This is a genomic window from Tardiphaga sp. P4_G1 (assembly GCF_056401215.1).
This window is the reverse complement of sequence record NZ_JBFUJU010000001.1, coordinates 287899-343356: the sequence shown is the minus strand read 5'-3', so window position 1 is coordinate 343356 and position 55458 is coordinate 287899. Positions and strand designations below refer to the sequence as shown.

59 protein-coding genes (2 of these 59 cut by a window edge) are annotated in these 55458 nt (G+C 58.8%); 26 read left to right on the top strand and 33 right to left on the bottom strand.

The window, feature by feature from the left end; genetic code table 11:
* The 3 genes in view from pflA to AC1DUY_RS01650 are tightly spaced (at most 36 nt apart) and all read left to right on the top strand, a layout consistent with a single transcriptional unit that may run on beyond the window.
* A protein-coding gene (pflA, locus tag AC1DUY_RS01660; protein WP_093758490.1) for a pyruvate formate-lyase-activating protein crosses the window boundary here: on the top strand, positions 1-77 show its end. It extends 751 nt beyond the left edge of the window; 77 of the gene's 828 nt are visible here — the last part of the coding sequence; its start codon lies beyond the left edge, outside the window; the stop codon is at positions 75-77.
* Between the two features lie 36 nt (positions 78-113).
* Positions 114-1718: an aspartate:alanine exchanger family transporter gene (locus AC1DUY_RS01655; protein ID WP_439058441.1), complete on the top strand. Its 1605-nt coding sequence runs from the start codon at positions 114-116 to the stop codon at positions 1716-1718.
* A 31-nt stretch (positions 1719-1749) separates the two neighbouring features.
* On the top strand, positions 1750-2619 hold the full coding sequence (locus AC1DUY_RS01650; protein WP_439058442.1) for a formate/nitrite transporter family protein: 870 nt from the start codon (positions 1750-1752) through the stop codon (positions 2617-2619).
* Between the two features lie 514 nt (positions 2620-3133).
* Here the strand turns inward: AC1DUY_RS01650 and AC1DUY_RS01645 are convergent.
* Positions 3134-3535 (bottom strand): hypothetical protein, encoded by a 402-nt coding sequence (locus AC1DUY_RS01645; RefSeq protein ID WP_439058443.1) that lies wholly within the window; start codon positions 3533-3535, stop codon positions 3134-3136.
* On the opposite strand from AC1DUY_RS01645, the gene AC1DUY_RS01640 reads away from it, so the two are divergent.
* The 3 genes from AC1DUY_RS01640 (at position 3525) to AC1DUY_RS01630 (ending at position 5645) form a co-directional block, all read left to right on the top strand.
* Entirely contained in the window at positions 3525-3725 is a 201-nt protein-coding gene (locus AC1DUY_RS01640; protein WP_439058444.1) for a hypothetical protein, read from the top strand. The two genes, AC1DUY_RS01645 and AC1DUY_RS01640, sit on opposite strands and share 11 nt — an antisense overlap.
* A 374-nt stretch (positions 3726-4099) precedes the next feature.
* Positions 4100-4363, top strand: coding sequence for a hypothetical protein (locus AC1DUY_RS01635; protein ID WP_120289550.1), 264 nt, complete (start codon positions 4100-4102; stop codon positions 4361-4363).
* Between the two features lie 352 nt (positions 4364-4715).
* Positions 4716-5645: a DUF4344 domain-containing metallopeptidase gene (locus tag AC1DUY_RS01630; RefSeq protein ID WP_439068454.1), complete on the top strand. Its 930-nt coding sequence runs from the start codon at positions 4716-4718 to the stop codon at positions 5643-5645.
* A gap of 485 nt (positions 5646-6130) precedes the next feature.
* Here AC1DUY_RS01630 and AC1DUY_RS01625 read toward each other — a convergent pair whose 3' ends face one another.
* The 8 genes from AC1DUY_RS01625 to AC1DUY_RS01590 all read right to left on the bottom strand — a co-directional run bounded on the left by AC1DUY_RS01625 (position 6131) and on the right by AC1DUY_RS01590 (position 14508).
* Positions 6131-6601 (bottom strand): hypothetical protein, encoded by a 471-nt coding sequence (locus tag AC1DUY_RS01625; RefSeq protein WP_120289546.1) that lies wholly within the window; start codon positions 6599-6601, stop codon positions 6131-6133.
* On the bottom strand, positions 6585-7508 hold the full coding sequence (locus AC1DUY_RS01620) for a DUF2950 domain-containing protein (protein WP_120289544.1): 924 nt from the start codon (positions 7506-7508) through the stop codon (positions 6585-6587). The genes AC1DUY_RS01625 and AC1DUY_RS01620 overlap by 17 nt, the downstream gene beginning before the upstream one ends.
* Positions 7505-9109 (bottom strand): DUF3300 domain-containing protein, encoded by a 1605-nt coding sequence (locus tag AC1DUY_RS01615; protein WP_439058446.1) that lies wholly within the window; start codon positions 9107-9109, stop codon positions 7505-7507. Before AC1DUY_RS01615 ends, AC1DUY_RS01620 begins: the two co-directional genes overlap by 4 nt.
* Positions 9110-9225: 116 nt before the next feature.
* Positions 9226-11049, bottom strand: coding sequence for a sensor histidine kinase (locus tag AC1DUY_RS01610; RefSeq protein WP_439058447.1), 1824 nt, complete (start codon positions 11047-11049; stop codon positions 9226-9228).
* Between the two features lie 466 nt (positions 11050-11515).
* Positions 11516-12319 (bottom strand): DUF2092 domain-containing protein, encoded by an 804-nt coding sequence (locus AC1DUY_RS01605; protein ID WP_439058448.1) that lies wholly within the window; start codon positions 12317-12319, stop codon positions 11516-11518.
* 89 nt (positions 12320-12408) lie between these two features.
* Positions 12409-12828 (bottom strand): hypothetical protein, encoded by a 420-nt coding sequence (locus tag AC1DUY_RS01600; protein ID WP_439058449.1) that lies wholly within the window; start codon positions 12826-12828, stop codon positions 12409-12411.
* Between the two features lie 11 nt (positions 12829-12839).
* Positions 12840-14072, bottom strand: a complete 1233-nt coding sequence (locus AC1DUY_RS01595) for an HlyD family secretion protein (protein ID WP_439058450.1) — start codon at positions 14070-14072, stop codon at positions 12840-12842.
* Positions 14065-14508, bottom strand: coding sequence for a hypothetical protein (locus tag AC1DUY_RS01590; RefSeq protein WP_439061629.1), 444 nt, complete (start codon positions 14506-14508; stop codon positions 14065-14067). The genes AC1DUY_RS01595 and AC1DUY_RS01590 overlap by 8 nt, the downstream gene beginning before the upstream one ends.
* A 158-nt stretch (positions 14509-14666) precedes the next feature.
* Between AC1DUY_RS01590 and AC1DUY_RS01585 the strand changes: the two genes are divergently transcribed.
* Both AC1DUY_RS01585 and ppk2 read left to right on the top strand, forming a co-directional pair.
* Positions 14667-15122: a hypothetical protein gene (locus tag AC1DUY_RS01585; protein ID WP_089264212.1), complete on the top strand. Its 456-nt coding sequence runs from the start codon at positions 14667-14669 to the stop codon at positions 15120-15122.
* A 36-nt stretch (positions 15123-15158) separates the two neighbouring features.
* A complete protein-coding gene (gene ppk2, locus AC1DUY_RS01580) occupies positions 15159-15959 on the top strand; it encodes a polyphosphate kinase 2 (protein WP_439058452.1) in 801 nt (266 codons plus the stop codon).
* 43 nt (positions 15960-16002) lie between these two features.
* On the opposite strand, the gene AC1DUY_RS01575 is transcribed toward ppk2, so the two are convergent.
* The 3 genes from AC1DUY_RS01575 to AC1DUY_RS01565 all read right to left on the bottom strand — a co-directional run bounded on the left by AC1DUY_RS01575 (position 16003) and on the right by AC1DUY_RS01565 (position 19251).
* Complete coding sequence (locus tag AC1DUY_RS01575; protein WP_439058453.1) at positions 16003-16437, bottom strand: hypothetical protein; 435 nt, start codon at positions 16435-16437, stop codon at positions 16003-16005.
* A gap of 334 nt (positions 16438-16771) precedes the next feature.
* The gene (locus AC1DUY_RS01570; protein WP_439058454.1) at positions 16772-18364 is read right to left on the bottom strand and encodes a SulP family inorganic anion transporter; all 1593 of its coding nucleotides are present in this window, start codon (positions 18362-18364) and stop codon (positions 16772-16774) included.
* A gap of 68 nt (positions 18365-18432) precedes the next feature.
* On the bottom strand, positions 18433-19251 hold the full coding sequence (locus tag AC1DUY_RS01565; RefSeq protein ID WP_439063927.1) for a YoaK family protein: 819 nt from the start codon (positions 19249-19251) through the stop codon (positions 18433-18435).
* Positions 19252-19256: 5 nt separating this feature from the next.
* On the opposite strand from AC1DUY_RS01565, the gene AC1DUY_RS01560 reads away from it, so the two are divergent.
* Together AC1DUY_RS01560 and AC1DUY_RS01555 are read left to right on the top strand one after the other, a co-directional pair.
* Positions 19257-20141 carry an alpha/beta hydrolase family protein gene (locus AC1DUY_RS01560; protein ID WP_120289524.1) on the top strand — a complete coding sequence of 295 codons (885 nt, stop codon included), beginning with the start codon at positions 19257-19259 and terminating at the stop codon, positions 20139-20141.
* Between the two features lie 21 nt (positions 20142-20162).
* Positions 20163-20780 (top strand): invasion associated locus B family protein, encoded by a 618-nt coding sequence (locus tag AC1DUY_RS01555; RefSeq protein WP_439058455.1) that lies wholly within the window; start codon positions 20163-20165, stop codon positions 20778-20780.
* Positions 20781-20802: 22 nt separating this feature from the next.
* On the opposite strand, the gene AC1DUY_RS01550 is transcribed toward AC1DUY_RS01555, so the two are convergent.
* On the bottom strand, positions 20803-21420 hold the full coding sequence (locus tag AC1DUY_RS01550) for a response regulator transcription factor (RefSeq protein WP_439058456.1): 618 nt from the start codon (positions 21418-21420) through the stop codon (positions 20803-20805).
* A gap of 306 nt (positions 21421-21726) precedes the next feature.
* Here AC1DUY_RS01550 and AC1DUY_RS01545 point away from each other — a divergent pair, with 306 nt between their 5' ends.
* A complete protein-coding gene (locus AC1DUY_RS01545) occupies positions 21727-22410 on the top strand; it encodes a helix-turn-helix domain-containing protein (RefSeq protein ID WP_439058457.1) in 684 nt (227 codons plus the stop codon).
* On the opposite strand, the gene AC1DUY_RS01540 is transcribed toward AC1DUY_RS01545, so the two are convergent.
* From AC1DUY_RS01540 to AC1DUY_RS01530, 3 genes are read right to left on the bottom strand one after another with little or no spacing between them, the layout of a single operon-like run.
* Positions 22388-22846 (bottom strand): potassium channel family protein, encoded by a 459-nt coding sequence (locus AC1DUY_RS01540; RefSeq protein WP_089264203.1) that lies wholly within the window; start codon positions 22844-22846, stop codon positions 22388-22390. The genes AC1DUY_RS01545 and AC1DUY_RS01540 overlap by 23 nt on opposite strands.
* Positions 22847-22864: 18 nt before the next feature.
* Complete coding sequence (locus AC1DUY_RS01535) at positions 22865-23728, bottom strand: alpha/beta fold hydrolase (protein WP_439058458.1); 864 nt, start codon at positions 23726-23728, stop codon at positions 22865-22867.
* A gap of 8 nt (positions 23729-23736) precedes the next feature.
* Positions 23737-26244: an alpha/beta hydrolase gene (locus AC1DUY_RS01530; protein ID WP_439063929.1), complete on the bottom strand. Its 2508-nt coding sequence runs from the start codon at positions 26242-26244 to the stop codon at positions 23737-23739.
* 131 nt (positions 26245-26375) lie between these two features.
* On the opposite strand from AC1DUY_RS01530, the gene AC1DUY_RS01525 reads away from it, so the two are divergent.
* The 5 genes from AC1DUY_RS01525 to AC1DUY_RS01505 all read left to right on the top strand — a co-directional run bounded on the left by AC1DUY_RS01525 (position 26376) and on the right by AC1DUY_RS01505 (position 29780).
* Entirely contained in the window at positions 26376-27302 is a 927-nt protein-coding gene (locus AC1DUY_RS01525; RefSeq protein WP_439058460.1) for an alpha/beta fold hydrolase, read from the top strand.
* A complete protein-coding gene (locus AC1DUY_RS01520; protein ID WP_439058461.1) occupies positions 27299-27913 on the top strand; it encodes a hypothetical protein in 615 nt (204 codons plus the stop codon). The genes AC1DUY_RS01525 and AC1DUY_RS01520 overlap by 4 nt, the downstream gene beginning before the upstream one ends.
* 84 nt (positions 27914-27997) lie before the next feature.
* Entirely contained in the window at positions 27998-28645 is a 648-nt protein-coding gene (locus tag AC1DUY_RS01515) for a CoA transferase subunit A (RefSeq protein ID WP_120289508.1), read from the top strand.
* A gap of 3 nt (positions 28646-28648) precedes the next feature.
* The gene (locus AC1DUY_RS01510) at positions 28649-29299 is read left to right on the top strand and encodes a 3-oxoacid CoA-transferase subunit B (protein WP_120289506.1); all 651 of its coding nucleotides are present in this window, start codon (positions 28649-28651) and stop codon (positions 29297-29299) included.
* 22 nt (positions 29300-29321) lie between these two features.
* Entirely contained in the window at positions 29322-29780 is a 459-nt protein-coding gene (locus AC1DUY_RS01505) for a MaoC family dehydratase (RefSeq protein WP_120289504.1), read from the top strand.
* Between the two features lie 17 nt (positions 29781-29797).
* On the opposite strand, the gene fabI is transcribed toward AC1DUY_RS01505, so the two are convergent.
* The 5 genes from fabI to AC1DUY_RS01480 form a co-directional block, all read right to left on the bottom strand.
* Complete coding sequence (gene fabI, locus AC1DUY_RS01500; protein ID WP_439058462.1) at positions 29798-30589, bottom strand: enoyl-ACP reductase FabI; 792 nt, start codon at positions 30587-30589, stop codon at positions 29798-29800.
* The gene (locus AC1DUY_RS01495) at positions 30586-31800 is read right to left on the bottom strand and encodes an acetate/propionate family kinase (protein WP_439058463.1); all 1215 of its coding nucleotides are present in this window, start codon (positions 31798-31800) and stop codon (positions 30586-30588) included. The genes fabI and AC1DUY_RS01495 overlap by 4 nt, the downstream gene beginning before the upstream one ends.
* Positions 31801-31805: 5 nt before the next feature.
* Positions 31806-32768, bottom strand: coding sequence for a phosphate acetyltransferase (locus AC1DUY_RS01490; RefSeq protein WP_120289498.1), 963 nt, complete (start codon positions 32766-32768; stop codon positions 31806-31808).
* A 27-nt stretch (positions 32769-32795) separates the two neighbouring features.
* On the bottom strand, positions 32796-35018 hold the full coding sequence (locus AC1DUY_RS01485) for a DUF3141 domain-containing protein (protein WP_439058464.1): 2223 nt from the start codon (positions 35016-35018) through the stop codon (positions 32796-32798).
* 77 nt (positions 35019-35095) lie between these two features.
* Positions 35096-36199, bottom strand: coding sequence for an AI-2E family transporter (locus tag AC1DUY_RS01480; protein WP_439060490.1), 1104 nt, complete (start codon positions 36197-36199; stop codon positions 35096-35098).
* A gap of 118 nt (positions 36200-36317) precedes the next feature.
* Here AC1DUY_RS01480 and AC1DUY_RS01475 point away from each other — a divergent pair, with 118 nt between their 5' ends.
* The 3 genes from AC1DUY_RS01475 (at position 36318) to AC1DUY_RS01465 (ending at position 39279) form a co-directional block, all read left to right on the top strand.
* Positions 36318-36839 (top strand): GNAT family N-acetyltransferase, encoded by a 522-nt coding sequence (locus AC1DUY_RS01475; protein WP_439058465.1) that lies wholly within the window; start codon positions 36318-36320, stop codon positions 36837-36839.
* 250 nt (positions 36840-37089) lie between these two features.
* Entirely contained in the window at positions 37090-38190 is a 1101-nt protein-coding gene (gene cax / locus AC1DUY_RS01470) for a calcium/proton exchanger (protein ID WP_439058466.1), read from the top strand.
* Between the two features lie 234 nt (positions 38191-38424).
* Complete coding sequence (locus tag AC1DUY_RS01465) at positions 38425-39279, top strand: metal-dependent phosphohydrolase (RefSeq protein WP_439058467.1); 855 nt, start codon at positions 38425-38427, stop codon at positions 39277-39279.
* 81 nt (positions 39280-39360) lie between these two features.
* Here AC1DUY_RS01465 and AC1DUY_RS01460 read toward each other — a convergent pair whose 3' ends face one another.
* The 4 genes from AC1DUY_RS01460 to AC1DUY_RS01445 all read right to left on the bottom strand — a co-directional run bounded on the left by AC1DUY_RS01460 (position 39361) and on the right by AC1DUY_RS01445 (position 43016).
* On the bottom strand, positions 39361-39807 hold the full coding sequence (locus tag AC1DUY_RS01460; protein WP_439058468.1) for a hypothetical protein: 447 nt from the start codon (positions 39805-39807) through the stop codon (positions 39361-39363).
* A gap of 412 nt (positions 39808-40219) precedes the next feature.
* A complete protein-coding gene (locus AC1DUY_RS01455) occupies positions 40220-40735 on the bottom strand; it encodes a hypothetical protein (protein WP_439063932.1) in 516 nt (171 codons plus the stop codon).
* Positions 40735-41376 (bottom strand): DUF5343 domain-containing protein, encoded by a 642-nt coding sequence (locus AC1DUY_RS01450; protein ID WP_439063933.1) that lies wholly within the window; start codon positions 41374-41376, stop codon positions 40735-40737. Before AC1DUY_RS01450 ends, AC1DUY_RS01455 begins: the two co-directional genes overlap by 1 nt.
* A 206-nt stretch (positions 41377-41582) precedes the next feature.
* Positions 41583-43016, bottom strand: a complete 1434-nt coding sequence (locus AC1DUY_RS01445; RefSeq protein ID WP_439063934.1) for a molecular chaperone — start codon at positions 43014-43016, stop codon at positions 41583-41585.
* A gap of 212 nt (positions 43017-43228) precedes the next feature.
* Here AC1DUY_RS01445 and AC1DUY_RS01440 point away from each other — a divergent pair, with 212 nt between their 5' ends.
* Positions 43229-43780 carry a hypothetical protein gene (locus AC1DUY_RS01440; RefSeq protein ID WP_309946149.1) on the top strand — a complete coding sequence of 184 codons (552 nt, stop codon included), beginning with the start codon at positions 43229-43231 and terminating at the stop codon, positions 43778-43780.
* 135 nt (positions 43781-43915) lie between these two features.
* The gene (locus AC1DUY_RS01435; RefSeq protein ID WP_068736536.1) at positions 43916-44152 is read left to right on the top strand and encodes a hypothetical protein; all 237 of its coding nucleotides are present in this window, start codon (positions 43916-43918) and stop codon (positions 44150-44152) included.
* A 21-nt stretch (positions 44153-44173) separates the two neighbouring features.
* Here AC1DUY_RS01435 and AC1DUY_RS01430 read toward each other — a convergent pair whose 3' ends face one another.
* The gene (locus AC1DUY_RS01430) at positions 44174-44767 is read right to left on the bottom strand and encodes a DedA family protein (RefSeq protein WP_478111807.1); all 594 of its coding nucleotides are present in this window, start codon (positions 44765-44767) and stop codon (positions 44174-44176) included.
* Positions 44768-44950: 183 nt separating this feature from the next.
* On the opposite strand from AC1DUY_RS01430, the gene AC1DUY_RS01425 reads away from it, so the two are divergent.
* The gene (locus tag AC1DUY_RS01425; protein ID WP_175368942.1) at positions 44951-45241 is read left to right on the top strand and encodes a hypothetical protein; all 291 of its coding nucleotides are present in this window, start codon (positions 44951-44953) and stop codon (positions 45239-45241) included.
* Between the two features lie 3 nt (positions 45242-45244).
* Here AC1DUY_RS01425 and AC1DUY_RS01420 read toward each other — a convergent pair whose 3' ends face one another.
* On the bottom strand, positions 45245-45505 hold the full coding sequence (locus AC1DUY_RS01420) for a hypothetical protein (RefSeq protein ID WP_068736902.1): 261 nt from the start codon (positions 45503-45505) through the stop codon (positions 45245-45247).
* Positions 45506-45661: 156 nt separating this feature from the next.
* On the opposite strand from AC1DUY_RS01420, the gene AC1DUY_RS01415 reads away from it, so the two are divergent.
* The gene (locus tag AC1DUY_RS01415; RefSeq protein WP_093758456.1) at positions 45662-46687 is read left to right on the top strand and encodes a PrsW family glutamic-type intramembrane protease; all 1026 of its coding nucleotides are present in this window, start codon (positions 45662-45664) and stop codon (positions 46685-46687) included.
* Positions 46688-46810: 123 nt separating this feature from the next.
* On the top strand, positions 46811-47386 hold the full coding sequence (locus AC1DUY_RS01410; protein ID WP_089264182.1) for an HdeD family acid-resistance protein: 576 nt from the start codon (positions 46811-46813) through the stop codon (positions 47384-47386).
* Between the two features lie 23 nt (positions 47387-47409).
* On the opposite strand, the gene AC1DUY_RS01405 is transcribed toward AC1DUY_RS01410, so the two are convergent.
* Genes AC1DUY_RS01405 through epmA form a run of 3 tightly spaced genes read right to left on the bottom strand, consistent with a single transcriptional unit; the run spans position 47410 to position 49878 of the window.
* A complete protein-coding gene (locus tag AC1DUY_RS01405; protein WP_081422013.1) occupies positions 47410-47688 on the bottom strand; it encodes a hypothetical protein in 279 nt (92 codons plus the stop codon).
* 40 nt (positions 47689-47728) lie between these two features.
* Positions 47729-48829: a lysine-2,3-aminomutase-like protein gene (locus tag AC1DUY_RS01400; protein ID WP_478111803.1), complete on the bottom strand. Its 1101-nt coding sequence runs from the start codon at positions 48827-48829 to the stop codon at positions 47729-47731.
* Positions 48826-49878 carry an EF-P lysine aminoacylase EpmA gene (epmA, locus tag AC1DUY_RS01395; RefSeq protein WP_478111801.1) on the bottom strand — a complete coding sequence of 351 codons (1053 nt, stop codon included), beginning with the start codon at positions 49876-49878 and terminating at the stop codon, positions 48826-48828. Before epmA ends, AC1DUY_RS01400 begins: the two co-directional genes overlap by 4 nt.
* Positions 49879-50016: 138 nt before the next feature.
* Between epmA and efp the strand changes: the two genes are divergently transcribed.
* Both efp and AC1DUY_RS01385 read left to right on the top strand, forming a co-directional pair.
* Positions 50017-50583 (top strand): elongation factor P, encoded by a 567-nt coding sequence (gene efp / locus AC1DUY_RS01390; protein WP_068736546.1) that lies wholly within the window; start codon positions 50017-50019, stop codon positions 50581-50583.
* 168 nt (positions 50584-50751) lie between these two features.
* On the top strand, positions 50752-51981 hold the full coding sequence (locus AC1DUY_RS01385; RefSeq protein ID WP_478111799.1) for a lytic murein transglycosylase: 1230 nt from the start codon (positions 50752-50754) through the stop codon (positions 51979-51981).
* Between the two features lie 9 nt (positions 51982-51990).
* On the opposite strand, the gene AC1DUY_RS01380 is transcribed toward AC1DUY_RS01385, so the two are convergent.
* The 3 genes in view from AC1DUY_RS01380 to AC1DUY_RS01370 are tightly spaced (at most 24 nt apart) and all read right to left on the bottom strand, a layout consistent with a single transcriptional unit that may run on beyond the window.
* The gene (locus AC1DUY_RS01380) at positions 51991-53379 is read right to left on the bottom strand and encodes a class II fumarate hydratase (RefSeq protein WP_478111797.1); all 1389 of its coding nucleotides are present in this window, start codon (positions 53377-53379) and stop codon (positions 51991-51993) included.
* A 9-nt stretch (positions 53380-53388) separates the two neighbouring features.
* On the bottom strand, positions 53389-54375 hold the full coding sequence (locus tag AC1DUY_RS01375; RefSeq protein ID WP_439084230.1) for a tripartite tricarboxylate transporter substrate-binding protein: 987 nt from the start codon (positions 54373-54375) through the stop codon (positions 53389-53391).
* Positions 54376-54399: 24 nt separating this feature from the next.
* A protein-coding gene (locus AC1DUY_RS01370; protein WP_478111795.1) for a class-II fumarase/aspartase family protein crosses the window boundary here: on the bottom strand, positions 54400-55458 show its 3' portion. It continues 291 nt past the right edge of the window; 1059 of the gene's 1350 nt are visible here — the last part of the coding sequence; its start codon lies beyond the right edge, outside the window; it ends in the stop codon at positions 54400-54402.

Genomic DNA, 55458 nt, shown 5'->3' with positions numbered 1-55458 from the left:
ACACGCTACCGCCCAGTCCGGATCTGGTGAACCGGGTGCTCGGACAGTTCCGTGCTGCGGGATGTCAAGCACGCTGATCAAACAATTGTTCAGCAGATTTGGGAGTAAGACACATGATGGATTTTGCGCGCGACATCATCGGCAGCCAGCCAATCTTGACGGCTTTTCTGGCTATTGGATTAGGCTACCTCGTCGGCCAGATCAGCATCGCCGGATTTTCCATGGGCGTCGGAGCCGTTCTTTTTGTCGGCCTCGGGATCGGGGCCTTTGCGCCAAAAGCCCAGATCATTGGTCCGATCGGACTGACCGGTCTAATCATGTTCCTCTACGGGATCGGCATCCTCTACGGCCGTCAATTTTTCGAAGGCATGAGCGGAGTTGGGCAGAAATACAATCTGCTCGCCCTCGTTGCGTGCCTCACCGGCTTGGCCGTAGCGCTCGGGCTGGGGCAAATATTCAACATCAAAATTGGTCATACCCTTGGGCTTTATGCGGGATCGATGACAAGCACGGCATCACTACAGGCCGCGCTCGACGTCATGAAGAACAAGGACCCGTCGATCGGATATTCAATCGCATATCCGTTTGGCGTCATCGGTCCAATTCTCTGCATCTATTTCATGACCAGGCTCGTTAAGCCCAAGTTCCCGCCCAAGGCCCAGCATTTTCATATGGGCGAAATCACTATCGGCGAGAACTTTTCCGGTGTCACGCTTGGAGACCTCGCCACTGACTCTCTCGCCGAGCTGCAGATCACGATGGTCCGCCAGAACGGCCGCAACGTCGTTCCGACCGACGGCACCATTCTGAATGCGGGAGACGCCCTGCTCGTCGTCGCCGATCGCAAAGAGGAAATCGCACTGGCGGCTGAACGTCTTGGCCGACTCGAACCGGGCCGGCTCGCGAGCGACCGCGCCGACCTCGATTACATCCGGGTCTTCGTTGGCAAGGCCAGCACGGTCGGCGTACCGCTTTCGAAGCTGCCGATGCCGCCCGGCGTGCCAGCGCACATCTTGCACGTGCGGCGCTACGATGCTGACCTCGTTCCATCTCCCGACCTCATGCTGGAGTTTGGCGACCGCGTCGGAGTGCTGACGCCGCCGGACAAGAAAGAAGACATCCGCAAACATTTTGGTGACTCCATCAAGGCGACTGCTGACTTCAGCTATGTTTCGCTCGGTCTCGGCATGGTGATGGGCGTCCTTCTCGGTCTGATCCCTATTCCGATTCCGGGCGTGGGTACTGTGACGCTCGGCATCGGCGGCGGCCCGCTAATCGTTGCGCTCGTTCTCGGCAAGCTCCGCCGCACCGGACCGATGCTTTGGACCATGCCTCTGCCAGCGAACATCGTTCTTCGGAACTTCGGTCTCGCGATTTTTCTCGCAACTGTTGGGGTGAATTCCGGACAGCCCTTCGTCCGCACCGTAGCGGAATCGGGATTCACAATGCTGTTCATCGGCGTTGCCATACTTCTGACGACAGTGTTCATCGTCCTCGTTGTCGGCCACTACATTCTGAAGATCCCATACGATGACCTGGTCGGCGTGGCATCCGGCGCAACTGGAAACCCTGCCATCCTGGTCTATTCAACGAAAATGGCGCCGACCGAACGCCCAGACATCGGCTACGCCATGATCTTCCCATCGATGACACTTTTGAAAGTGATCGCGGCGCAGATCGTCGGGCTTTTGACGATAGGCAGTACAGGCGGGCAATAGCGCCAGTGACGACGATCGAGGAGAAGCAGGAATGCCCGATCGGACCCCCGCGCCGCAACCGGCTATCTTCAATCTGCAGGCTTACAGCCCGGCAGAAATCAAGGAAGCTGTAGAAAAGGTCGGTATAAAGAAGGCAGCGCTACCGTTCCTGGCCTCCTTCATGCTGGCGGTCATCGCGGGCGGTAGCGTCGGCTTCGGCGCCCTTTACTACACGATCATTGCCAGCGACGCAGATCTCAGCTTCGCCACTGTGCGCGTCGTCGGCGGGTTAGTGTTCTCCCTCGGACTTGCGCTTGTTCTAGTTGGAGGCGCCGAGTTGTTCACGGGCAACAACCTGATCGTGATGGCGTGGGCGAGCGGAAAGGTATCTACGGCGGCGATGCTCCGCAACTGGGCCATCGTCTATCTCGGAAATTTCCTCGGATCACTTGGACTGGTTGTACTGGTCTTTCTCTCTCATCACCCGGACATGAATGATGGCCGCATCGGCCTTTCGATACTGAATACGGCCGCCGGAAAAATTCGCCCCGATATGATGACACTGTTCTTCAAAGGCATCCTTTGCAACGTGCTCGTTTGCGCGGCGGTGTGGCTTGCTTATGCTGGCCGGTCAGTTACCGACAAGATCGTTGCAGTCATCCTGCCGGTGTCTGCTTTCATAGCAGCCGGGTTCGAACACTGCGTTGCCAATATGTATTTCCTCCCCCTGGCGTGGCTGCTAGTCCAGACCGGTCACGCGCCAGCGAATTTCGACACTTCATCCATCACAATGTCCGCGATATTCCACAATCTGTTGCCGGTAACGCTCGGCAACATCATAGGCGGCGCCGGCTTTGTCGGTGTCGCCTACTGGGCAATCTATCGTGCGGCGTTCGGCGCATCGGACCGAGATCAGAAATAACAGGCGCAATCTCCACGCTCGAATCGGCTTACCAACATGTCGCCACAGCCCAACCATCGGCAATCCTATCGGACGACCGCTTCGGACGCGATACGGAGCGGCCTGTTGAGCCGAACGCTTGCCCCAGCGACCGCAATTGTGACCGCAATGCTCCTCGCGGCCTTGGCCGCCGTCGGCAGCGTAGATGCAGCGACGCGAGCCAAGCCCAACCAGATCCGATACAAGTATGTTGCGCCAACGGACCCGTCGCACCAGGCGATCTACGATCAGATCGAGCAAGGCCGATCCCTCGAGCTCCTGCAGCAATTGCTGAGCCCTCTCCGCCTGCCCCACCCGCTCACACTCAAAGTCGCGAGTTGCGACGGCGTTCCCAACGCCTGGTACGAAGATGAGGTCGTCACATTATGCTACAAACTGCTGGCAGAGATTTTGAAGAATGCGACGACGCGCGATCTCTCTGCTGCTGGGGTCTCCAAAGCCGACACAATTCTTGTCACGGCGTCGGCACGGCAGTTCAATACCTCCTTAGCATGCCGTGTTCCACGCTTATGTCGCCGTAATCGGCGCACGCCACTTTAGGCGTTCTCCTCAAGGCCGCGAGCACTCGATTGGTCGTTTTTCCAGCCGCCTCTGATACTTCAGGACGGAATTTACTTCGGTCGTAATCCTTGGCATCGTGGGCCTTTATAGCAGCGTCATAAGCTTCGATCATTGCCATCGCCGCATCAGCGCTCCCGAGAAGCTTGGCCCCTTGTTGGACGCCGCCGACGCCATTGGCCTCGTAGCCGGTGCACCGTTGTTCGAGCACCGCGGCTGCGGTAGCAAGTTGGTCTAGGAACGTCGATTCGGCGTCCGTCAGCGTCTGCATCTGCATCTGCACCGTCACGATTATCGGGAGCAGTGCGATGGTCGCCAAAGTGATTTTCATCGTCTCGGTCCTCCCTACGGCGGTCGAAAGATTCAGCTACTGCTCGACGCCAGCATCCGCAAACCCATTAGCACCGAAGTATGAATTATCCATCGACGTCAATAGCGCCAAGCAACTCGGTCTGAGCGTGCCGTCGGCGCTTCGCGCAGAAGCACCGAAGTCATGGAAAAATCAGTGACCGCTTTCCATGTCTGCTGTACATGTCATTTTGCTTGGCTGCTGGATCAGTCGCCATGGCAGCGTATTATCCTTGCATTAAAACCACGGCCTTTCTCAAGCCACATATCGTCAACAGTTGCGGTCGCACAGTCCCAACTCAGTCCCCTCCACAGAACCTGCGGACCCATGACGATGAATCGCGTTCCCGACTCTCAGCAGTAGCGCCACAGCGCGTCATCTTTGGCAACGGTGCCGCCGGTCGGGTCGGAGACAAAACCTTTGATCTAGGTCAACGTCTGCGAGCTTCAAGCATTCACGCTATAGTAACGCGCCCCACAGGCGTCTCCACCAGTCACCCTTCGGTGACGCAAGCGTGAAAGAGGGAGTGCGGCCATGCACCCGAGGAAAAGTCCATCAATCAAGTCGGCGACTATTGCCGGTATTATTGCGAGCGCCCTGTTGGGGTCTGCAGGCCTCACTCTCAATCCGGCGCCAGCCAACGCGGTCGTTTATTGCCAATACGTCAGCTATCCTTCAGGTTGTGTTGCCCGCGCGGGCGTCGCGCTTAGGGCACGTCCGGTGGCGCGCGCTGCGGTTCGTCATAACGCCGGTGGCAACATGAATGGTGGCGTCAATCGCGTCGGGGTGAGACGGTAGACGTCGGTATGCCGCGGCTGCCCGGCTCGTTGTCGCCATTCTCATAATTGCGGTCGCGGAGCTTCCAGGCCACCGCGATCTGCATGCCAGCACGCCCTGGCACCCGGCGCGGGCCGGCAAGTAAAGCGCTTGCGGCTGCCGCTTGCTCGCGGGCGCACTTCTAACAACTGAGATGATAGCTCAAATTCAACGCGCCATTCTTGAAAATCAAATCTCTGTTGCCCAAACCCTGCGGATAGTCCTGTACTCGCAAGCCGTAAGTCGATGCAAGGCTGGCGAACGTCTCCGCCCGCATCAAGCGAACGAGAGAGCTGCTCGAAGAGCGAAGAGACCCCTTAAAAGCAGGTCGAACATGTCGCCACAGGTCGACCATCTGCAATCCCATCGGACGACCGTTTCGGATGTAGTACGGAGCGGCTTGTTGAGCCGATCGCTTGCCGCAGTGACCGCAATACTCCTCGGCGCCATGGCCGCCATCGGCAGCGTAGATGCTGCGCCGCGAGCCAAGCCTGACCAGATCCGATACAAGTATATTCGGCCAACAGATCCGTCGCACCAAGCGATCTACGATCAGATCAAGCAAGGCCGAGCCCTTGAACTCCTGCAGCAATTGCTGAGCCCTCTCCGCCTTCCCCATCCGCTCACACTCAAAGTCGCGAGTTGCGACGGCGTTCCCGATGCCTGGTACGGAGATGAGGTCGTCACGTTGTGCTACGAACTGCTGGCAGAGATTCTGAAGAATGCGACGACGCGCGATCTCCCTGCTGGGGTCTCCAAAGCCGACACAATTCTCGGTCCAGCGCTCGACGTTTTCCTGCACGAGACCGGACATGCTGTTTTCGACATGCTGCAAATCCCTGTCATCGGCCGGGAGGAGGATGCGGCCGATCAGTTCTCCGCTTACGTCATGCTCCGGCTCAGCAAAGCCGAGGCCCGCAGAATGATCCTCGGCGCAGCCTATCTTCGCGCAAAGGAGCTTCCGGAAGCGGAGCCCCTGTCCTCTCGCGATAAGTTCTCGGACGAGCATTCGATGCCGGCCCAGCGAGCTTTCAATGTTTTGTGTATCGCTTACGGCGCGGACAAGAAGCTGTTTGCCGATATCGTCGCGAACGACATCTTGCCTAAGCAGCGAGCCGAAACCTGCGAGATCGACTACGACGATCTCACATTCGCTATGACGGCCTTGATCGGTCCGCATATCGACAAGACTTCAGCCAGGAAATTTCATGAGGTTTGGACGAGAACCGTCAGCGCCCGCCGTACGCGTCTGAATCGCCAGTAGGATAGATTTTATCCTCGTCCCGCTGTAGTCGGTCATCCCGGCGAATCGGCGTTCACCGTCTCCCAAGAAGCGATCGTCGAAAACCACTACCCCGAGCTTCTTTCTCGCAACCGAAACTTCCCGTCATGCCTCGCCCGTATTTTCTCTGCCGCTTGAGGTAATAGACCTCGTCGCGATAATCGAGCCAAACAACAGTATCTTCATGGCAATGCTCCCGCGCCTGCGTCTCATAGCGAAACGAAGTAAGCGGGAGAGCAGTGACAGCAGACGGCGCGAACAGCAGAAATGCGAACACCCAGGGGCACTGTCGGCAGATCAAGGCCTTACCGCGAATAGTGGATAGTTTACGTGACAGCACTAATCCCCAGCCAATTTCTGCGGACCGCACCAAGAATAGATAAGGCCTTTCAGGCGCTTTCGATAAATTCATACTGAGTGCGCACCTCTTACGAAATCAAACCGATTACGTCGTGACTATCCGCTCGTCACTCCTTCAGGGAAATTGTGATCTGGCCGATATTTCCAGCAAGCTCCACTCCCGCGCGGGGTCCGCGCAAGGCAATCCTTACACCCTGCCCATTCGTTAGTTGAACGCCGCCCATCCCGCCAACGAAGGCGCCTCCACCCCCAACAGAGCTATAGGTGCCGGCAAAGTCCCTGATCTGCCTTATGCCCGAGGCCCATCCTGTCAGTCGAATGACGGACACTCCCGCTGCAAACCCGAGACTCAGGCCGGATACCCTGAATGGATAGTCCCGGCCGCGATATGTCACGATGCCGCTGCCGCCGCCCGCTCCCAAGACCAGCCCCGCCTTCAACAGCTTTACCCGAACATAGCCGGATGCCTGAGCCCGGGACGGCGTCACCGGAACAGTCGATGTGAGCAGTACAACCGCCGTCAGATGCATCACGAGCAGACGCAAAGCAGATATCCCGCGCTCAGGGCTTTTCTGCATCGACTTTCTTCCAGGTCTGGTCCGGATCGAACAAGGACATGCGCCTCACGATCCGGTCGGTCTGCGGTCCGAGATCCTTTTCGTAGACCGTCCCGGCATGATTGACCACGAACGTCTTGACGCCGGAATTTCCGTATTCGGCAGGCCAGGCGATTAGTCCATAGCCGCCGATCATCTTGCCTTTCACCAAATAGATCAGCGCGCCGCCGGGAGCATTGGCCCCCTGTCCTTTCAGTATGCGAAAGTAGTAGCCGTGATACGGCTGCGGCTTTTCACCGACCTGGTAGCCTTCAGTTGAAGCTTCTGCGACCAACGCACCCAACGGGCTCGGATCGCCATCATCACGCCAAAACAGCCCGTCCTTCTTGCCCGGCGTCGATACAATCCGCTGTGCATAAACGCCAGCGCCCTCGCCGCGATCCTTCTCGGCATATTCGTTCTGGGCGTCGACATAGGCGAGACTGGTCTGGATCGCATCAAGTTCGTTACGGCCGATCCGGCGATACAGGACCTCGATGCGGCCCTCTTCAGTATCGAACTCCCAACCTGTCTTGGTGTTGATGAGTGGAATCGGGAACGGAAAGTCGTCCGTACCGAGCATCAAGGTAGCTCTCTTGTTGCCCTCCGTCTTGATCGCATGCTTGGCGTCATACATGGACGTGAAGCGCAGACGCGTGTCAGCGTCGGCCACCTCGTCACCGGACGACACGATGTCATCGGCTGCCTTGCCGAGGACCTTTAGAATATCGCTAGCGTCACCCTTGACCGCGATGGCAAGCGCCGCTGCAGCAGCCTCCGGCGTTGGAAAGGATTGTTGCGCTTCCGACACCGAGCCCATGAGAGCCAGCGCCACGACAGCCGCCGCAGTTGTCGATGCAGCGCGATGGATTGACGTCCAAACGATCATGGCGACATCTCCGAAGGGATTTTTGCGCCATTTGCAAGCCAATCCCGATAGGTGCGGAACGTCAGACCGAGCGCCTCATACTTCACCCGCAGGTAGCCGTCGCTGCCCCGCCTCACGGCATCTGGCACCACGTTTTCGACTTCCTGCGCGATCACGCCGACATAGGCCTTCTGGCCGCCGAGATAGCTGAAGCGATAGTAGCCGAGACCGTTGGCGAGATGGCCGAGCAGGACAACGTCATGCTTCAGAGCGATGTCAGACCGCCGCCCACCGCCGCCGCCGCCACGGAAACCACCGCCGCCACCGCCATGAAAGCCGCCGCCTCCGCGCGCACCAGCGAAGCTTGCGCCGCCGCCGCGCGGCATGCTCGCCATGCTGGCCCGCCCGCGTGCAGACGCCGCCGCCGCCGCGCGGCCGGACGACACATTCATTGCACCGCCACGATTTCCACCGCCACGCCCGGCCGCGCCGGCCCCGCTGCGGTTGGCAGTCTTCGCACGATCACCGCCGCCTTTGGCGCGATTGCCAGCCTTCGCGCGATCGGCGCCGCCTTTGGCCCGGTCCGCAACGCCGGCGCGATCTCCACCTCCCGGCCGATCTCGTGTGCCGGCGCCAACGCCGCCTCGATCTCCCGCGCGATCGCCAGCGCCCTGGTTCGGACGCAGCACCTGCTGCCCGTCGCGACCACGGAAATCCATCCGGTTCGAGGCGCCCGCCTTCAGATTGTTGTTGCTGAAGCGCTGCTGAACGTTAGCGTTGTTGTAGCGCACGCCCTGGCGGTGCGCCGGGTTGTGCTGCCAACCGTTTCCAACATTGGTCGTGCGATGGTTGACATAGACGTTGCGGTTACCCCAGTTGAAGCCACCGCCCCAGTAGTTGCCCCAACGCCCGATTGCCCATGCGGTGCCGAAGGCGACACCCGCCGCGACAACACCCGCGCCGATATAGGACGGGTACCCGAAGTAATACGGTGGATATTCCGCATAGGGCCAGGTCCCGTACACCGTTGCCGGATCGTAATACGGTACATAAACCGCCGCAGGATCCGCCTGTTCGATCACGACCACCTGCTTGCTTTCCTGGGCCTTAACGCTGACCTTTTGCTGCTTGGTGGTCACGAGCTTTTTGTTGTCATAGGCTTTCGCCCGCAGCCGCTGGATCGCATCCATGACATCCGGCTGTTGAGCGAGCACCGCATCGCCGAGGCTCTTTGTCCAATCGACCTTGTCGCTCATCATCGCCAGGACGTCCGGAGTGCTGACCAGAGCCTTGACGCTGTCGTCCCACGCCTGCTTGTCGACCGCTTCCTTCAGCGCGTCACCCTTGAGCGACTTGCGTTCCTTGGCCCAACGATCCGCCTGCACTACCTCCAGCGGGTAGGTCGATGCTGCCAGGATATTCGCGAGCAGTTCGTCGGGATAAAGCGCAATGGGTGCGACCAGCGCCTCAAGTTGCTCTGGCTTTAGCAGCTCGACGCTCGGCGTTGGTCGGCTCGCCGGAACGTCTGGAGCGGCTGCCTTGTCAACCGTCTGGGCCGAGACAGCGACAGGGATCGCCATCACCAGTGCAAGCGCGAACAGAATCTTGCGGCAGCAGAACATCACACCCTCCTTCGGGGTTCCCTGCAGCAAACATCGACGGAAGGGAAGAAGGTCCTTTGATCAAGATCAAGGAAAGCCGAATTTCCAGTGACCGCGACGTTGGAGGATCTCTGACTTCATGCCGTGGACGACTGCGCGAGAGCGAGTGGGATTTTGATCACAAACAGCGCGCCGCCTGATACTTGATTTGCGGCAGAGATCTCCCCTCGGTGCGCCTCTACGATAGTACGGGCGATGGCGAGTCCCATACCCAAGCCTTGCGCCTTGGTCGTGAAGAATGGGTTGAAGATGCTCCGGATATCCGCGACCACGATTCCTGGACCGGTGTCGCTAATCTTGATTTCGGCGTACGCGTTCAGCCGGGCCGTCGATATGTTGACTTCGCGCTCTTTATCGTCGGCATCGGAGATTGCGTCCATTGCATTAATGATCAGGTTGAGAATGACCTGTTGCAGCTGAACCGGATCGCCCTTGACGTACAAATCGCCCGAAGCGGCACCAAACCTTAGCGCAATGCCGCGTCGATCAGTCACTGCTTCCACAAGCCCGATCGCCTCCCGCACCGTATCGTTCAAATCGATATCGCGGACCTCGAACGGCGTTTTCTTCAGTACGCTGCGGAGCCGGCGGATCACTTCGCTGGCCCGTTGATCATCACGCCTGATGTCGGCAAGGATTTCCCTGACTTCGGCAAGATCCGGAGAGGCCCCCTTCAGCAAAAGCTCCGCTGTCTCTGTATTTGTAAGAATGGAGCCAAGCGGCTGGTTCAGCTCATGCGCAATAGAGGTCGTCAACTCTCCGGCGGCCGAATAGCGGTTGACGTGCGCAAGTTCCGCCAGCCGCTGTCGTGACTCGATCTCGGCAAGGCGTCGCCGGCGACGTTCGTGCAATAAGCCGCTGATCAACCCCGTTTGGATCAGAATCACGGCTGCAATCAGCTGAATCTGCCAGCGATACTGCGCCCAAATATCGGGCTCGCGAAACAGGATCTCGCTACCCGGCGGCAGATTGCTCTGGTTGATGCCCCAGCGTTGCATTTGCCGCCAGTCGAATTTCGGCGCAGCGAATTCAATCGGCTCGACTTTGATGTTCCCCGGCTTCTCGCCACCAAGGATTCGAATCGCGGCGTTGACAGTCTGCCTGCTGGTTTCGGCGATTGAATGCATCGGGCCGCCAACGGTTTCTGGATCGAAAAAGGCTTCCTGGTAGGAGAAAATCGGCGCATTGGCGACTGCATGAAGGCTACGCAAGGCAAGGTCGCCTTCATGGCTGACACCGGCAGCGTCGATAGACATCAAGCCCCAGAACAGGACGGTGTGCGGCGGAAGCGCAGACGCTCTCTTGAGAATTTCCGTGAACGGAAGATCGGCATAATAGACAAAGGCGACCCGCTTCTCTAACGGCTTCAGTTCCCTTTTTAGCTCCTCAAGCCAGAACTTCTCCAATGCTGAGGCACCGATCACGACGGCAATCGTCTGAGTTTCCGGCATGACCTGAAGAATATTCTTGAACGCGGCCAGAAAATCATTGCGGACCGAGATGACGGTATCGTTGTCTGTGACGTTCACGCGGTTGACCAGCCGCTGCTCCACCACCGTCAAAACCATTGGTGCCTCGGGAAAAAGTTGCTCGCGATACTTCTGAACGAATCTTGCCGCCGGCGCTCCGATGCTCAACACGATATCAGGTGGACGGCCATGGTAGAGCGAGTTCAAATAGTCGACGAACGGTGCTTCCGGACCCGGGTTATTGAGCCTCGCCGTGAGCAGCGCATGTTCCTGGATGTCCAGCGGCCACGGCGATAGCCGCTCGAGCGTTGCCTTGATGCTCCTTGCATGTTCGCTCCAGGGACGAAATTCCCGGCCGAACGAATGCAGCAGCAGCACGCGCTTTACTTCGCTGCGCTCAGTAGCGTCGACAGGTTGCAGCTGAACCGACATCCAGACCAGAACGCAGACACAGAGACGCACGATTAAGCGACGCACGATTAAACTTTGTAGATATAAGACAACAATAGGGAATCGTCGTCTCATCCTCTTCCCCAACCGTCAGAGACCCGCAAACTGTCACCGTTATACAGTGTCAGCGCATGCGAGTTTCTGCAACAGCCGGCCAGGCAGCCCAGATCTCAACAGACCGTCGTGACCCGCCCATAAGCATCCACGACTTGCCTGCATGATGAGCCATAGTAGGCGCCGGCTGCAACGCCTGCAGCGCCTACGGCGACGGCCCGGCGCGTGGTTCGGCGCGCTACACCCGCATAGCTCATCGGCGTCAGCGGTCGCCCAACTCTGGCCTCAGCAGTGGAGAACACTCCACGCGTTATGACGTCTTCGCCACTCCACGACCACCCCACTGCAAACGACGTGAGGGCGGCGGTCACCATAATCACCTTTGGCACTGATCTCATTTCTTTGCTCCTGATGGTGTGCCGGGGGGGACTTCATCGAACTCAGCCATAGCGCTGGAATCCAGATCGACCTTCGTCACGCCGGCAGGTGGCTTGAATACAAACGTGTCGGCATCCGCGACAGCATCGTTTTTCCAGTCTCTGATCCGTAATGTGTATTGCGGCGCCCCGGCCACAGCCTTGCTGGTGATCACATATTTCCGAGGGACAGGCCGCGCCCCACTCTCGATCCAGATCTGCCAGTCAGTATCAACACCGCGGAACGCAAGATGCTCGCATTCGACACCATCGATCATACCTTGCCCGATGTGCTGGGACAGGATGACATTGGACATCAATACGTCGTAGGTATTTGTAAGGAGCAAGTCCGTTCCCGGCATTGCAGCGCCCGATCTCGCCTGGATCAGGTCGACCAGTTGATCGATCGACCCGACAATGTCGGCCTGCACATATGCCTTCGCATTGTTGCCATAGATCGACGCAGTCTTTCCGTCGTAAATTAAGTCGACGTCAGTGTAACCGCCCGTTCGGCTGATCCGAAGCTTGTCCGGTCGCGATAGCTGCAGCTTTCCAGAGCTCGTGAACTGGATCTTCTCCAGCTCTGGTGTCACGACCTCGATATCACTCTCGAACGTCGCAGAGATCGACTTCTGCGCGGCCGTGTAGTCGGCCATTGCCTTAAGCAATTTTGCGGGATCGTCCGCTCTCGCCGGCTGGGCCGCGAATGCGATGAAGGTAGCGACCACAGTCACATTTGCAAAGAAATTAACCTTACCACGAAACTGCGTTCTCTTGTTCATAGCATTTCTCCGTTGATCAACCTCACCCAGCCACAAGCCACGTCGCCTTCTGTTGATCCAGGTCAAGCTTATCGTCGAACGTTAATCCGCTAAATCTGACAACGATGGTATGTCACTTTCATATCCACCATTCCCGGAAACTCGCGAGATATCGTGTTTTCATCGACCACGTTCAGGATGAATTGGACGTGCGAAAGCATAATGCTCGAGGCGCAAGCAGCGATCAGATTGATCGTTCGATCGCTTTCCTTCTTGGACGCTATTTTGCAAATCTCGTGTTTTCCCCTTAAGCGATCCGCCTCAGCGATAAATCCGCCGCCATACACTCCAGAGAAACTCGTGAAGGCGATCTGTTTCGCACGTCCCTTGCGGGTAAATACCTTGTTACATTGATCCGCGCTTGTCGCCCAGGCACCAGCAAGTTCGATCGCCTTTGCACTCTGCGGTGCCAGCAATGCAGCAGAAGTCGCAATCGATGCAAGGACGACAAGTTTTTGAAGCGTGATCATTGTATCTCTTCTCAGTGGCCGCTCAACACCAGTGTCTTGATGGGCAACAGCAACGCTTGGATTCGCAGTAGCAATGCATGTACAAGCCCGGTCGCATCTACGGCGTGCAGTAGAAATGCCTTCACTGCGCCGGTTTTCGGATCGGCAATGACATCATGATTACTGGTGTAGGCGTTGACAATGCACGCGCTACCCGGCGTAACCCCCTCGAGGCCACCTTTGTAGAGCGGCTCCAGAAAGGCGAGAATTGAACCGGGCCTTTGCAGGTTCTGCGGATCGATCAAAAGCTCGCCGGACCGGAACTGGCCGGCGGCGATGAAATCCTGCACGCTTGTGACGACCAGCGGAATGATGACCCACGGCTTCGAGATGCAAGTGGCTTCCGCGACCATACCAGGCTTCATCACCTGGGCTTCGATCTGGCCAAATCCTGCCTGTAGACTATTGCGGCCTGCGCCGTCAGGTATCAGGATTCCGGCCGGCCGCATCAACTGATTGACGACGTCGCCGGTGCGAACGAGGAATTGTTCAACGCGACCATCGACGCCCGCTCGCACATAGGTCTTATCGACATCCACCTGCGCTTGTGCCTGCGCAGCTTCGGCGCTTGCTCTCTCAGCCGGCAGGAGAATGGAAACGCGCAACAGCGAAGATTCCCTAGCCGCTGTCGCTGCATCGATACCGGCCTGCCGTTGATCCACCAGTACCTGGAGCTTCTCGATATCGCGCTGTGGTACGATGCCTGGATTTCGACGTTGCAGCTCGGTCTTGACTTCCAGTTCATCTTTGGCCTGCTGGTGCGACGCTCTTGCTTCAGCGATCTGGGCATCCGCCTTGGCAATGTCGGTTTGTGCCGAAATAAGCGACGCCTCCACCTCAGCGATTTTTCGCTTGGCGGTCTCCAGTGCTGCGTTCTGCGTCGAACTATCCAGTCGGAACAGAACATCGCCCTTCTTAACATTAGCAGTGAATCCGACATTCACCTCAGCGACACGACCGGAGCCCTCAGGGAGAATTGGTACCGTCCGGAAGTAGATCGCCGCCGACGTTGTGGATGGATGAAAATAGAAGATCATCGTGATCAGCCCGATCGTCAACATCAGGCAGCCAGTGATTCCCCACCTCAGTTCATACCAGACAGAGAAGAAAGTGATTTCTTTGCCGAACCGCTTTCCCTGCCGGTAGCGGCGATAGAGATAATCTGGAAGGATGGTAACCAGTGAACAGATCATGAGTTCAAGCATGGTCGTGTAACCCTTCCTTCATCAAGGCCTGAACACCGAGCTTGCCGCCGGTTACAGGGTCAACCTCGGCTTCAGCGGGAAGTGCACCCGGCGTAGCATTTGCAATGCGCTCGACAGAATCGGCAATGCTGCGCATCGGCGTACCGAAATCCGGCAGGTCGATCATGGCGAGCAACAATCCCGCAACCCAGAAAATATGCATGTGAGTGAACAGCGAGATCAGTCCAAGGACCGCTACGATCTCCATCTGCAGTTTTTGTGTTTTGTGGGCCATGCGCTCGGGTAGACTGTGCAGCTTCCAGTACAACGTACCGGCCCATAGCACTGTCGCTACGAGAAAAAATCCCATCACTACCATCAGGGTATCCGCTCCGTCGGCACCGGGAACGAAGAATGGCAGATGATGAGGAGCTGCGGGGTGCAACTGTTCGTTCAAGGCTTCTCTCCCTTCCGGACGCCCGGACGCTCCGCAGCCATGCGCTCCATCGTGCCTCCCCACGAAGCGGATTGCTTGATTTGGATCAATAAAACACACCCACCCGTACATAACCTTGTGGCAGCGCCGAAGCCGACAATCACCAGGAGCAATCAATCATGTCTCGTAGCATCGACGATCTCATCCCCAACGCCACGCAGATCCGTAAAGAGGCCGCCCTCAAGGAAGCCGAAGCGGTGGAAAAGTACGCCCGCCTCGCCGCGGCGGCTGAGGCCGAGAAGCGCGCGCTGATCGAGCGACTCAGCCAACCGTCCGGCAAGAGCGAAGCCGAAAAGGTTCAGCTTGCGTCAACCATAATCCAGCGGGCGGTACGAAACGGTTTGACGGAAGTTCAGGTCTATCGCTTTCCCAACTCGCTGTGCACCGACAAGGGTCGCGCAATCAATCAGCAAGAAAAGGGGTGGGAGAAAACACTTACGGGAATTCCAAGTGAGATCTTCCAGCTTTGGAGCGACTATCTGCAGCCACGCGGCTATCGTATCGGCTACCAGACCATCGATTATCCGGGAGGCATACCCGGCGACATTGCCATCACAATTTCTTGGGGAGATTGAGCGTGGTTCGCATCGGATTCATGTTGGAGCTGTGACATGTCAGCTGACGTGCCAAGGGAGCGATTAAAGCGCAAGGACTACGAGAAGGAGTTAGGAAAGCTCCAGGTCGAACTCTGCCATTTGCAGGACTGGGTTAAAGCGAATAATCTAAAAGTCATCGTTCTGTTCGAAGGACGCGATGCCGCTGGCAAGGGCGGCGCCATCAAAGCCCTCACCGAGAAGGTGAGTCCGCGGGTCTTCCGCGTCTGCGCCCTGCCAGCACCGTCTGACCGCCAAAAGTCTCAACTATTCCTTCAACGTTACATCGAGCAGTTCCCGGCAAGCGGCGAGATCGTGATCTTCGACCGAAGCTGGTACAACCGCGCTGGCGTCGAGTATGTGATGGGCTTCTGCAGCCCGGCTGAACACAAACGCTTCCTGGAATTGTGCCCGCTGGTCGAGAAATTCGCTGTGGATGCTGGGATCATCCTGATCAAGCTGTGGCTCGAAGTCGGCATGAAGGAGCAGGAGCTGCGCTTCAAGGCACGCATCGAGGATCCTCTCCGTCAATGGAAGCTAAGCCCGATGGACACCGAGTCATTTGGGCGCTGGTACGACTATTCCCGAGCGCGCGACATGATGTTCAAGGCGACCGATACAAGGCATGCGCCATGGCGATTGGTCCGCTCCGACGACAAGCGGCGGGCTCGGCTCAACATCATATCGCATATCCTCAAGACGATCCCATACAAGAAGATTGCGCGAAAGAAGATTAGGCTGTCGAAGCGTTCCAACAAGGGCCGCTACAACGATCAGGCCAGCCTCCGTCGAATGAAGTTCGTCGAAAATCGTTACTAAAAGAAACGAGGCCGCGCAGTGCGCAGCCCCGTTCGACGCCGGCTTACTTCAACCGTATCGTGACGCCGCCAACAGCGGCGGATAGCTCAGCGCCAACTTTGGGGCCGCTGAGCTGCAGGATCACGCCATTGCCATTCTGCAATTGCACGCCTCCAGCGCCACCCACCACCGCCCCACCCGCTCCGACCACTCCGTAGGTGCCTTCAATTGATGTGGGCCCCTTCAAATTGATCGCGCGACCGATAAGCTTGGTGGTAGATGCACCAATCGTGAAACCCACGCTCATGCCCGAGACGGTAAAGGGATAGGTTTTTCCGCGGTACCTCAACACGCCCTCGCCGCCGCCGACCCCGACAATAAAGCCACCCTTGGTAAATATCACAGCAACCTGGCCCATATCCGCGCTTGATGGCGTGGCGAAGCCGACGACTCCAGCAAGCACCGCGACTACAACGGCAAAGACGCTAAATTTTCGCATGGTTCATTCCCTTCTGGTTGTGAAACTGACTTCTTGGGCCAAGATCATCGCGAACTATCCGAACACGGTGAAAAGTCGGCCGGACATGGCATGGCCGACCGGGAAGCCATCCTCGGTACCGAACTCTGGATCTCGCGCCGAGGAAGCCGATAATCGTTCCCGCGGCCAATGTCAGCAGATCGGTTGTTGCGGCGTTGCCGTCTTTGGACATGTAACAAATCCAGGATGCTGATGGCGTGTAGCCAATGCTGAAGCCGTTCCCAGTGGCGCCTGTTGATCCAAGTCAATGCAACGTGATGTTGTGAACGACGCTCCGCTTGGCACGGCAACACGGTCAACCTTTCCTCAGATCGTCGAGTACACTATCCATCCTTCGGGTCCAGTTGGCGCTGTCGGTCTTCTCCGCGAGGCCATCAGCCTGCAAAACATCTCGGACTTGCCCGCGGGCGCCGACGATCTGAAAAGCGATGCCGCGCGAGACAAGTTCGCCATGGAGGTCGTGAAGCATTTTCACGCCCGCAAGATCGATAAAGGGTGAGGAAGAGAGCCCGCAGACCACAACCTTGGTGTCCGGTGATGCGCGAACCTTTGCCATCACATTCTCCATCGCCGTTTCCGTATTGATGTAAAGTAACGAGGCCTCTGGGCGGAAAGCGAGAACACCGGCAAGGGACTCTACGTCAGGGTATCGCGCACTATCGGCATATCGGCCTGTTCCTGGTAAGCGCCCGAGAATCGCGACGTTTGGCTGCGAGGCACGCGCCAGTAACAGAAATATGGACGCTAGCGTAGCCAGCAGGATGCCCTGAAGGATGCCCAGCATCAGAACGGAGACTAGGGCGATCGCCGCAGCATAGAAGTCGATCCGACTGATACGCCACATCCGCATGAGCGCGGCGATGTCAACTAGTTTGTAGACAGCCGTGCAAACGATCGCAGCAAGTACTGCCTTAGGCAGATTGGTCAATATCCCCGTGAGGAAAAGTAGACAGATCGCCAAGGTGGCTGAACAAATGATCAGAGCGAGCGGCGTTTTCGCGCCGGCCTGATCATTAACGGCGGATTGTGACAAGCCTCCCGCAACAGGGTAACCATGGCCGAGCGCTACCGCCAGATTGGCGGCGCCCAACCCCAGAAACTCCTGCCGCACGTCGATGGGATAGTCGTGCCTCGCCGCAAAACTTCGCGCACCTGCGACGCCTTCGACATAGGCGAGCAACATGATGCCGGCAGCGAGAGGAAATAGTTCATCGAACTCAAGAAGCCCGAAGGTCGGCATGGCAATGCTCGGCAAGCCCTTCGGAATTTCGCCGGTGACGGGAATGCCAAGCGCCGGCAAGCCGAGCGCTGTCGCGATAACGATCGATAGGATGACGACTGCAAGTCCTACCGGCCTGCCGGGCAATAGACGCTCGCCCTGGAGCAGCATGATCGCAACAAGTCCGATCGCAAGCACGATCCAGTGAACACCACCGAGCTGCCCAACAAGCACGACAAGGCGATCGAAGAAATTTCGCCCGCCACCAGCAACGCCAAATAGGCTCGGCAGCTGCGTCATGATAATGGTGAGACCCGCGCCAGCCTTGAAGCCAACCAGAATGGTGTCGCTGATCAAGCGTACCAGCATGCTTAGTCGAAAGATCCAGGCAATCAGGCAGAGAGCCGCAACGCCAAGGGCTGCTACGCTCGCAATCTGCGCATAGCGAAGCGCATCGCCTGCCGCTAGACCCCCGACCGAAGCGGCGATCATCAGCGAAATCGCCGAAGTCGGGCCGACAGCAAGTTGCCGCGAAGAGCCCAACAAGGCATAGCCAATGCCGCCCAGCATGTAGCCATAGATCCCGATCTGGGGCGGCATGCCGGCGAGCGCAGCATAGGCCAACGACACCGGGATCGCATAGGCGGCCAGCGTGACGCCAGCGATCATGTCACAGCGAAGCCAGTCAGCGCGATATTCGGCAAGCCAGCGCGTCGGCGGAAAGATCCCGTGCGACCTCATGCCTGCTCCCTTCGATCAACGCGATCCCGCATCACGCCGCGGAATCCGCCGCAGCATAGAAGAACCAGCAGCAACGCACCGACAGGAACGGTTAGAGTGAGTGCTGGCGCCCGCTCTGTAATGAAAGCACCGACAGCGGCGCCTGTGCCAAATGCGGCGCAAACCCCCATGAATATACAGGACTTACGCAACAGACCGACCTGGATATCTCCAGCAACCAGTGCGACCGCTCCCTCAATCGCCTGGCGAAAGTTTCCTGTGATCATCACAGAGCTGTAGTTTGAACCCTCAACCTTGGTGAAATTCGAAGTCTGCATTGCGGCCGCCATCGAGACGCCCAGCGTGCCCGCAACGTCAGGCACGCGATTGTGCAGCACACCGACAAGGATCAGAACGCCAGCTTCTACGAGAATGCTGATCGGGCCGACTCGATCACCGACTGCACGCCGCAGCCATGAGGCGAGCACCACGCCGACGACGAAAGCGAAGAGCGATGGCACGAAGTGAAATGCCTCCGTCCACTTCCCGGCCGTCGCTTTTACCCATAAGAATACCAAGTTGGCGGTCTGCGCATTCGCCAGAACGCCATGCGTAATCCACGTATAGGCATCGAGATAGCCGCCTGCGAAGCCCAGCAGCAACGCGACCATCAGGGTTTCTTCGCGGCGCGTCGGCACATTAACCACACGTATCGCAGAAATATTCGAGCTCATCGGGCCAACAGGCGCTGGCTCCGGCAATGAGGATTGATCTGAATCAACCGCCTTCAGAATTTTGGCTGTCGGATCGCGACATGAGGCGATCCGGAAAGGCACCCACCATGCATGCCATTCACGCGTTCGTCACGGCGGCGCTTCTTATATCCATGGCCCCTGCCGCGCCGATGCAAGCGGCCGACAAGCCCGACGCTGCGCGCATCCAGGAAGAGCTCTGGGTGCTGCCGCTGCCGTTGCCGATGTTTGCCTATCTGGTGCGCCCGATAGGCAACGGCCCCTTCCCGCTGGTTATCATGAACCACGGCGTCTCGCTCAATCCGACTGACCGCGGCTTCTTTCCCCTGGTTGAATTCCGCGATGCGGCCAAATGGTTTGCGAGGCGCGGTTATCTGGTGGTGGCGCCGGTCGGCACCGGATATGGGGCATCCGCCATCGACATTCCCGAGCGTGCCATCTACGGCCCTTTCTTCTCCAAGATCGGAAAATGCGAAAATCCAAACTTCCACGACGCCGGGCTTGCAGTCGCAAAAGTTAACCTCTGGATTATTGACTATTTGATCGCAGAAAACCGCATCGTGCCGAACGATGTCATCGTCGTTGGACAATCCGCCGGAGGTTGGGCATCCATTGCGCTATCGAGCGTAAATCCACCACAGGTTAAAGCGATCATTACTTTCGCCGCCGGCCGCGGTGGCCGCGTCGACGGCAAGCCAAACAACAACTGCGCGCCGGACAGGCTCATCGAAGCGACGGCAGATTTCGGCCGCACATCACGCATGCCAATGCTGTGGATCTACATCGAAAACGATACGTTCTTCGGACCAGCACTGTCGAAACGTATGCACGAGGCCTTCACGGCCGCCGGCGGTAAAGCAGAGTACCGCTTGATACCGCCTTTTGGTGATGAGGGGCACTTTCTCATCGGATCGCCGGAAGCTATCCCGATTTGGTCGCCAATTGTAGCGAAGTTTTTGGATGACCAGAAATGAGACCAATGCCGGAGGTCAGCTGTGACATATTCCGATCCCAATAAACCACAACGCAAGCATCCGTTGAACCCCTTCCGAGCGCTCCTACTTGCGGCGCTGGCGAGCCTCACGTTCAACAAACCCGCAGTATCCCAACAAGACCCGGCGGCCACCGCTCCTGACGGGGAAGTTCGCGCCCGCGGTCAGCGCCCAGTGAAGGACATCACCTTCGGGGACTGGAGCAAAGTCTGCTTCAAGCCTGGCGGGGCAAAACCACTTTGTCGCACATCGATCACCGGTACTTTCCCGACCGGTCAAATGGCGGTTCGGCTGGACATCATCGAACGCGAAGGCGATGCCGCCAAGCGGATACAAATATTCTCCCCCGTAGGTATGTACCTGCAAAAGCCGGTTGAACTCACGATCGATCAAGGCGTGACTTACAGAGTTCCGTACACTTGGTGTCTGACCAATGCCTGCATCGCAGGAACTATCGCCGAACCAAGCTTGGTAAAACGTATGGCACAGGGGCATATTCTGCATCTGCAGTTTGTGGATTCCAGTCTGTTACGACTGACGACCTCGCTAGCCCTTGGTCGCTTCGCCACCGCTCATGAAGGCCCGCCCACGCAGATGTTCAATCAGGATATCGATGAATAGTGAGAGCTGCGGCCGCTGCGATTCAAACTCGGTCGCGCATCCCCAGCCGCTCTGCGATAGAAACGAGTTCTGCGAGTGAAAGGACACGCATTTTCTCCATTACCTGATGGCGGTGCGCTTTTATCGTGCGCTCCGTCGTTCCCAGACTTATGGCGATTTGCTTGTTGATCTTTCCACGTACCACTAGATCGAACACCTGTCGCTCACGTGGCGTAAGAGATGAAACCAGCAGGCGACATAAGGCGGTTTTCTCTTGCTGACCTCCCGTAGACTCCTGGCGCGCTAGCGCACGCTCAATCGCATCAATCAACTGCTGTGATGTCACGGGCTTGGTCAGGAAGTCTTCCGCGCCGGCCTTGATCGTTCGCACCGTTACCGCGGTATCGACATGTCCCGTAAGGAAGATGATCGGCATACTCGAGCCTAGCTCGATCAAGCGGCTCTGCAATTGCGGGCCGTTAAGTGCCGGCATCTGAACATCCAGCACGATACATGCGCGCGGATTAACGTCTGGCAATCGATCCAGAAACTGCTGTGACGAAGCATATACCGCAACCTCATACCCGGCCACCCTGAGCCGACGTTCGATCGCAGCTCTAAACGACGCGTCGTCATCCACTACATGGATCAAACCAGGCATTTTGCCCTCTGAGATCAAGTTTCTCTAATGACAATCACAGCTCTGACATTTCCTGCCCGACCGACCTTCGCATTCTCTCCTATCGATCATGCGAGTGCGCCGTCCATCCGCTCAAATGATTCATTCCAAGCGTAATGCCCTTGGCGACGTAAGGCCTCGCGCATTGTACTTTGGGACAATGACCTTTGGACCAATAGCCTAAGGTTGCACCCTAGTCTTAGATCAGCTCTAGAGGAAGCGAAAAGCTCAACACTTCCCTGCAATGCAACGTTGCTCTGGCGATCATTTGGTGAGGGGAGTTGACCCATGTTTGCTCGCACGACTACGAATCCGACGCCTCGCCCCAATTCCCTCCGTGAGTTCGGCATGGCCAGCGACTCGAATCCCATCGTCAGCTTGAATGAGTTTACTTACAAAAAGAGCACCGAGATCTACGGGGAGAAAGAGCCTGCAGAGTACGTATATCAGGTGAAATCCGGTGCCGTGCGAAGCTACAAACTGCTCTCCGACGGCCGCCGTCAGATCGGCGCATTTCACCTCGCCGGAGACATCTTCGGCCTTGAGAACGGTGGCGAGCATCGGTTCACTGCGGAAGCGATTGTAGACACCACTGTTCGCCTCATTAAGCGACAAAGTTTAGAGATCGTGGCTGAAAGCGACACCATGGTCGCGCGCAACTTGCTCAGTATGACCACAAGCAATCTGCAACACGCGGAGGATCACATGCTTCTGCTTGGCCGCAAGACCTCGCTGGAGCGGGTCGCGGCCTTCCTGCTTGAGATGGACAAGCGGTTGTCTGCCGCGGGCACTATGGCCCTGCCGATGTCACGCCGCGATATCGCCGACTACCTGGGCCTAACGCTGGAAACTGTTTCCCGCGTACTGTCGCGATTGCACGAACTGAGGACTCTCGGTTTCATCGGCAACACTCAGCGTCAGATTGTACTCTTGGACCGAAGCAGACTCGCTAGTCTGGATCTACAGGGCTGAAGCCGCGCGCACCGATCGCGGCAAGATGATCCAGCGTCTTACGCAACACTTCGAAGAGGACCGCAGTCGACCAACCAAACATCAGAATGCCATTCATGGCGGTCATCGGCCCGATCAGCCGCCAAGCTTGCACCGGCGTTATATCGCCGTAGCCGAGGGTGGTGTAATTTACGAATGCGAAATAAAGAAGGTCGCTGTCGTCTGGGGCAGCGCCGACTATTGCATAGGCCAGCGCCCAAGCGAGCATTTCCAGCGTATGTGCAATCATCAGCACGGCAGCGACCCCAACCATCACGGCCATCAGGTGAAGTCTCGGTCGCGTGGTGTGCCGTAGCCCTGCTGAGCGGGCGATGCCCACCGCACCAACGGTGACCAGCGCATGAACCATGATGGTGATCACGGTAACGATCGTGCCGACGAGGAGCTGAATTGCCATTGCCTGCCCAGATCCCTGCTATTTCGAACGCCCTCCGAACCATGCGCCGAAATAGCCTGCGTAGAGCGCGGGTAGTTCAAGATTCATCGAATGCCCGATACCGGGCACAACCACGAGCCGGCAATCTGGCATTACCGCAGCCATCGCCCGGAGATCGGCTGGCGGAATCCAGCCATCCTGTTCCCCCCACAACACCAGATGGGGATGCCGGATATCCGGCATGCGGCGTTTGAGTTCTCCACTTTCTCGCTCGCGGGTAAGATTGACCGGCGTGCCGATCCAGATCCCTTCAGAAACACCGAAGGTCTGTTCGATGATGCGTTCAAACAGCGCCGGAATTTCCCCGAGCCCTTCGCGAAAACGTGGGATCGCATTTGGCGCAAAGCTCTCTGGCAAGAATAGTGAGGACGCCGCGCTGGCCATTACCGTCCGCGTGACTTGCTTGCTTGCCATCATCGCCCGAAAAACGCCGATCTGATCGGCGTTGAAGGCCATACCGAGCGGTGAAACTGGATCGAGGGAGAATACGCTCCCAAAGCGCTCCGGCTGCATCAATAACATACGCGCGGCAATGATGCCGCCCGTCGAGTGCGTAGCGAGATGGCAGAATTTAACGTCTAGAGCGTCGAGCGCAGCTAACATATCCTCCGCATGCTGCTGCATGGAGTAGTTACTATAGTCGGCCGTCGCTTTCGTCCGATCGCTTTCGCCGCAGCCGCGCCAGTCGATTCCGACCACGCGCAGTCCGGAAGGAAATAGCGACGCGGCTAGTTCGATCCAATCCTTGCTGGCGAGGTTGCCGTGAATGAAGACGACGCTAACGTCGCCTCGTCCCCACTCCCTCCAGCCCAGAGAGACCTCACCTGCCCGCACTCTTGGCATGTATCACCCTACTTGTTCAGGCCGGCAGTCGGCGCAGCTCCGGGCGGCGTCGGTGCTAAAGGGACGGCTGACGCGACAGCTCCCCTGATCATACGGTCAGTGCCGAGTGGTGAACTGGTGTCGAGGGTTCCCTTCGTTACAAAATCGACCACGTCTGCGGAGTATTCAACTGGATTGTCCGTATGGATGAAGTGCCCGGTCTCCGGATAGATTTTAAGCATCGGCCGGTTGCCGGCATTGGTCATGCGCGACATGAACGGCGTAATGACGTCACGTCCCAGGTCGGTTAGCCCGTTAAAAGCAGGCGTCGGGATAAATGGCTCCTTGTCCCCGAACGCGAGGAAGATCGGCGCCTTGATCTCCGTCAGCCGATCGTAAAGGTTCTTCGGATCGTCCTGCTGCAACTCCGCCCCGATCGTGTAGACGTCGAAAATGAAGACGTTACACCACTGCTCGAGCTCCTTGGGATTTCCCTTCGTTAACCCAACACGCTGCTCCGTATGGAAGCGGGCATATTCGCTGTCGCTAAAGAAGTATCCGCTCTTGGCAGCCGACACCACGCCGGTCTCAGGGTCACGTTTCTTGAAGTAAAAGAAGTCGCGGATGTTCGGCTCAGATCGCCCCATTTCCGCTTTGAGAATTCCGGTCTGTTCCCAGCTCTGCTTCCACTTGTCGAAATCGCGGCCGAAGGCCTCATCGAACAAGCGCGCTTTCTTGTCCTTGGCGATCGTGATGTCGCGCGGATACTCCTCAAGGCCAGACGGCGCTTCAAGCGCAAGGCCCTGCACTGCATCCGGCCAAGTGAGCGCGTAACCCATCACAAATTGACCACCAAGCGAGTGTCCAAGGTAATGCGCCTTTTTGACGCCGAGCTGATTGACAACGAGATCGTAAATCACCTCGCGCATGTCCTGCATGGTCCGCGCCGGGCTCTTATCTAGATTGCCGGGCCCTGACATGCCGTAATGAGGTAAATCCGGAACGATCACGCGCAGTCCGCTGCGCAGCGCATACTGCATGATATTGCCGTAGTGCCCGCCAAACGCGCCCTTCCCGTGAATGACGACAAGAACTTTCGGTTCCTTGTCGGTCCCAGCATATTCGTCCATGTAGCCGATCTGCCAGAGCGTTCCACGCTTGTCCTTCGCGGTCGCGTATTTGACCGGATAAGGATAGGTCACATGATCTTTCCAGAATGATTTTGTCTTATCCACATTCTCGGCAACACCAGGAACACGATAATTCTTGTCGACGAACTTCTGCGCCCGATCAAGGCTCGCCACGTCGTCCATGAAAGCCACGAACTTCGGATCGTTCTTGCGATTGTTGATAATCGGGAACACGCCGTAGTGTGCGACCGGACTCTCCTCGGAAATGAGGTCCGCGCCCGGCACGCGATCGACGGCGCGCTGGGCGAGCTTGAAGTTCAGCCAGAGATCATTGGTGATGTGCATCACCAATGTGCGCGCCTGAATTCGGCCGAGGTACGGATTGACGTTGTAGGTTTCACCAACTCGATTGCGCCAGACAAGGTCGACCGCATCATACATCTTGGAGCGATTGTTGACACTGAGACCGGCCTTCTCGTTCGGTGGATCCCAATAGAAGACCTCGGGCTGTACCGATGCGAAACTCTGAGTAGTCCTGAAGCCGAAATCATATCCGGTCAGGCCGAGCACCGACCAGCCGAAGGCCATGCCCGGCAAGGGGTGCTTCTCCTTGGGAAGCTTGTAGTAATCACCTTTGGTGGATTGCCATACCGGATCAGATTGGATCGCGGCCGTCATCAACTGAAAAGTCCAATTGCCGACGGGGTCCTCGGCGTCGGACTGGGTCGTTCCGCCGATCGGCATAAGTGCGCCGATATACTCTGGATGCAGGACACCCCAAACGTAGGTCTGCGTGCCGCCCATCGAGACGCCAGCAACAAGCGCCACGCGCGCGACCTTCAGGTGATCACGCAACATGCGGTAGTTAGCCTGCACCATATCAAAATAGCTGTATTGCGGAAATTTGATGCCTAGACCGTCTGATGGCTTACTAGCACCCCAGGTCCCCAGCGGATCGACCATAATGACATAGTACCGGTCGGTATCGATCGGTCGACCCGGACCAATAATCGGCACGCCGCCCGACAGGGCAGCGCCCCTGACCCATTGCTCATACATGTCAGTGGAGTCACCGGAATAATAGGAATTGATGACAACGGCGTTGGTGATCTCGCCGGCCGCATTGCGGCGCGCATTCCCAATCGCGACGTACGCGGTGCGCAATTGTCCGCCACCGAGCGACTCCAGCGTGACCCCGCCCTCTCCGCCGTTCTCCCACTTGGTCGGATCGTTCAGATCATACTTACCGCCCAACCTGAAGTTTGGCACCTCATAGTAGTTTTTCAGCCCATCATGTTGCACTTGCGACGACCGGCGTGTGAAGGGTTGCGCAACCGCAATTGCAGTGCCAACCAGCAACAGGATCAGGCTGACGAGGCAACGTTTCATGGCAGCTCTACCGGTCATGACGGTCTCCTCCCGATGATGTTTTGTGCATATGTTGAGGGGCTCAATCAGGAAATGCTTGATCTAGCTCAATAGAAATTGTCTTCGTCCGCTGATCATTGCGACGATCAAATCGCCAACCGGTCAGCGCAATGCCCTTCCTGAGCTACGGTTCATATCGGATACGTTATGAGCTCGACGGACCGACGGACGCGCCCGTCTACGTTCTGGTCAACGGACTGACGCAATACGCTGAATTATGGACGGCCTATCGCGACGCACTGGTGGCGCGTCACTTCCGCGTCGCGACGTTCGATCTGCTCGGCCAAGGTGCGTCCGATAAGCCCGCGCTGTTCATCCGTCAGGACGACCACGTCGCCGCATTACATCTCCTGATTGGAGAACTCGGCGACGGTCCCATTTTTCTGAGTGGCATCAGCTTCGGCGGCCTTATTGCACTGCGCTATGCAATCGAACACGGCCAACGGTTGACCGGTCTGGTGCCGATGAGCTGCTTTGCCGAGCTACCGCCTCAACTGTATCTGCTCGGCAATGCCTTGCGAACCGGGTTAGTCCTTGGCGGCACCAGCTATCTTCAGGACCTACTGCTGCCAATGAACGTCAGCGACCAGTGGCTGAAGCCGGTTTTGGAAACGCTCGACAACGTCAAGCGGCAAGGCTGGCTTATCAATGACGTTTACGCCCTGCAGAATCTGATGGAGTCTTTCCTCGACTTCCAGCCTTTGACGCCGCAACTCCCTCTAATCGGCGTACCAACGATGATCCTCAACGGTGAATTCGACTTTCTGACGCCACGTGCACTCCACGAGACCCTGCGTATCCAAATTCCAGACAGCTCGCTTGTCATCGTTCAACGCGCTTACCATGCCTTTACGCTGGAGAAACCTGCGCTCACCGCCGACCTGCTCGCACGCTTTGCAGAGGATGTGCTGGCGGGGGGCTGGCAAGGCAACAAGGCTGTCTGGATTGCTCCGGAAGAAGCCGGCGGGCAGCTCGTTCCATTTCCAGCCGGCTACGACCATCTGCGAGCGATACCAGTACAGGAAACGCTACGATGAGGGCGTTCTTCGGACCACTCGACCCCGAAGGCCGCGTGCCCTTACATCAGCAAACACGCGTCGCAGCATTCTTGATCTCGGCCCACGGCGCGTTGGCGCGACACTTCGCGTTCGCCATGCCACTCAAGCTCGAATCCGCCTGGCAGACCGAATTGAATGCGCAATTCTATCGAGAAGCGGAAATCGTTTCCCTGTTGCTGCGCGCGACATCATGGATACCCGATCTTGCACTGAGCTATTTGGCAGCGTCTTGGGAAACGACATGGCTCCCAAAGCCCATCGAAGGCATTGACGATGCCCCCCTGGCACTGGCGGGTGATTTGGCTGCCCGCGCGCATGCCATACATGCTGGAATTCGGCCCGCCGCCCTCTTGCCGGTCGAAGCCGACACGCATGATCCATTCGTCACGGCGCTGCGCCGTATTGAATTTGAAAGCGGCCGCCTGCTGCAGGCACAGATCCTTCTTCTAAAGAGCCCGAATCTGACGCCCTTCCGTGAAGCCGTGAGCGCTACTCTCGAAGAGCGCCACGCAGAGATCCGCAAGCTCTGGGCGGAAGCCCTCGAAGGCGTGGGAGTCTCTGTTCGCGAAGGAAATAATGACAAGTCTTGACGCAGATCAAAGGAGCACCGGCTTCGTACACCGACACTTCTTCACCATCGGCTCTCCTGATCGACTGTTGACCGGAGCTCCATTATGAAGGCTGTTTCTCTGGAAGATGCCATTGCGATGATCCCGACCGGCGCAAGCATCATGGTCGGCGGATTCATGGGTGTGGGAACGCCGGAGCGCCTGCTCGACGAACTAGTGCGGCAGAAGAAGTCGAACATTTCTCTCATCAGCAATGATGCGGCCACCCCCGGTAAAGGTGTCGGGAAACTATTCGAGGGCGCACAGGTAGCCCACATGATCGGGACCCACATTGGCCTCAATCCGAAGGCTCAACAGCAAATGCTGGGCAAACAGATCACCGTTGATCTGATCCCGCAGGGCACTTTCGTCGAGCGCATTCGCGCCGGTGGCTGTGGGTTGGGTGGCGTATTGACGCCGACTGGCGTCGGGACGCTGGTCGAGGAAGGCAAACAAAAGATCGATGTGGGCGGGAAGAGCTATCTGCTCGAGACCGCCCTACGCGCCGATTTTGCGCTTGTGCACGCATTTCTTGCCGACTACGCCGGCAACCTGTCCTACGCCCTCACGGCCCGCAACTTCAATCCGGTCATGGCGATGGCGGCGGACACCGTCATCGTCACCGCGGAGCATATCGTCCCGGTCGGCGTCATCGCGCCCGACCACGTTATTACCCCCGCCCCCCTGGTCGATTACCTCGTCGCGAACGGGTGATCTATGGATGCACAAACCACTATCGCCCGCCGCGTGGCGCAAGAGCTTCGACCGGGCAACCTCGTCAATCTAGGCATTGGCATTCCAACTCTGGTCGCTAACTATGTGCCGCCAGGGTTGAACATTTTCTTTCAGTCCGAGAACGGATTGATTGGCACCGGTCCCATCCCCGAGCAGGGCATGGCTCATCCGCTGCTGACCGATGCCGGCGGCAAGCCGATTAGCGCGCTGCCCGGCGCCGCCACGTTCGATAGTGCGATGTCGTTCGGTTTGATCCGCGGTGGCCATGTCGACATCACCGTACTCGGTGGTCTGCAGGTAGATGCCGGCGGGCGGCTCGCCAACTGGACGATTCCCGGCAAGATGGTGCCAGGTATGGGCGGCGCGATGGACCTCGTTAGTGGTGCCAAACGTGTAATCGTTGCCATGCAACATGCAGCCAAGGGAAAGTCTAAGATTGTTGCCAAATGCAACCTACCACTCACGTCGGTTCGGCCAATCGATCTCGTCGTTACCGATATGGCGGTCATCGCCTTTCCTGGCGGCAACGCAACTTTGCAGGAGACGGCGCCCGGCGTCACCATCGCCGAGGTACTGGCGGTGACGGAGGCCGAGCTCGTCGTTCCAGACAAAGTTCCCGAAATGAAACTGTAACCTGTGGAATCGGATCACATTCATGCGGATTTTCAACGGGTTTGAAGAACTCAAGGCCGCCGTCGGTACAGAGGTCGGCGTTAGCGACTGGATTGAGGTGACGCAGGACCGCATCAACAAGTTCGCGGAAGCGACCTGCGACGAGCAATGGATTCATGTCGACCAGGAGCGCGCGGAAACGGAGATGCCGGGTGGTAAGACTATCGCTCACGGCCTGCTGTCCCTGAGCTTGACGCCGATGTTTATCCGCTCAGTGATGGGTCTGAAGGGGCTGAAGAATACCCTTAACTATGGCGCGGACCGCGTCCGCTATCTCTCGCCTGTGCCGGCCGGTTCAAAATTGCGCGGCCGCGTCAGCATAGCGGAAGCCGAGGAAGTACCACCCAACGGCTTGCGCACCCACTATCGCGTGACAATCGAGATCGAGGGCGGCAAGCGCCCTGCCTGCGTCGCTGAGGTAATCGGCCTACACTTCAGCTGAAGCAAGAACGCCACACGTTAATCGATAATGTGGTAGCCACCATCGACGTAGAGCACACTTCCAGTGATCAGCTTGGCACCGTCGAGCGCGAGGAATGCAGTCGCCCTCCCCACATCGTCAATGCTGACAAGACTGCGCGACGGCGCTTGCGACTGCGCCTTGTCCATCAGTTCGTCGAACTCCGGAATGCCGGACGCAGCGCGCGTTGCCAGAGGCCCGGGCGAAATCGCATGCACGCGAATGCCTTTTGGACCGAGTTCGGCCGCGATATAACGCACTGCGGCCTCGAGAGCCGCTTTCGCGACACCCATGACATTGTAGTTCTTCACCACCATCTGACTGCCATAATAGGTCATGGTGAACAGCGTGCCACCGTTCTTCATGAGCGGCTCCGCCAGGTGCGCCATCCGCATAAACGACCAGCACGAAACGTCCATGGTCTTCTGAAAGCCCTCACGATCAACGTCAACCACACGGCCATGCAACGCATTCTTGGGCGAGAAAGCAATGGAGTGCAAAAGAAAGTCGAGTTGCCCCCATTCCTTGCCGATCCGCTCAAACACCTTCTCGGTTTCGCCTTCAACCATCACATCAAGCGGCATGAAGATTGGAGACTCCAGCGCCTCCGCGAGCGGCTCGACGTGCTTCCTGGCCTTTTCGTTCAGATATGTAACGGCAACGTCGGCGCCAAGCGCCCGAAAGGCCTTGGCGCAGCCCCAAGCTATAGACTGGTCGTTGGCTATACCGACGATGAGCCCCTTCTTGCCTTTCAACGCGATACTGGTCTCTGGATATACCGGAATCTTCATGACACTCTTTCATGTTTCTGATCGTGCGTTTTCAGATTCATCAACAACGATAGCGTATGCTGCGCAATCATCAGCTCTTCGTCGGTAGGAATGACATAGACGGGAATACGGCTATCGAATCGCGATATCCTGCTTGCGTGTCCAGCATTCTCTGCCGGATCAAGCACGACGCCGAGCCAGGCAAGCCTCTCGACAATGCGCGCCCGGATCGATGCCGAGTTCTCACCGATCCCAGCCGTGAACACGAAGGCGTCGAGACCCTGCAACGCGGCAGCGAGCATGCCGGCGTGCAGCCCCACTCGATAGACGAAGTAGTCGATCGCAAACGCCGCGCGCGGATCCCCGCTGCTTTCAAGTTCACGCATGTCGTTGCTGACGCCAGATAGCCCCTTCAGGCCGCAGTCCCGATAGAGAAAATCCTGCACTTTCGATACCGACATGCCTTTCTCTGCAATCAAATACAGAACGACTCCCGGATCGAGCTGACCGACACGCGTTCCCATCGCGAGCCCATCGAGCGCCGTAAAGCCCATTGTACTCTCGACACTCTTTCCATTCTTGATCGCACCCATCGAGGCACCACTGCCGAGGTGGGCGACGATCACGCGTCCGCCTGCGACGTCGGGCGCAACCTGCGGCAGGCGCTTGGCGATATATTCGTACGATAAGCCGTGGAAGCCGTAGCGCCTGATGCCCTCGGCATGGAGCTCGTACGGAATCGCATAGTGATCCGCGAGAGCGTTGTGATCGCGATGAAAGGCGGTGTCGAAACAGGCGACCTGCGGCAGAGCCGGGAAGTTGTTCAGGATCGTTTTGATCGGCGCCAGGTTATGCGGCTGGTGTAGCGGGGCCAGCGAAACATATCGCTCCAGGCGCCCCACGACGCCGTGATCAATCAACACCGGATTTGCATAATCCGGCCCGCCATGGACGACGCGATGGCCGACGGCGACGGGGTTGATATTGAGTTCTTCGCGGAGCCAGGCGCCGGCGACAGACATCGCAGCTGGCACGTCAGCCACGGCCTCGATCGGATAGACACGATCGGCCATCGGCTCAGCATTAGGCCCGTTCGCACGTAACCGCGGACGACTGCCGATTCCATCAATCTGGCCCTTGATCCGCCTGTGTAAGTTCCCCTCTCCCTCGACCGAAAAGACCTGAAACTTGACGCTCGACGAGCCAGCATTGACGACAAGGATTGTGTCCATGGCTATCACCCAGCGACCGTTGGCGCGCGTTGACGCCTGGCATGCGCATAGAGCGACGCGATAGCGCAGGACGCCATCCGCGCGCGTGCCGTGTCGGCTCGTGACGTCAACACAACAGGCACTCGGGCACCCAGCACAATTCCCGCACCATCGGCCTTGGCGAAATACGCCAGGTTCTTTGCCAACATGTTGCCAGCCTCAAGGTTAGGAACAACCAGTATCTGCGCGCGGCCTGCGACCTCGGACTTGATACCCTTGATCCGCGCCGCCTCAACATCGATGGCGTTGTCGAATGCCAGCGGTCCGTCGAGCAATCCCCCGGTGATCTGACCTCGGTCGGCCATTTTGCACAGCGCTGCCGCATCGATCGTCGAAGGAATCGTGGCGGTAACGGTTTCAACCGCAGACAGGATCGCCACGCGAGGAGACTGGCCGAACCCGGCCTGATTGTAGAGATCGATGGCGTTCTGGATGATGTCTCGCTTGGCACCAAGGTCCGGGAAGATGTTGATCGCAGCATCTGTGACGAAAATGGTCTCGGTATAGGCCGGCACATCCATCACGAAGACATGGCTGATGCGCCGGTCGGTGCGTAAGCCGCCCGCCTTTGCCGTCACCGCGCGCATCAGCTCGTCGGTGTGCAGGCTGCCCTTCATCAGCATTTCGCCTTTGGCTGCGTGGATCAATTCGACGCCTTTGGCAGCAGCGTCCTCACTATGCGCGGCATCGACGATTTCAAAGCCCGTGATGTCAAATCCGCCCTTGTCTGCGGTGTCCCTGATCTTCTGCTCGGGACCGACCAGGATTGGCCGAATGATGCCGGCCTTCGCACTGTCGACAGCTCCGCGTAGTGATGTTTCGTCGCAAGGATGCACGACGACGGTTGAAACCGGCGGCACGGCCTGCGCCAACGCGATCAATCGATCATATTTACTGGGAGATTGTGCCTGGCTTGCGTCGGTTGACATGATGTTGCTCCCCCGTTTGAAATTTCTTTACGACGCTCGTGCCTCAGGGTCGAACGCGGCAACGTTTGACGCCCCCGCCTCTGCGGCGTCGACGCCGAACAACCCGGCGATCCGCGCCCAGCGGCTCGCGCGTTCACCAGCGATGTCACCGCTGGCGGACAAAATCTCACGCATTGCCGTGAAGGCCGATCGCTTTTGAGCACCGTCCGCGGGCAACAACTTCGGAATAGCGGCCAGCGCCCCTTCAGAATCGAGCAACAACATAAAGAACTGCTCACGCACCAACATCTTGAACTCAGGCAGCGTCAGTCGTGCTCCAGCGTGATCGCTCCGAACCTGACGCAGTGCCTCGATACTTCGCTCATCGACCATTCCCCGCGCAGAACCCACATAGAGCAATGAGCGCAAGGTCGCTTCGCGTAAGCCCCCTTGGGAAATCTTCGATTTTAACTCAGCGATCCTCTTGTCGAGCATCACGCGGTGTTCATCCGACATCTCCCGACGACGCGACGGCTCGGACTTCGGATCAATGCCGACGGCCGCCTGCAACGCCGGTGAACCATAGATGTTGAGGAACATGGCTTCGCTCAGCGCCTCCTGAGAGTCACGCCAGCTATCCAGCAGATGAACGATTTGCTCTCCCATCTGCTCCTGGAATGCCAGGAAGGGATTGTTCTTCGAGACCGGTTTACGGTTATCCTCAATGCCTTCGGCTGCGGACTTTACGGCGCTCATCCACGGATTTTTGCTGCTGAAGGCTTCATATTGCAGTCGTAACGGGTGCAAATTACGCATCATCTCCGCCATCTGCGGCGTCACTGCGTTCTTAAGCCAGGGTTGAACAAATTTTTGGTAGGCTGCGAGATTCATCTCAGAGACGCGCTTGGCCGCAGCGAAACGCCGCTCGTCCTCAGGCGAATTGCCACCCATGGCCCTGATATCATCGAGCGTCCGCGCCTCGCAGCGCATCACCCATTGGCCTACGACAAGGTCGGAGTTCGTGGTCTCCTCGCCCTTCGCCTCGAAGGTCGCTTCGTAGAGACCAGGTGGCAGCACATCTATGAGATCGATATTGCTAGAAAATTCGGCGTGTTCCTTCTTGGCGACGCCACCGGAAACGAAAATGCCGAGATGGCCGATGCTTTGGTGAACGGTATAGACAATCGTCTGCCCATACGCCCTGATCTCATCCACATCAGCATAGCAATCCAGTATCCAATTCAGCGCTTGTTGCGGCGGCGTAACGTTGTCACCCTCGGAACAGAACACCAGGATCGGCGACCTGATGTTGCGCAAGTCCACCTTTTGTCCGTCTGACATCTCGACCTTGCCCGCGGCAAGATTGTTGCCGATGAAAAGCTCGTCGACGATGAACTGGATTTCTTCGGCGTTCAGATTGACGTGCCCGCCCCACCAGCGCTCGAACTCGAGATAGCGATCCGCCTCGGTATCAATATTGGAGTAGACGTTATACTGCTTGGTCCACAGTGTGTTCGAAGGGTTCTGACTCTCGAAGTTCTGCACCAGCCACGCGCCATCGAATTTTCCCGCACCGAGATCACTGGTCATTGCGGTGAGCCAACTGCCGCCCATGAGGCCACCCGAATAACGCATCGGGTATTTGCCGTGCACGCCTTCCCAATAAGCCAACGGAGCCCCTGCAATGATCAGAGGCCCGAATAGCTCGGGTCGCAGTGACGCCAGGATCATGACGGCCCAACCGGCCTGGCAATTGCCGATGACGCAGGGCTTGCCGTCGGCCTTGGGATGCAGGCTGATGACCTTCTCGATGAACTGCGCCTCGGCGCGCGCAATGCGCTCGATGGTCTGTCCCGGCATAGGTTCGGGGAGAAAGCCGATGAAATAGCAGGAGTGCCCCGCTCTCATCGCTACGCCGATCTCACTGTCAGCCTTGAATCCGCCGATTCCCGGACCGTGACCAGCACGAGGATCGATCACGATGAAGGGGCGCCGCTCGATATCGATTTCGACGTCGTCTGGCGGAACGATGCGGACCAGTGCATAGTTGACGGGTTCGATCAGTTCGCGACCATCGATGATCAATTCGGCTGCATATTGCAATACATGCGGCGCTGTCTGCGCGACGTGCTCACGATACTGATCGCCGCGTTGGCGCATGACGTCCAGGAACAGCATGCTCCGCTGCCCCGCATCGACCATGTACTCCACTGCCGAGGCAACAAGCCCGGACATGGGGCCGCCTGGCAGGTTTGGCGTTTCCATCGACATGTTCTGGCCTCATCGTCGCGCAAGCTCATTCAAGGGGCTTCCCGGCCCGCAACGTTGATCTAGGTCAAGGGTCTAAGTCAGTTCGGCGCGGGTTGGGAACGATCCTCACGCATCCATGCGGCGATCAACTCCCAGGCAACCGAGAGAACAATTGGCCCGATAAAGAGGCCGACAATTCCGTGCGCGAGCGTTCCGCCGATGACTCCGATGAAGATGACGATCGTCGGTGTCGTGAGCCCGCGCCCCATCACGAGCGGTTTCAATATGTTGTCGAGAATGCCGACGGCGGTGAGGAATAATGTCAAAAGCAGCGCTGTGGTGAAATCCTTGTCCATCCAGATCCAGATGATCACGGGAAAGAGGACGATTGCTGCGCCGATCTGAACAATGGTCAGCAACATGACCGCGAAGGCCAGAAGGCCGGCGTTGGGGATGCCGGCCATCTTGAAGCCTATGCCCGCCAGCAGGGCCTGCACGACCGCGACGCCGATCACGCCTTGCGAGACGGCGCGGATTGTCGCCCCCGCCAAATCCAGCAAATGTTCGCTTTGCTCATGGACGATAAGTGACAGAAGGCGCCTCCCGCCCGAGACCAGTTGAAGACCGTAGGGAAAGAGAAAGCCGGCTATAAGAACAGACAGGAGAAATTTGAGCGTCCCGACACCGGCGCTGCCCGCAAGTGTGAGCATCGTCCCCGCCAAGGGCTTCAAATACGGTGCAACCTCACGCAAGACCGCCCGGACATTACTGGATGCCCGCCCCCAGAATTCGTAGAGCTTAGGCCCGACAATCCGCCATTCCTTGACCTGTTCGGGCGGTGACGGAATGGCTAAATTCCCGGCGGTCAGTTCACCGGCGAGTTGTCTCACCCCCTCCACTGCGCTCAAGCCTAGCCAGGTCGCCGGCCCGACGACCACTGCAAGATTGACGATGGTGAGGATGACTGCGGCGGTCTTTGGACGACCGCCCAGCAATTTGGCCAGCCAGTTGAAAGCAGGGTAGAAGGCGACTGCAAGGACACCGCTCCAGGCCAGAATTGGCACGAAGGGACGGATCACTATAAATGTCCAGGTCACCAGCAAAGCCAGCAGTCCCAGCCGGACTACAAGCTGGATGATGACGTCTCCGGATAGAAATTGACGGATGGTTCTCACGGACGCGCCTTGATTTGTGCAGGTCATACGAGCGTTGCCGTTGCACTCGCCCGCGGTCTTGATCCAGATCAAGCACCCGTCCGTCGGCCGCAGTTTGCTTGGCACTGGTCCGAACTAGTGTACCCGACCAGCCAGCGGAGTTCCCATGTCCGATGCCGCCACCTACGCCGCGCAAGAGCAGTTACGCGATGGCCGCCTGGTGAATATCCTGGCGCTTCGCCCCGAAGACGAGCCCGATATGCTCGCCGCGCTAGCGCAGGCCAGCGTGCAGTCGCTGCAGCGGCGCTTTTTCGTCATGAAGCGCCATTTCTCAGACAAGGAGCGCGCTTTCTTCATGGACGTCGACTTTGAGAACCATGTCGCACTGATCGCGCGGCTCGAGGAAACCGGCCACAATATCCTGATGGGCGGTTGCCGATATATCGTCTCGGAGCCAGATCGGGCCGAAATGGCGTTTATGGTCGTCGATGGCTGGCAAGGGCGCGGAGTGGGTTCGATCCTCATGCGCCACCTCATCAATCTCGGGCGCGATGCCGGGCTAAAAGAATTGACCGCAGAAGTTCTGCCCGAGAACACTGCGATGCGAAAGATTTTCACCAGGTTCGGCTTCAAGGCAGCCCCGAGGAAAGATCCGCAGATCGTCAGCCTGATGCTCACACTCACTTAAGATCCAAGGTCGGCAAATCCTAACGCATCTAGATACTGATGATGTGCATAGCCCTCGCGCCATCAGAAGAAATCCGGCCCTCCCGACGGCTTCTGACGCAACGCCGGCATTTTGTAGGGGATGTGGTGAAGAGCGGTCGAAGTGCGTTCGCGTTCTTCCAGCTTCGGGGTCTTGTTGAGCTAGATCAATACCGGTCCGGCGATGGGATCGGAGTTTCCGCCGTCGCATTCGATATGGAGATGGCGCCGCCATGAAACCCCTGCTCAAGCAAATTCAGCACACACCGCTGCTTTGGATGTTGATCTTCGTGCCTGCCGTACTTGTCACGGAAGCAATAGCGCCGCATTCCCATACGCTGCTGTTCATGCTTTCGGTTCTCGCCATCGTGCCTCTGGCCGCCCTGCTCAGCCACGCGACCGAAGCGGTTGCCGCCAAGACCGGTGATGCCGTCGGCGGATTGCTCAATGCGACGCTGGGCAACTTAACGGAGCTGATCATTGCGATCACCGCGCTACGTGCCGGCCAGTACATGCTGGTGAAGGCGTCAATTGCTGGTGCGATTGTCACCAATGCCCTCTTCATGCTCGGTGCCTGTCTGCTCCTCGGCGGCCTGCGCTACCATGTCCAGGAATATAATCGCTCCGGCGCGCGGCTCTACTCCGGTCTTCTACTCATGGCGACCGTCGCCCTGCTTGCCCCATCCGCAGTCGCCGACCTGGATCTTGTGCAGGGTGAGACCGTCATGCAGAAGCTCAGCATCGGCCTCGCCATCCTGCTCATCATTGCTTACGCACTCGGCCTGCTATTCTCGCTGAAGACCCACAAGGAATTGTTCGCAGGCGCCGCGCATAGCGAAGGCGAGGAACATTGGCCAATTGCCCTTGCGGTGGGCACACTGCTTGTTGTCACTGTGCTGGTTGCACTTGTGAGTGAGATTTTTGTCGAGTCGGTGCAGAAGGCCGCAGCAACGTTTGGAATGAGCCCGGCCTTCGTTGGCTTTATCATTGTCTCAATGGTCGGCGCCGCCGCCGAGTTTGCCGTTGCCTTTTCTGCGGCACGCAAGGACCGCCTCGACATGAGTGTCAGCATCGCGCTTGGCAGCGCCTCCCAGATTGCTCTCTTCGTCGCCCCCGCCCTGGTGCTACTCAGCTATGTCGTCGGACCAATGCCGATGAGCCTGCAATTCTGGCCCGGCGCCGTCACCATGGTCATGATTGCGACCGTGACAGCGAGCTTCATTACGAGCAGCGGCCGCTCGGCCTGGTTCGTCGGCGCCCTGCTCATCTTCATTTATGCAGTTTTTGCACTGACGCTGTATGTAGTCCCGCCGACGGGCCAAGGGGCGGGGTGAAGTACGCGCTCGCTGGGGACAGCGGGCCGCTAGCGCTCAGCTCTATTTGACATCAACGCTTCGGGATTCTGGCTTGCAGAGCATTGATTGAAATCAACTCTCAGGGGACTCTCGCTAGCAACATCCGTTGAAATCCGCAGGCACTCAGGGTTTTGACGATGCTGAAGTTGAAGGATACCGCTGGGGACGCGGCGATCATGGTGCAACAACAACGAGGCAAGATAGGGAGCCGAGATGATCACAATTCCTCAACTGACGGCGCAAGCCCTTGGCTCTTTTCTCGCGCGGGAAACCGAAGACCGCTTCCGCTCCTCGCATTCCGATCTGACAAAATTGCTGCCCTTTGCAGCTAGGCTGGCATTGGAGTGCATCGGGAATAGTGACGCACTCTATCACAATATCGAACATACCATGCTGGTTACGCTGGTCGGGAACGACATCCTGGCTGGGCGTGCCCTGCAACGTACCACCACCGCAACCGACTATGCGAACTTTATTATGGCCTGCCTAACCCATGACATTGGATATGTGCGGGGCATTATCCAAGGCGATGAAGACGGCGCTTATGTTGCGGACCTTACTGGGCGCAAAATTGCATTGCCGGTTGGATCCTCCGATGCCGCGCTCGCGCCCTACCATGTCGACCGCTCAAAGCTCTTTGTGATTGAGCGGCTCCATGCTGTGGAGGAAGTCGACGCCGCCCGGATTGCCCGGGCCATCGAATACACGCGCTTTCCCTACATCGATGCAACAAACGGAGGAGGTGATGACCTCGATGAGGAAGAAGGATTGCTGTTGCGTGCTGCGGATCTGATCGGTCAGCTCGGCGATCCCAATTACATCAGGAAATCAAATTCCCTATTCCATGAGTTCGAGGAGATCGGACTAAACAAAGTGCTTGGTTATGCAACGCCAGCCGACATCGTCTATAAGTTTCCTCAGTTCTACTGGACTAACGTTGCACCACAGATCCAGCTTGCGATCCGGTACCTCAATGTCACCTCTAGCGGCCGACAGTGGATCGCCAGCCTGCACAGCAATGTTTTTCGGGCTGAGCGTGAGGTGAACCTATCGGGGCCGCAGAGATGAACACTGACTTACTCCCCTACGCCGGGGTGATGAATTCGGGGCTTAAATGGCGCCGGACCATCCTGCGAGTACAGCGAAAAACTAATGTTCGTCTTCTGGAAGATGAGCAGACATAAGAACCGCATCTCCCCACGAGTAGCCTTTCGGACTCCGACGGAAGCGCCCCTCGAAATAGTCAGAACAATTAGGATACAGTAGTTCACAAGCGCCGGCAGCTTGCGCCACCGCGCTCGTTATTTCCCCGGAGATCTCATCAACCGTGATCTCCTGAAAGGCCTGCAGTTCGATTAGGGAGTTGAGGAGACCGGCGTAAAGACGGCGCCGGTTCCACCCTAAGACGTCGACCATGGCTTTCGTTGTTTCGATCCAACTATTCTCCGTCACATAACTGAGGCCATTCTTAACAGCCTGCAAGCGCTTTTGGTTATCCTCCGGTGCTTGCTCGTCGTAGATGGCCTCGAGCACTTTCCAGATTGCACCGAGGGCTTCCGCAATATTATCGACGTCAAAACTGAGCAGCTCTTCCACTTCAATTCGGTCAGCCTGCGCGCGTTCTCGCGCTCGGTCATCTGCGTCTGGACTGCCGTCCAGGCAAGCCACCCTGCGAACAAGGTGCCCGCGGCCCAATCAATCCGCCGGCTAAATTCTCGTGGTTCGCAACGACACATCTCATCCACTTTGGAAATTTTAACTCACAATAGCCATTCGACGTGGGATCATTGCGAACTCTGCGCCCGCAAGAATAGCAAATACAAACGCTAACAGCGATAGTCCGGCGGCGATTGCTTTGAGCTTAACTGGAGAGAATATCACTGCCGTTCTCAGCGCGCGGAACGTCGATATAGTATTGATCGAACTATCGGGCATTGAAATACCATGTGAGTGCAGTGTCTAAATAGAATTTGGCGATGCAGAGTGTTGGCGCGCAATTCAGGACAGTTCAGTGCTTCAGTCCACTCTGCAGCATCAACTCCTGAACCACCGTCCTGATATCACCCAGCAAGGGCTGGATGTCGCCACGCCTGGCCACGAAATAGCGGTTATGCGCCGACTTGTCGCCGACGTCCTTAAGCCTTGGCAACGCGGCCTTTAAGTTGCGGCTGGGGTTCCAAGCGGTCTCTGTCAAGGTCACGTTGATCATGTCTCGAAGGAACATGTAGTCCCCGCTGCCGGACAGCTTAATTTTTTGTGCGGCACCGTGCCTCTCGAATGTCTCGATCAAAAGAGTCTCGACAAAGCGCCTGATCATCACTGCGCAGGCATCGTACCAACCGTTCTCATAAGCCCCGTTAATCTGGTTGGCGATCGAAACGATGTAGCTGCGCGAGCCGCGCGTTAAGCTGCTCATAATAACATGATGTGAGTTCGGCACGAGGCCTTCCTCGGGAGGTCCTAGTTCAACATCAACATCCTCCTGGATGGCCTTTGCGACCGCGAAAAGATTCTTGAGTGACATCAGGAGTCACCACTAGAGCGCTTGCCATAAAGGTGCTTTGCCATGCTCTCAAAGATTTTTTCAATCTGATCGGCGGACGACTCCGGCGAGATGTGAATCTGGATGTCGATATGCACCTCCGGGCCGGCGCCAGGTGCCAGTTGCGGTGGCAGCGTGGGAGCCATGGCAGCTCCAGTTGCCGGCGCGTGCAAAGTGCTGGCTGGCAAGGAAGTTTCTCCGACCACGTCGTCGAAGTCGGCTTCGTCAACCAATGTTTTAAACGTCGTTACAGTTTTGCTGATGACCTGCTCCCCGCCCGTCGAGCTGGTCGCGAAAACACTGGTCAAATCGGCAACAGAGATCGACTGCGCGTTTGGATACAGACTGAAAAGCTCCGCATATCCTTGGCGAATCGCTCTGCCAAGCACCTTCCGCGGAGCCTGTCCGCGATACTCACTCCAGAGAGGCGTCGGCACACCGCTTCCGTCGACAAAGCCGATAAACTTGAACACGCCGATCATCGACGCGTCGTTGCTCGACGAGAAGCCCAATGTTTTGAGGTGAGCAGCGGTGAGTTTCTGCGGGGTGCCAGTCGACCGCACCTTCTGCAGCAAAGTTTTCAGCTTCGCGGTTACGGGGGTGTAGGGATAAGAGGCGGCCACATTGTGCTCCTATGAAAGACCTTAGGAGCGACAACCAGTAGGTGAGTCGCAAGGCGCATCGCTTCTTATGCGCGCTATGCACACATCGGTACGCTCAAAAACCGATTGCGCTGGACTTCCAACGAATCGAGTTTTGCAATGCGCCGCTCGAACTATCGCTGCACGCGTAAAGTAGTCCGCGAGGGAAAAATCCGTCAAACACCGCTTTAGATGCTGAATGCCCCGTAGGTGGGACTGGTCAGAGCGCGGTTAGCTCGATCACTATTCGTTGCTTCGGCGGGGCCCAACGCGATCATCTGCAGATACTTTAGCTTAAGCACCAGTCCGTGCCCAACTCCATATTGCGGCTTACCGCTCGAATGCCCCATCAGTTCGTCCGTCAGTTCGTCCGGGCATTCTAGCGCACGCAGCCGATCCTTGAAGCTGTGACGGAACGAATAGACCGAATGGCGCGGCGACGGCTTCATGCCATGCTTCTTCATGTGCTTATTCACCGCCGCCGAAAAACTGTCCTCGTTGTCAAAGTAGCGCCCGAAGCCCTTCGGAAAGCGCCGCATCGCTTCGAGAGCAATGCCGACCAGCGGAATGTCCCGCTCCGACGATTCCGTTTTCAGTACGCGGCCGTCGGGCACTACCCGGATATAGGGGATATTAGCATCGAGCACGATATTCGCCGGCAGCAGGTTCAACACCTCGCAGGGTCGCGCGCCGGTATTGATCAGGATGTGCACTGCGGCCGTCGCCTGGTCGTTCAGCGCGTCGAAGCCGCCCGGCCGCAGGATCGTGTTGACGATGAACGCCGTCTCGAACGGCTTGCGTTGCCCGCGCTCACCCCCGCTGAGACGCAGGCCAGCGAACAGGCTCTCCTTGTCCAGGCGATGCCGCTGGCTGACGGTTCGAACCATGCGCTGAATATGAGTGATGTTCTTGTTTGCGGTGCCGATGGCAACTTGACGCTTCACGGCGCGGGCCTGCCAGTAATCGCGATACTTGAGAGCATCGTCGCGGGTCATTTCTTGCAGGGCCTTATCGGTCACCACCTCGATCAGGATCTCGATGGCGCGCTCTTTGCCGGCCTTCCATTTCTTGAGCTGCTTCGGTGAATAGTTCATCCGCTCGGTTGCCGTGGCCGCCTCGAATTCGGCGAACAGGGTCGAAAGCTTGATAAGCGGCTCAGTGACACCACCGAGCACGGCCGCGCGCGTCGCGGGATCATGCAGCCGGTCGCCCTCGGCCAGGGTTTCGATGCGTCGCTTCAGCTCGGCCGGCGCTTCCAATGCCACGGCCGCAGCGGGGCGATATGAAAGGTCGAGGATCCGCGCCCGCCGAATCGCTTCGGCGTGGTCCGTAGCCGCTCTGCCAGCTTCACCGGCGGCGCACTTCTGCCAGTAGGCTTCGAGGTCCAGATTCATCCGATCGGCGATCAGGGAGGCCCGCCGTCCATGCCTGTCTCGAGCAATGCGCACCTTTGTGGAAAGCTTCACGATGCCGCGTTTGTCACAACTTGAAAACTCTTCCGGCACCCGGCGCACGAAGTGCCAAGTCCCATTGCGCTTAGTTAGATGCTCGCCCATCCCTGCCCCATGTTGGACGTTTTGTTGGACGTTTTTGTCGACGAAGACCCAAAAAATGTCAAACAATTCGCGCTTTTATTCGTTAATTCAAGATGTTATGCACAACCTCGCTGGCACTGCTAGGGAGCGCCATTCGCGCACTGCCCTGGGTCAGGCCACGTTATTGCCACCCGAGCCTTATTTTCGTTGAACTTGGCCGCGAACCTCCCGAAATTCACGCGTTCTGGATGGTTTTGTCGCGGATTGGAACGATCACACGCCATAGGACTTCGAGCTTCATGGTCGAAATCATGCCGAGCGCTTCCCAGCACAGTTACGCGTCCGAACCCAGTCACACCTGGCGCATTAGCCAGCAGCCGATCATGGTTGCGGCTGCGGCCCTGTTTCTGGTCGTGATCGGCATCGGCGGCATATTCACGTGGCGCAGCTACAGCGGCGCAACGCCGGAGCCGGAGCGGCTCACCGCATCGCGCCTGCAACAGGCCCGTGTGGCGCAAGCGTCCGAACAGCTGATCGAAAAGACCAAGGGCATCGAGGCCACCCAGCAACAGTCCATCGACCAACTCCAGGTCGTGCAGGATCAGTTGCAGACTATGCAGCGTCTGATGACGGCGCAGCAGAACGAAGCGCGCAAGCTCAACGAACAGGTCGGTGCTCTCACCTCCACGCTCGACACTCTCCGGCAGTCTTTTGCCAGCACCTCGGCAACTGACGACAAGCCTGCCGCGCGTGAGCAGCCGCGCCGCTCACGCTCCCGCGCCGCGGCAAGCAAGGGCCGTCAGAAGATGAAGATCGTTGTGCAGCGCAAGCGCCCCGGGGCGCGCGGCTAAGCCATCCCGCGCGATTGCTCCCGAGCACACGTGAACTGCTTGTGCTCTCCACAGCACCGCGCCTAGTCTGTCTGGCCGAACGCAATCTGCACTGCTCAAGGTGCGAGATCATGCGATACCGGCAGGGAGCGAGACATGAAGCATGACGGCGGCGATCACCTTCACGCGCACGACAGCGCGATGACCGAGAAATACGGCAGCACTACACTGGCAACACTCCGCAAGATCTACGGCAAATTTTTCGCAGCCGGGCATCCCGACACGCTCACGCTCAGCGAAGTGCTGCCGAAGCTCAACGACACGTCGCTCAGTCAGCTCCGCCGCGATCACGACACCGGACATCTCAAGAAGAAGATCTCGAAGGCGGCGTGATGCGACGCGTTGGCGCTGTGGCTAGAACGCCTTGCGCAGCAACAACACGGTAAGGACGATCACGACGACCGGCGCTCCCAATGTCACCGGGAGCAACCATGGACTGTCGGCGTCGATGAGTGTGCCGGGGATGACGCCGATCAAGGCGTGATCGACGATCCAGACCATTGCCGATACGATACTGGCGGTTTCGAACTTCAGACGCGGCATGCCGGTAATGCCCGCGACGCTGGTGACCAGCGCGCGCGCCGGCCCGATATGATAACCGACCATGATCGCCGCGATGCCGTAGCGCTCGAATAGCCCACGCACCCGCGCCACCAGTTGCTGACGCGATTGGAGCATCCGCATCTCCAGCAGCCTCGGCCCGCACCGTTTGCCGAGCTCATAGGACACGCTCATGCCGAGCACCGCACCGCCGATGGCCCAGAGGACGAAAGTCCAGGATACCACGCCGGCGCCGATCAGCACGCCGGTCGCCGTCACGATGGCCGCAGCCGGAACGACAAAACTGGAGCCGACCAGACATCCGAAGAAGGCGATGACGAAGCCAAGCGGTCCAGCCCAATCGGCTTGCGCCGCGATCAGCGCCGAGATTTTCTGAATGATGTCCATCAGGGAGGAGATTCCGAACCGGCGCGCTGTGTTTCGTCCATCACCAGCAATGAAACAAAACCGCGGTCGAAGAAACCGTTTCCTCGCCGCCGCGCAAACTGCCTGAAGCGAACGCCCTCTATCCCATTGCTCCAACGACGCGCCGATCGGCGCACGGATGGACACAAGATCGAGGGACACACGATGACATTCACCACCGCCAAGCTCGCCGCCGCCACCGTTCTTGCATTCGGCATGCTGACCACCGTCTGCCACGCCTACAGCGCCGAACAGGAACAGCTTTGCACGGGCGATGCGATGCGACTGTGCAGTTCGGAAATCCCGGATGTCGATCGCGTCACGGCTTGCATGATCCGCAACAAGTCTCAGCTAAGCGATGGCTGCAAGTCGGTCTTTGCGCCTGCCTCGGCCTATCAGCCGGCATCGCTACGGACCACGAAGCCGGTCAATCTGGTGCCGGCCCGGATTCGCTGACGCCTAGCGCCGGCGCGCCACGGCGACGCCGAGCAGAAAAGCAACCAGCAGCGACCCCAGCGGCGCTTCACGCGCAACATTGGCCAGGATGCTCAAGGGCATGCCTGGCTTCTTGCCGGACTCGATGGCACCGCCGATGCGGTGCGCGGTCTCGGTCACCGCCTCTTTCACATCCGTGATCGTTTCTGTGATTGTCGACCTGGCCTCAGGCACGGGCTCGACGCCTTCGTAGATGTAGGGGGGTGTCTTTGCGTCGTCGGCCATGGTCATTTCCCGTGCAGTATGAGCTGTGTCAGCCCAATCGACCGAACACTGATTGGTTCCGGCCGTGGCCCGGGCCCGCTCGCTTCTCTTTTGTCGCAGGCGGCTCCCGCAAGAGTCACTCTTTCCGGTCTGCCCGGCCGTCTATAATTAAGTTCCATGAACCTGCTCGAATCGCTCCCCACCGTGATCGGTATCGCCGCCGTGGCACCAGCTCTGCTGTTGCTGTGGCTGGTGATTGCTGCCGATGAACGGCCGGGGCCGCCCGGGTTGGTCTGGGCGTCATTCCTGCTGGGGGCCGCCAGCATCTCCCTGCTCGGCTATGCCCGCGCGCTGTTCGCGGCAATTCCGGGTCTTACGGACAACCCGACCCTGGCCATGGTGCTCCACGCTGTGTTTGGTGTCGCCGCGCCGGAGGAGATCGTGAAGATCTTCGTCATCATCGCGGTGTCCACCCAGCGCGCCCGGACGGCCGATCCAATGGACACGGTGGTTTATGGCGCCGCCGCCGGCCTCGGCTTCGCCGCCTACGAGAATCTCGTCTATCTCCTGCAATATCCCGAGATGTGGCGGACGCTCGCGGTGCTGCGCAGCGTACTGACCGTGCCGTTTCACGGCGCGCTCGGCGTCATCGCCGGCGCCTATATCGCCATCACCCGCTCCGGCCGCGCGCTCGGCGCCCATCGCCGCGACGGCTGGGCCTTCATTCGCACGCCCATGCTCATTGTTCTCGCGCCAGTGACGCTGCATGCCTGTTTCGATCTTCCTTTGCTGACGCTGCAGCGACATCCGGAAATCGTCGGCGTGATGCGCCGCGTGCTGGAGGCCGCCGGCGTGGTGATCGGCTTCGGCACGATTGCGCTGGCGGCGCGGCTGGTCCGGCGGATCGGCGCGCATCATGCGCCACATACCGAGGTGTCACGCGAGCGGCTCAGCCAGTTGCGCGGCATGTGGGCGCTGCTGGTCGCCGGCGGCGGCGCGGGCTTTGCCGGCACAGCCTTTTTGCTGACCTCGATTCATCACTGGTTTACGAACCCGGCGCGCAACGTCACCATGGTGCTGATCCCACTCGGTCTGGCATCCATCGCCATCGGCGCCGTGCTGCTGGTGCTGACGACGACAGCCTATATTCTCGGGCGTAACCGCATGCGCACGGCCGCGCCAGCCATGACCGCGCAGTCGTAACGTTCAAGACCTCACGCGACATTCGAGCTATTCCCGATCAACAAACTTGCACGCTTCCGCGTGTGAGCGGATAAATGCAAGCTACGGCCAGCATGCTGCCGGCCCGATCAGGACATTGCCGCCATGACCATGCCGCCCAACCTCGCCGAGCTGCAATCGAAGATGAGCGACGCCGTGCGCGCGCATTGGAAGGCATTTCTAATCGAGGGCATCGTGCTGGTGATCCTCGGCTTCGCCGCGATGATCGTGCCGCAGGTGGCCAGCATCGCCGTCACCGTCATGCTGGGCTGGATGTTCTTCATCTCGGGCGTCGCCGCGCTGCTGATGACCTTCTGGGCGCGTCAGACGCCGGGCTTCATCTGGTCGCTGATTTCAGCAATCCTCGGCATCGGCGCCGGCATCATTCTGCTTACGCGCCCGGCCGAAAGCACGCTGACACTGACATTCGTGGTTGGCGTCTATTTCCTCGCCGAGGGCGTAGCGACCATCATGTACGCGCTCCAGCATCGCAAGGAATTGTCGGAGCGCTGGAGCTGGATGGCCTTCTCCGGCCTGATGGATATCGTGATCGCCTTCATCATCATCTCGGGCCTGCCCGGCACGGCAGCCTGGGCCATCGGCTTGATGGTCGGCATCAATCTGGTGATCGGCGGCGCTTCGCTGATCGGCTTGGCGATGGCCGCCCGCAAGAAGGCCTGACCCCGCCAACTGTCTGCAGGGACTCAGCAGCCCTTGCAGATATTCTTGATCATACGATCAAGTTCGCGATCCTGCGCGTCGATGCGGGACGGATCGTTCTTGCCGGTCTCCGGTGGGAGATCGCCCGGGCGCGGCTGGCGATGGCCGACGGGAGCCTCTGGCAGAGCACCGCCGCTGTTGGTCTGTGTGGTCGGCTGCGAGCGCAGGCCCTTGGGTGGCAGGTTGCGGGACGAATCCTGCGCCAGAGCCAGCGAATGGCCGAGAACGAACAGGCCTGCCGTCATCACGAACAATGTTTTCATTTTTTGTCTCCGACACCAGGTGGCGCGTGTAAGCCGATCGCTACGGCTTCGGTGGATAGATATGAACGTCGCCGCAGTAATCCACAACACGATAGACCGATTCCGCAGAAGCTTCACCGTCAGGCTTGAGGCTGATTGAAGAATTCTCAGACAAATATTCGGGACCGATCGGCGCCTTGCCATAACCGCCGGGAATATCGAGCACATAATCCGGCTGGCACAATCCGGAAACATTGCCTCGAATGGCGCGCATTAAGGCCTGTCCCTCCGCGATGCTGGTGCGCAAATGTGCGGTGCCAGGCGCGAGGTCGCCGTGATGCAGATAATAGGGCTTGATGCGGCACTCGACGAAACCGCGCATCAGTGCCGTCAGCGTCGCGGCATCGTCATTGACGCCGCGCAGCAGCACGGACTGGCTGACCATGGGAATGCCGGCATCTACCATCAGCGCGCACGACGCACGTGCAGCATCCGTCAGCTCACGCGGATGATTGGCATGCAGGGCCACCCAAGTACTTGCACCCGTGACTTTCAATGCATCCACCATTTCCGCACTCACGCGGCCGGGATCGGCCACGGGGACCCGCGTATGCAATCGAATGATCTTCACATGCGGGATATCAGCGAGATCCGCCATGATTTCGCTCAATCGCCGCGGCGACAGCATCAGGGGATCGCCGCCGGTGAGGATTACCTCCCAGATCTCGTCATGGCTGCGGATATAATCCAGCGCCGCTGAATAGGCGTCGGGTGACAGCGCGGTCTCCTTGCCCGGCCCCACCATCTCGCGGCGGAAACAGAACCGGCAATACACCGCGCAGACATGTACCAGCTTGAACAGCACACGGTCGGGATAGCGATGCACGATGCCGTCGATGGGCGCGTGGGCGTGATCACCGATCGGATCAGCGTTCTCTTCGGGCTGCGCGTTCAGTTCATCCACACTCGGAATGTACTGGCGCGCGATCGGATCGTCGGGATCGCTGCTGTCGATCAGTGCGGCTACGGCCGGCGTCACCGCGACTGCATAACGCGCGGCGACTTTCTCCAGATCGGCCAGCGTCGAGGCTGGCGCGAGACCGTTTTCGATGAGGTCGCTGGCTTGCCGCAGGGTCGTCGCAACTTTCACGTGACTGTTCATGACGCACCTGCCGGCGGCGTCCACACCACCTGATCGATCCGCGTCGCGCCCGAGGCCAGCATCACCAGCCGGTCGAAGCCGAGTGCTACGCCGGATGCTGCCGGCATTGCCGCCACGGCTTCAAGAAACTCCTCATCGAGCGGATAGCGCTCGCCATAGCGACGCTCTTTTTCGTCCATCGCTTCCGTGAAGCGTCGGCGCTGCTCATCGGCATCGGTCAGCTCGCCGAAGCCATTGGCCAGTTCAACACCGCAGGCATAGACCTCGAAGCGTTCGGCCACGCGTCGGTCACCTTCTTTGGTGCGCGCCAATGCCGCTTCCGGCGACGGGTATTCAAACAGCGCGGTCATCCGTCCCTGCCCGAGATGCGGCTCGACATGTTCGACGAGAATCTTGCTGAAAATATCCGACCAGGTATCGTCATCGCTGATCCGTACCTTGCCAGTTGCAGCAGCCGCCAGCTTAGCGCGATCGCCCTCGGAGCCATCGATGCTTGCAAGCAGATCGATATCCGCAAAGCGTGTGAACGCTGCTGCCACGGTCAACATCTCCGGCTCGGCAAACGGATCGGCAACCTGACCGCGAAACGTGAACTGCTTGATGCCTGTTGCCTGCGCCGCGCATGCAATGATCGCCACGCAATCGACGATCACAGCCTCATAGCTCTCCTCGGCACGGTACCATTCGAGCATCGTGAATTCAGGCAGGTGCTTGTCGCCGCGCTCGCGGTCGCGAAACACCCGGGCGAATTCGAAGATTTTCGTCTCCCCCGCCGCCAGCAGCTTCTTGCAGGCGAATTCCGGCGATGTTCGTAAATACCGCGAGAACCGCTCGCCGTCGCGGTCGATCAATGTCGTCTTTGGCGTATGCAGATGGGTTTCATTGCCCGGCGAGACCTGCAGGACGCCAGTCTCGACCTCCATGAAGCCCTGAGCCTCGAACCACGTCCGGATACCCTTCGTGATCGCTCCCCGCGCCAGCAGGAAGCCCCGGCGGTCCTGATGTCGCGCCGGGCTCCACCAGGGCGACGGACGGTCGGTTCCAGTCATCGGCAAACGGCCCTTTTGGGTTGCAAAACGCTGGCATCGCCGCGTGAAATCAGTATGTTGCCCCCCGAAACCGCTTCGCTGGCCACAGGACACACACGTCCGGATCGGTCCCGGGCCTGAAATCTAGGAAACATATCTGTGAAAGTCATCGCCAGTTCTATTCGCAAGGGCAACGTCATCGAGCAGGAAGGCAAGCTCTACGTGGTTCTGTCCGCGGAGAACATCCACCCCGGCAAGGGAACCCCGGTCAGCCAGATCGAAATGCGCCGAATCAGCGACGGTGTGAAGATCTCGGAGCGCTACAAGACCACTGACCAGGTGGAAAAGGCGACGATTGAAGACCAGAACTTCAATTACCTCTACAAGGATGCCGACGGCTTCCATTTCATGAACAACGACAATTACGACCAGGTTCAGGTGCAGAAGGACGTCATCGGCGATGCCGAGCCCTATCTGCAGGAGAACATGACCGTAAAGCTGTCGCTGCATGGTCTGGTTCCGGTGGCGATCCAGATGCCGCAGCGCGCGACCCTCGAAGTCGTCGATACCGAGCCGGTGACCAAAGGCCAGACCGCGTCGTCGTCCTACAAGCCTGCCATGCTGTCCAACGGCGTCCGCACCAACGTGCCCCCGCATGTTGGTACCGGCACACGCATCGTGGTGCTGATCGAGGACGGCTCGTACATCGAACGCGCCAAGGACTAAAGGATCCCGGCTGTCGCAAGACTGCCGCAAGTTTTTCGCAAGACCGCCGGACGCCCGAAAATGGCTTCCGGCGGTCTTTTTTATACATGATATCAATCCATTGATTGCGTTGACGCGCCGCGACGCATTGCCCCTGCCATGGCGCAAATCATGCGGCTACAGTGGCGCATGACCGCACGCGATTCCCTGATCGACCGACGCAGCCTGCTCCGCTCCGGCCTGGGTGCCGGCGCGCTGCTGGCCCTACCCGGGACCGCCTTTGCGGCGCCCGCGGGCTTCGACGCGTGGCGCGACGGCTTTCGTGCAAAGGCAATTGCCAAAGGCGTCTCCGACGCGACCTATTCGCGCGTGATGGGTCGTATCGAGCCGGACATGTCCGTGTTCACCAAGATGCAGAAGCAGCCGGAATTTCACGAGCAGCTCTGGCAATACATCAATCGCCGCGCCTCCGACTGGCGCATCGCCGCCGGCAAGGACGCGCTGCGCAAGTATGACGGCGTGTTCGACCGCATCGAGCGCGACTTCGGCGTCGAGCGCGGCACATTGCTGGCGCTGTGGGGCGTCGAGTCCGCCTATGGCGATCCCATCGTGCAGCAGAACCATATGCGTCCGGTGTTTCCATCACTCGCAGCGCTCGCATGGAACGAACCGCGCCGCCGCGCCTATTGGGAAACCGAACTGATCAACGCATTGAAGATCGTCGACAAGGGCTGGGGCACGCCGGACGAAATGCGCGGCTCATGGGCTGGCGCGATGGGTCATACGCAGTGGATGCCCGAGGTCTGGCTCAATGTCGGCATCGACTATGACCGCGACGGCCGCGTCTCGCCGTTCGGCAAGCCCGATGATGCACTCGGCTCCAGCGCACGCTTCCTCGTCAATCGCGGCAAATATCCGCGCGGCGAGCACTGGGGCTATGAGGTCCGTGCGAACGGCGCGTCATCATCGGATAGCAATCGCAGTTTTGCCGCATGGTCCGCTGCAGGGGTCACGCGTGCCGACGGCCAGCCTTTCCCGCAGCCGAATGCCAATGCCAAACTCTGGGTACCCGTGCAAGGCGGGCCGGCCTTCCTGCTCGGTCAGGGCTTCTACGCCGTGCGCAGCTACAATCCGTCGATGAACTACGCGCTGGCAATCTGCCATCTCGGCGATCGCATTCTCGGCGCACCGCCTTTCATCCAACCATTCCCCGGTTCGGAACGCGCGCTGACCCTTGCCGAAGTGCAGGAAGTGCAGACCCGCCTCACCCGCGCCGGTTTTGATACCGGCGGCACGGATGGCCGCGTCGGCAACGACACGATGAAAGCGGTGAAGGACTATCAAACGAAGATGGGTCTGCTGCCGGCGGATGGCTATGGCGGGCTGAAGGTGCTCGCGCGGTTGCGGCAAGGCGGCTGAGCCGCTCCGTCAAATCCCCGCCATCCGCTGCGGATCGACGTAACGATCATAGTCTTCACCCGAGAGCAGTCCGAGTGCGATCGCAGCTTCGCGCGGTGTGATGGACTCGTCCAGCGCCTTGGCTGTGATGAGCGCGACCTTGTCGTAGCCGATCACCGGATTGAGCGCTGTCGCGAGCAGCGGCGCGTTGGCGACATTCGCGGCGAGCTGTCGCCGATCGACGTCGAGATCGCGGATCAATCGGGACGTAAAGACATCAATGCCATCGGCGAGGATGCGGATCGACTGCAAGACGTTGTAAATGATGACCGGCTTGGCAACGTTGAGCTCGAAATTGCCGGATGCGCTGGCTGCGGTGACGACGGCGTTGTTGCCCGTCACCTGAAAACAGACCTGCACAAGCATCTCAGCGATCGTCGGGTTGCGTTTGCCAGGCATGATCGACGATGTCAGCCCGTCATGCGGGATGACAAGCTCACCGAACCCGCAGCGCGGACCCGAACCGAGGAAGCGCACGTCGTTCGCGATCTTCAGCAGCGTGACGGCAAGGCCATTGAGCGCGCCGGACACTTCGACAAGCGCGTCATGCGCGCCCATGCCTTCGAACTTGCTCGGGTTCGGGACGAACGTAACGCCGGTCAGTGCGTTCAGGTGCTCGCAAAAGGCGCTGTCGAATCCCTTTGGCGCATTGAGCCCCGAGCCGACGGCCGTGCCGCCCTGGGGCAGCATCAGCAGGCGCGGGAAGACGGCTTCGATGCGGTCGATCGCATGGCCGATCTGGCGGGCGAAGGCATCGAATGCCTGCCCCATGGTCATCGGCACGGCATCCATCAGATGCGTGCGTCCGATCTTCACGACGTCGGAGAACGCGTCCGCCTTGGCGCGAAGATCATCGCGTAGCGTCTTTAAGGCCGGGAGCAAGCGCCCGCGCAACTCCAGCGCCGTTGCCACATGCATCACGGTCGGAAAGCTGTCGTTCGATGACTGTGAGCAATTAACGTGATCGTTGGGATGAACGGGCGATTTGGTCCCGAGCGGCTGGCCCAGCAATTCATTGGCGCGGTTCGCGATCACCTCGTTGGCGTTCATGTTGGTCTGGGTGCCGGAGCCCGTCTGCCAGATCGGCAACGGGAAATGTTCGTCGAAACGGCCCTGCTGAAGTTCCAGTGCCGCTGTTTCGATCGGCGCCGCGATCTCCGGCGCGATCGTCCCGAGTTGCAGATTGGCGCGAACGGCCGCGATCTTCTGCAGGGCGAATGCACGGATCAGCGCGACCGGGAAACGCTCATCGCTAACCTGGAAGACCTCAAGCGCGCGTTGGGTCTGCGCGCCCCAATAGCGATCCTTCGGCACCGCGATGGTGCCGAAGGAGTCATGTTCCGTGCGGACGTCACTCACGAGTCTGGCTCACTGCGCGCCGACAACGCCCGCTGCCTTGATGATCGGCGTCCATTTGTCGATCTCGGATTTCAGGTGCGCGGCCAGCGCATCGGGCGTCGCCCGTTCCGGCGCCACCGGCTGCACGCCGAGCCCGGCAAGCCGGCTCTTCACGGTCTCGTCCTTCAGCGCCACGTTCAGTGCGGCAACGAGTTTGTCGATGATCGGCTTGGGTGTGCCCTTCGGCGCGAACAGGCCGTACCAGACGGTGTAGGTAAAGCCCGGCAGACCGGCTTCGGCTGTCGTGGGCAGTTTTGGCAGAGCCGGCGCCTTCTCGGTGCTGGTGACGGCGTAGCCCTTGATCGTGCCGCCGTCGACATTGCCGACCACGTTGACGATCTGGTCGCACATGACGTCGACCTGCCCGCTCATCATGTCGTTCATCGCCGGACCAGCGCCGCGATAGGCGATCTGGGTCGGCTGCGTACCGGTCGCTGCATTGAGCAGCAGGCCGCACAGATGCGAAGCCGAGCCGATGCCGGCATGCGCGTAGTTCACTTTCTCCTTGTTCGTCTTCATCCAGGCGATGAGCTCGGCGAGATTGGCGGCCGGGAGATCCTTGCGTGCCACGAACACTGACGGCAGATCGACAGCGAGACCGATCGGCTCGTAGTCTTTGATCGGATCGTATTTCAGCTTGGGATACAGCGCCGGATTGGTCGCGTGGCTGATATGGATCAGCAGCAGATTGTAGCCGTCCGGCGGCGAGGCAGCGACCTTGGCGCTGCCGATGGAGCCGCCGGCACCCGTCGTGTTCTCGACGATGACCTGCTGCTTCAGCGGGCCGCTCATGCCCTGCGCCAGCAGCCGCGCGATGGTGTCGCCAGGGCCACCTGCCGAATACGGCATGTTCATGGTGATGGTACGGGTCGGATAGTCCTGCGCCAGGCTTGGGCCGGCCAGCAGTGCACCGGCGAGCACGAATGTGGTCGTCAAAATGTTCTTCGTCATCGAAATTCCTCCCCTGTTATGTGTGTTGTTTCAGTGTCCGCTCATGCTCAGCACGCGATCGACCATCGGACCGCAGAGGCCGAGATAGTTGGCCGGGTCGCAGTGACGACGGATGGCATCCTTGCCGCCAAGCGCTTCGGTAATTTCCGGAACCTCGGCGAGGATATCCGCAAGCTGTCCGCCGCCTTCGATCGCCTTGCGGCAGGCGTCGTAGACGACGTCATGCGCATGCTGACGGCCGAGTTTCGGCGCCGCTGCCATCATCACCGCTTCGGCGACGATAAGGCCGCGTGTCAGATCCAGATTCTCCAGCATGCGCTTTTCGTGAACCACGAGTCCGGCCAGCATGAATTTGGCATTTGCCAGCGACGAGGCAGTGAGCAGGAAGCTCTCCGGCAACGACACCCATTCGAGGTGCCACGGCCCGGTTGCACGTTCCAGGTCATGGATCATACCGTCGAGCATGGTCGCGACGTGCTGGCGCACCGCCTTGGCAGCGGCGAGCATCAGTTCGCTTGAAATCGCGTTACGCTTTTGCGGCATCGTCGATGACGCGCCGCGACCGGGCACGAAAGGCTCAGACACTTCGCCGAATTCGGACGATGACAACAGCATCACGTCGGTGGCGATCTTGCCGAGCGTACCGGTGATCAGACCGAGCAGCGTGACCGCTTCGGCGATGCCGTCGCGGGCGACATGCCAGGTGATCGAGGGCTGATGCAGGCCGAGCTCCTCGCAGAACAGCTTCTGCATCTCCAGGCCGCCCTCGCCCACGGACGCGAGCGTCCCCGCGGCGCCGGAGAACTCGCCGAGCAGGATGCGCGGCAGTGCCTGATCGACGCGTTCGATGTGGCGATCGATAGAAGACAGCCAGACGGCTGCCTTGTAGCCGAAGGTCACCGGCAGGGCCTGCTGCAGATGGGTGCGCCCAGCCATCGGCGTGTCGCGATATTTGCGGGCCATCGCGCTCAGAATGTCGCGGACCTCGCGCAGATCGCGTGCAACAATCTCAAGCGCTGCGCGTATCTGCAGGACGTTGGCGGTGTCCATGATGTCCTGGGTGGTCGCGCCCCAGTGAACATAGCGGCC

Excerpts from the sequence above, each read along its gene's own strand:
- AC1DUY_RS01625 (WP_120289546.1), bottom strand. The coding sequence starts at position 6,601 with ATGCAGAAAAGCCCTGAGCGCGGGATATCTGCTTTGCGTCTGCTCGTG.
- AC1DUY_RS01575 (WP_439058453.1), bottom strand. The coding sequence starts at position 16,437 with ATGCGAAAATTTAGCGTCTTTGCCGTTGTAGTCGCGGTGCTTGCTGGA.
- AC1DUY_RS01410 (WP_089264182.1), top strand. The coding sequence starts at position 46,811 with ATGACCATGCCGCCCAACCTCGCCGAGCTGCAATCGAAGATGAGCGAC.
- AC1DUY_RS01570 (WP_439058454.1), bottom strand. The coding sequence starts at position 18,364 with ATGATCGCTGGCGTCACGCTGGCCGCCTATGCGATCCCGGTGTCGTTG.
- AC1DUY_RS01560 (WP_120289524.1), top strand. The coding sequence starts at position 19,257 with ATGCATGCCATTCACGCGTTCGTCACGGCGGCGCTTCTTATATCCATG.
- cax (WP_439058466.1), top strand. The coding sequence starts at position 37,090 with ATGAAACCCCTGCTCAAGCAAATTCAGCACACACCGCTGCTTTGGATG.
- AC1DUY_RS01480 (WP_439060490.1), bottom strand. The coding sequence starts at position 36,199 with ATGACCTGCACAAATCAAGGCGCGTCCGTGAGAACCATCCGTCAATTT.
- AC1DUY_RS01415 (WP_093758456.1), top strand. The coding sequence starts at position 45,662 with ATGAACCTGCTCGAATCGCTCCCCACCGTGATCGGTATCGCCGCCGTG.
- AC1DUY_RS01515 (WP_120289508.1), top strand. The coding sequence starts at position 27,998 with ATGAAGGCTGTTTCTCTGGAAGATGCCATTGCGATGATCCCGACCGGC.
- AC1DUY_RS01505 (WP_120289504.1), top strand. The coding sequence starts at position 29,322 with ATGCGGATTTTCAACGGGTTTGAAGAACTCAAGGCCGCCGTCGGTACA.
- AC1DUY_RS01520 (WP_439058461.1), top strand. The coding sequence starts at position 27,299 with ATGAGGGCGTTCTTCGGACCACTCGACCCCGAAGGCCGCGTGCCCTTA.
- AC1DUY_RS01540 (WP_089264203.1), bottom strand. The coding sequence starts at position 22,846 with ATGGCAATTCAGCTCCTCGTCGGCACGATCGTTACCGTGATCACCATC.
- AC1DUY_RS01435 (WP_068736536.1), top strand. The coding sequence starts at position 43,916 with ATGAAGCATGACGGCGGCGATCACCTTCACGCGCACGACAGCGCGATG.
- AC1DUY_RS01455 (WP_439063932.1), bottom strand. The coding sequence starts at position 40,735 with ATGTCACTCAAGAATCTTTTCGCGGTCGCAAAGGCCATCCAGGAGGAT.
- AC1DUY_RS01610 (WP_439058447.1), bottom strand. The coding sequence starts at position 11,049 with ATGTCGGTTCAGCTGCAACCTGTCGACGCTACTGAGCGCAGCGAAGTA.
- AC1DUY_RS01635 (WP_120289550.1), top strand. The coding sequence starts at position 4,100 with ATGCACCCGAGGAAAAGTCCATCAATCAAGTCGGCGACTATTGCCGGT.
- AC1DUY_RS01430 (WP_478111807.1), bottom strand. The coding sequence starts at position 44,767 with ATGGACATCATTCAGAAAATCTCGGCGCTGATCGCGGCGCAAGCCGAT.
- AC1DUY_RS01490 (WP_120289498.1), bottom strand. The coding sequence starts at position 32,768 with ATGTCAACCGACGCAAGCCAGGCACAATCTCCCAGTAAATATGATCGA.
- AC1DUY_RS01640 (WP_439058444.1), top strand. The coding sequence starts at position 3,525 with ATGGTCGCCAAAGTGATTTTCATCGTCTCGGTCCTCCCTACGGCGGTC.
- AC1DUY_RS01465 (WP_439058467.1), top strand. The coding sequence starts at position 38,425 with ATGATCACAATTCCTCAACTGACGGCGCAAGCCCTTGGCTCTTTTCTC.
- AC1DUY_RS01585 (WP_089264212.1), top strand. The coding sequence starts at position 14,667 with ATGTCTCGTAGCATCGACGATCTCATCCCCAACGCCACGCAGATCCGT.
- AC1DUY_RS01530 (WP_439063929.1), bottom strand. The coding sequence starts at position 26,244 with ATGACCGGTAGAGCTGCCATGAAACGTTGCCTCGTCAGCCTGATCCTG.
- AC1DUY_RS01550 (WP_439058456.1), bottom strand. The coding sequence starts at position 21,420 with ATGCCTGGTTTGATCCATGTAGTGGATGACGACGCGTCGTTTAGAGCT.
- AC1DUY_RS01595 (WP_439058450.1), bottom strand. The coding sequence starts at position 14,072 with ATGCTTGAACTCATGATCTGTTCACTGGTTACCATCCTTCCAGATTAT.
- AC1DUY_RS01620 (WP_120289544.1), bottom strand. The coding sequence starts at position 7,508 with ATGATCGTTTGGACGTCAATCCATCGCGCTGCATCGACAACTGCGGCG.
- ppk2 (WP_439058452.1), top strand. The coding sequence starts at position 15,159 with ATGTCAGCTGACGTGCCAAGGGAGCGATTAAAGCGCAAGGACTACGAG.
- fabI (WP_439058462.1), bottom strand. The coding sequence starts at position 30,589 with ATGAAGATTCCGGTATATCCAGAGACCAGTATCGCGTTGAAAGGCAAG.
- AC1DUY_RS01485 (WP_439058464.1), bottom strand. The coding sequence starts at position 35,018 with ATGTCGATGGAAACGCCAAACCTGCCAGGCGGCCCCATGTCCGGGCTT.
- AC1DUY_RS01630 (WP_439068454.1), top strand. The coding sequence starts at position 4,716 with ATGTCGCCACAGGTCGACCATCTGCAATCCCATCGGACGACCGTTTCG.
- AC1DUY_RS01440 (WP_309946149.1), top strand. The coding sequence starts at position 43,229 with ATGGTCGAAATCATGCCGAGCGCTTCCCAGCACAGTTACGCGTCCGAA.
- AC1DUY_RS01615 (WP_439058446.1), bottom strand. The coding sequence starts at position 9,109 with ATGTTCTGCTGCCGCAAGATTCTGTTCGCGCTTGCACTGGTGATGGCG.
- AC1DUY_RS01535 (WP_439058458.1), bottom strand. The coding sequence starts at position 23,728 with ATGCCAAGAGTGCGGGCAGGTGAGGTCTCTCTGGGCTGGAGGGAGTGG.
- AC1DUY_RS01510 (WP_120289506.1), top strand. The coding sequence starts at position 28,649 with ATGGATGCACAAACCACTATCGCCCGCCGCGTGGCGCAAGAGCTTCGA.
- AC1DUY_RS01400 (WP_478111803.1), bottom strand. The coding sequence starts at position 48,829 with ATGAACAGTCACGTGAAAGTTGCGACGACCCTGCGGCAAGCCAGCGAC.
- AC1DUY_RS01545 (WP_439058457.1), top strand. The coding sequence starts at position 21,727 with ATGTTTGCTCGCACGACTACGAATCCGACGCCTCGCCCCAATTCCCTC.
- epmA (WP_478111801.1), bottom strand. The coding sequence starts at position 49,878 with ATGACTGGAACCGACCGTCCGTCGCCCTGGTGGAGCCCGGCGCGACAT.
- AC1DUY_RS01420 (WP_068736902.1), bottom strand. The coding sequence starts at position 45,505 with ATGGCCGACGACGCAAAGACACCCCCCTACATCTACGAAGGCGTCGAG.
- AC1DUY_RS01385 (WP_478111799.1), top strand. The coding sequence starts at position 50,752 with ATGACCGCACGCGATTCCCTGATCGACCGACGCAGCCTGCTCCGCTCC.
- AC1DUY_RS01525 (WP_439058460.1), top strand. The coding sequence starts at position 26,376 with ATGCCCTTCCTGAGCTACGGTTCATATCGGATACGTTATGAGCTCGAC.
- AC1DUY_RS01475 (WP_439058465.1), top strand. The coding sequence starts at position 36,318 with ATGTCCGATGCCGCCACCTACGCCGCGCAAGAGCAGTTACGCGATGGC.
- AC1DUY_RS01655 (WP_439058441.1), top strand. The coding sequence starts at position 114 with ATGATGGATTTTGCGCGCGACATCATCGGCAGCCAGCCAATCTTGACG.
- AC1DUY_RS01650 (WP_439058442.1), top strand. The coding sequence starts at position 1,750 with ATGCCCGATCGGACCCCCGCGCCGCAACCGGCTATCTTCAATCTGCAG.
- AC1DUY_RS01405 (WP_081422013.1), bottom strand. The coding sequence starts at position 47,688 with ATGAAAACATTGTTCGTGATGACGGCAGGCCTGTTCGTTCTCGGCCAT.
- AC1DUY_RS01600 (WP_439058449.1), bottom strand. The coding sequence starts at position 12,828 with ATGATCACGCTTCAAAAACTTGTCGTCCTTGCATCGATTGCGACTTCT.
- AC1DUY_RS01495 (WP_439058463.1), bottom strand. The coding sequence starts at position 31,800 with ATGGACACAATCCTTGTCGTCAATGCTGGCTCGTCGAGCGTCAAGTTT.
- AC1DUY_RS01425 (WP_175368942.1), top strand. The coding sequence starts at position 44,951 with ATGACATTCACCACCGCCAAGCTCGCCGCCGCCACCGTTCTTGCATTC.
- AC1DUY_RS01605 (WP_439058448.1), bottom strand. The coding sequence starts at position 12,319 with ATGAACAAGAGAACGCAGTTTCGTGGTAAGGTTAATTTCTTTGCAAAT.